Source organism: Burkholderia aenigmatica, assembly GCF_048627025.1.
GTDB lineage: Bacteria > Pseudomonadota > Gammaproteobacteria > Burkholderiales > Burkholderiaceae > Burkholderia > Burkholderia aenigmatica.
The window spans coordinates 3244006-3298167 of sequence record NZ_CP184469.1 but is presented as its reverse complement, the minus strand read 5'-3'; the positions used below and the strand labels follow the sequence as shown (position 1 = coordinate 3298167).

The 54162-nt window shown below is 68.0% G+C and carries 57 protein-coding genes (1 of these 57 only partly in view); 29 read left to right on the top strand and 28 right to left on the bottom strand.

The features are described 5' to 3' along the window. Positions 1–108 precede the first annotated feature (108 nt). From ACN8ZM_RS31910 to ACN8ZM_RS31875, 8 genes are all read left to right on the top strand, one after another. On the top strand, positions 109–492 hold the full coding sequence (locus ACN8ZM_RS31910) for a DUF6232 family protein (RefSeq protein ID WP_420211777.1): 384 nt from the start codon (positions 109–111) through the stop codon (positions 490–492). 214 nt (positions 493–706) lie between these two features. Beyond that, a complete protein-coding gene (locus ACN8ZM_RS31905; RefSeq protein ID WP_043181024.1) occupies positions 707–934 on the top strand; it encodes a hypothetical protein in 228 nt (75 codons plus the stop codon). 238 nt (positions 935–1172) lie between these two features. Then, positions 1173–3440, top strand: a complete 2268-nt coding sequence (locus ACN8ZM_RS31900; RefSeq protein WP_420211776.1) for a TonB-dependent hemoglobin/transferrin/lactoferrin family receptor — start codon at positions 1173–1175, stop codon at positions 3438–3440. Positions 3441–3489: 49 nt separating this feature from the next. After that, on the top strand, positions 3490–4581 hold the full coding sequence (locus ACN8ZM_RS31895; protein ID WP_420211775.1) for a hemin-degrading factor: 1092 nt from the start codon (positions 3490–3492) through the stop codon (positions 4579–4581). Further along, a complete protein-coding gene (locus tag ACN8ZM_RS31890; protein ID WP_420211774.1) occupies positions 4578–5495 on the top strand; it encodes a heme/hemin ABC transporter substrate-binding protein in 918 nt (305 codons plus the stop codon). Before ACN8ZM_RS31895 ends, ACN8ZM_RS31890 begins: the two co-directional genes overlap by 4 nt. Before the next feature lie 15 nt (positions 5496–5510). Beyond that, on the top strand, positions 5511–6599 hold the full coding sequence (locus ACN8ZM_RS31885; protein ID WP_420211773.1) for a FecCD family ABC transporter permease: 1089 nt from the start codon (positions 5511–5513) through the stop codon (positions 6597–6599). Between the two features lie 19 nt (positions 6600–6618). Then, on the top strand, positions 6619–7440 hold the full coding sequence (locus ACN8ZM_RS31880) for a heme ABC transporter ATP-binding protein (protein WP_420211772.1): 822 nt from the start codon (positions 6619–6621) through the stop codon (positions 7438–7440). 111 nt (positions 7441–7551) lie between these two features. Further along, positions 7552–7938: a VOC family protein gene (locus tag ACN8ZM_RS31875; protein WP_420211771.1), complete on the top strand. Its 387-nt coding sequence runs from the start codon at positions 7552–7554 to the stop codon at positions 7936–7938. 89 nt (positions 7939–8027) lie between these two features. On the opposite strand, the gene ACN8ZM_RS31870 is transcribed toward ACN8ZM_RS31875, so the two are convergent. Beyond that, a complete protein-coding gene (locus ACN8ZM_RS31870; RefSeq protein WP_043181041.1) occupies positions 8028–8639 on the bottom strand; it encodes a trimeric intracellular cation channel family protein in 612 nt (203 codons plus the stop codon). Between the two features lie 8 nt (positions 8640–8647). Next, complete coding sequence (locus ACN8ZM_RS31865; RefSeq protein WP_420211770.1) at positions 8648–10771, bottom strand: penicillin-binding protein 1A; 2124 nt, start codon at positions 10769–10771, stop codon at positions 8648–8650. A 238-nt stretch (positions 10772–11009) separates the two neighbouring features. On the opposite strand from ACN8ZM_RS31865, the gene ACN8ZM_RS31860 reads away from it, so the two are divergent. Both ACN8ZM_RS31860 and leuB read left to right on the top strand, forming a co-directional pair. Beyond that, positions 11010–11804, top strand: a complete 795-nt coding sequence (locus ACN8ZM_RS31860) for an aminoglycoside phosphotransferase family protein (protein ID WP_420211769.1) — start codon at positions 11010–11012, stop codon at positions 11802–11804. A gap of 232 nt (positions 11805–12036) precedes the next feature. Next, the gene (leuB, locus tag ACN8ZM_RS31855) at positions 12037–13116 is read left to right on the top strand and encodes a 3-isopropylmalate dehydrogenase (RefSeq protein ID WP_420211768.1); all 1080 of its coding nucleotides are present in this window, start codon (positions 12037–12039) and stop codon (positions 13114–13116) included. Positions 13117–13331: 215 nt separating this feature from the next. Here the strand turns inward: leuB and ACN8ZM_RS31850 are convergent, their stop codons facing one another. From ACN8ZM_RS31850 to ACN8ZM_RS31830, 5 genes are all read right to left on the bottom strand, one after another. Next, the gene (locus ACN8ZM_RS31850; RefSeq protein ID WP_011353825.1) at positions 13332–14168 is read right to left on the bottom strand and encodes a bifunctional allantoicase/(S)-ureidoglycine aminohydrolase; all 837 of its coding nucleotides are present in this window, start codon (positions 14166–14168) and stop codon (positions 13332–13334) included. Between the two features lie 869 nt (positions 14169–15037). Beyond that, on the bottom strand, positions 15038–15484 hold the full coding sequence (locus ACN8ZM_RS31845; protein ID WP_043181055.1) for a hypothetical protein: 447 nt from the start codon (positions 15482–15484) through the stop codon (positions 15038–15040). 378 nt (positions 15485–15862) lie between these two features. After that, complete coding sequence (locus ACN8ZM_RS31840; RefSeq protein WP_301770853.1) at positions 15863–16522, bottom strand: methyltransferase family protein; 660 nt, start codon at positions 16520–16522, stop codon at positions 15863–15865. A 156-nt stretch (positions 16523–16678) separates the two neighbouring features. Then, a complete protein-coding gene (locus ACN8ZM_RS31835; RefSeq protein ID WP_162836114.1) occupies positions 16679–16843 on the bottom strand; it encodes a hypothetical protein in 165 nt (54 codons plus the stop codon). A gap of 254 nt (positions 16844–17097) precedes the next feature. Beyond that, complete coding sequence (locus tag ACN8ZM_RS31830) at positions 17098–17517, bottom strand: HIT family protein (RefSeq protein ID WP_043181059.1); 420 nt, start codon at positions 17515–17517, stop codon at positions 17098–17100. A 301-nt stretch (positions 17518–17818) separates the two neighbouring features. On the opposite strand from ACN8ZM_RS31830, the gene ACN8ZM_RS31825 reads away from it, so the two are divergent. Together ACN8ZM_RS31825 and ACN8ZM_RS31820 are read left to right on the top strand one after the other, a co-directional pair. Next, positions 17819–18997, top strand: a complete 1179-nt coding sequence (locus ACN8ZM_RS31825) for a hypothetical protein (RefSeq protein ID WP_420211767.1) — start codon at positions 17819–17821, stop codon at positions 18995–18997. A gap of 193 nt (positions 18998–19190) precedes the next feature. Then, entirely contained in the window at positions 19191–20591 is a 1401-nt protein-coding gene (locus ACN8ZM_RS31820) for a serine hydrolase domain-containing protein (protein WP_420211766.1), read from the top strand. Positions 20592–20680: 89 nt separating this feature from the next. Here the strand turns inward: ACN8ZM_RS31820 and ACN8ZM_RS31815 are convergent, their stop codons facing one another. The 6 genes from ACN8ZM_RS31815 to ACN8ZM_RS31790 form a co-directional block, all read right to left on the bottom strand. After that, complete coding sequence (locus tag ACN8ZM_RS31815; RefSeq protein WP_122948173.1) at positions 20681–21304, bottom strand: glutathione S-transferase family protein; 624 nt, start codon at positions 21302–21304, stop codon at positions 20681–20683. Between the two features lie 72 nt (positions 21305–21376). After that, positions 21377–22876, bottom strand: coding sequence for a TIGR01777 family oxidoreductase (locus ACN8ZM_RS31810; protein WP_420211765.1), 1500 nt, complete (start codon positions 22874–22876; stop codon positions 21377–21379). Next, a complete protein-coding gene (locus tag ACN8ZM_RS31805; RefSeq protein WP_420211764.1) occupies positions 22873–23745 on the bottom strand; it encodes a thiol-disulfide oxidoreductase DCC family protein in 873 nt (290 codons plus the stop codon). Before ACN8ZM_RS31805 ends, ACN8ZM_RS31810 begins: the two co-directional genes overlap by 4 nt. Before the next feature lie 97 nt (positions 23746–23842). After that, a complete protein-coding gene (locus tag ACN8ZM_RS31800) occupies positions 23843–24313 on the bottom strand; it encodes a DUF2269 family protein (protein WP_043181071.1) in 471 nt (156 codons plus the stop codon). Beyond that, entirely contained in the window at positions 24310–25617 is a 1308-nt protein-coding gene (locus tag ACN8ZM_RS31795; RefSeq protein ID WP_420211763.1) for an SDR family oxidoreductase, read from the bottom strand. The genes ACN8ZM_RS31800 and ACN8ZM_RS31795 overlap by 4 nt, the downstream gene beginning before the upstream one ends. A gap of 88 nt (positions 25618–25705) precedes the next feature. Continuing rightward, complete coding sequence (locus tag ACN8ZM_RS31790) at positions 25706–26239, bottom strand: GbsR/MarR family transcriptional regulator (protein WP_011353812.1); 534 nt, start codon at positions 26237–26239, stop codon at positions 25706–25708. 160 nt (positions 26240–26399) lie between these two features. Here ACN8ZM_RS31790 and fabV point away from each other — a divergent pair, with 160 nt between their 5' ends. After that, positions 26400–27602, top strand: a complete 1203-nt coding sequence (gene fabV, locus ACN8ZM_RS31785; RefSeq protein WP_089451677.1) for an enoyl-ACP reductase FabV — start codon at positions 26400–26402, stop codon at positions 27600–27602. Positions 27603–27666: 64 nt separating this feature from the next. Here fabV and ACN8ZM_RS31780 read toward each other — a convergent pair whose 3' ends face one another. Then, positions 27667–28371 (bottom strand): SDR family oxidoreductase, encoded by a 705-nt coding sequence (locus tag ACN8ZM_RS31780; RefSeq protein WP_420211762.1) that lies wholly within the window; start codon positions 28369–28371, stop codon positions 27667–27669. A gap of 345 nt (positions 28372–28716) precedes the next feature. On the opposite strand from ACN8ZM_RS31780, the gene ACN8ZM_RS31775 reads away from it, so the two are divergent. Further along, entirely contained in the window at positions 28717–29301 is a 585-nt protein-coding gene (locus ACN8ZM_RS31775) for a TetR/AcrR family transcriptional regulator (protein ID WP_420211761.1), read from the top strand. A gap of 84 nt (positions 29302–29385) precedes the next feature. Here ACN8ZM_RS31775 and ACN8ZM_RS31770 read toward each other — a convergent pair whose 3' ends face one another. Further along, positions 29386–29964 (bottom strand): hypothetical protein, encoded by a 579-nt coding sequence (locus ACN8ZM_RS31770; protein ID WP_420211760.1) that lies wholly within the window; start codon positions 29962–29964, stop codon positions 29386–29388. A 284-nt stretch (positions 29965–30248) separates the two neighbouring features. On the opposite strand from ACN8ZM_RS31770, the gene ACN8ZM_RS31765 reads away from it, so the two are divergent. Continuing rightward, complete coding sequence (locus ACN8ZM_RS31765; protein WP_420211759.1) at positions 30249–31166, top strand: DMT family transporter; 918 nt, start codon at positions 30249–30251, stop codon at positions 31164–31166. Positions 31167–31181: 15 nt separating this feature from the next. Here ACN8ZM_RS31765 and ACN8ZM_RS31760 read toward each other — a convergent pair whose 3' ends face one another. Next, a complete protein-coding gene (locus tag ACN8ZM_RS31760; protein ID WP_420211758.1) occupies positions 31182–31967 on the bottom strand; it encodes a YhfC family intramembrane metalloprotease in 786 nt (261 codons plus the stop codon). Between the two features lie 11 nt (positions 31968–31978). Next, positions 31979–32509, bottom strand: a complete 531-nt coding sequence (locus ACN8ZM_RS31755; protein WP_089451667.1) for a GNAT family N-acetyltransferase — start codon at positions 32507–32509, stop codon at positions 31979–31981. Between the two features lie 204 nt (positions 32510–32713). Here ACN8ZM_RS31755 and ACN8ZM_RS31750 point away from each other — a divergent pair, with 204 nt between their 5' ends. The 4 genes from ACN8ZM_RS31750 (at position 32714) to ACN8ZM_RS31735 (ending at position 34878) form a co-directional block, all read left to right on the top strand. Continuing rightward, on the top strand, positions 32714–33079 hold the full coding sequence (locus ACN8ZM_RS31750; protein WP_043181089.1) for an ArsR/SmtB family transcription factor: 366 nt from the start codon (positions 32714–32716) through the stop codon (positions 33077–33079). After that, complete coding sequence (locus ACN8ZM_RS31745; protein WP_043181091.1) at positions 33051–33536, top strand: SRPBCC family protein; 486 nt, start codon at positions 33051–33053, stop codon at positions 33534–33536. The genes ACN8ZM_RS31750 and ACN8ZM_RS31745 overlap by 29 nt, the downstream gene beginning before the upstream one ends. A gap of 119 nt (positions 33537–33655) precedes the next feature. Then, complete coding sequence (locus tag ACN8ZM_RS31740) at positions 33656–34132, top strand: SRPBCC family protein (protein WP_175025008.1); 477 nt, start codon at positions 33656–33658, stop codon at positions 34130–34132. Between the two features lie 107 nt (positions 34133–34239). Beyond that, entirely contained in the window at positions 34240–34878 is a 639-nt protein-coding gene (locus ACN8ZM_RS31735; RefSeq protein WP_205824133.1) for a 2-hydroxychromene-2-carboxylate isomerase, read from the top strand. 46 nt (positions 34879–34924) lie between these two features. Here ACN8ZM_RS31735 and ACN8ZM_RS31730 read toward each other — a convergent pair whose 3' ends face one another. Next, positions 34925–35908, bottom strand: a complete 984-nt coding sequence (locus tag ACN8ZM_RS31730) for a LysR family transcriptional regulator (RefSeq protein WP_043181092.1) — start codon at positions 35906–35908, stop codon at positions 34925–34927. 101 nt (positions 35909–36009) lie between these two features. On the opposite strand from ACN8ZM_RS31730, the gene ACN8ZM_RS31725 reads away from it, so the two are divergent. Then, positions 36010–37242 (top strand): MFS transporter, encoded by a 1233-nt coding sequence (locus ACN8ZM_RS31725; RefSeq protein WP_420211757.1) that lies wholly within the window; start codon positions 36010–36012, stop codon positions 37240–37242. Between the two features lie 429 nt (positions 37243–37671). Then, complete coding sequence (locus ACN8ZM_RS31720; RefSeq protein WP_301768323.1) at positions 37672–38364, top strand: phosphatase PAP2 family protein; 693 nt, start codon at positions 37672–37674, stop codon at positions 38362–38364. Between the two features lie 103 nt (positions 38365–38467). Here ACN8ZM_RS31720 and ACN8ZM_RS31715 read toward each other — a convergent pair whose 3' ends face one another. From ACN8ZM_RS31715 to ACN8ZM_RS31705, 3 genes are all read right to left on the bottom strand, one after another. Continuing rightward, complete coding sequence (locus ACN8ZM_RS31715) at positions 38468–39127, bottom strand: glutathione S-transferase family protein (RefSeq protein WP_175025014.1); 660 nt, start codon at positions 39125–39127, stop codon at positions 38468–38470. Positions 39128–39252: 125 nt separating this feature from the next. Beyond that, positions 39253–40323 (bottom strand): rhodanese-like domain-containing protein, encoded by a 1071-nt coding sequence (locus tag ACN8ZM_RS31710; protein ID WP_420211756.1) that lies wholly within the window; start codon positions 40321–40323, stop codon positions 39253–39255. 139 nt (positions 40324–40462) lie between these two features. Then, a complete protein-coding gene (locus ACN8ZM_RS31705; RefSeq protein WP_420211755.1) occupies positions 40463–41116 on the bottom strand; it encodes a peroxiredoxin in 654 nt (217 codons plus the stop codon). A 293-nt stretch (positions 41117–41409) separates the two neighbouring features. Here ACN8ZM_RS31705 and ACN8ZM_RS31700 point away from each other — a divergent pair, with 293 nt between their 5' ends. Both ACN8ZM_RS31700 and ACN8ZM_RS31695 read left to right on the top strand, forming a co-directional pair. Continuing rightward, positions 41410–42315 (top strand): HTH-type transcriptional regulator ArgP, encoded by a 906-nt coding sequence (locus tag ACN8ZM_RS31700; RefSeq protein WP_043181098.1) that lies wholly within the window; start codon positions 41410–41412, stop codon positions 42313–42315. A 180-nt stretch (positions 42316–42495) separates the two neighbouring features. Continuing rightward, positions 42496–42708, top strand: coding sequence for a DUF1059 domain-containing protein (locus ACN8ZM_RS31695; protein ID WP_011353793.1), 213 nt, complete (start codon positions 42496–42498; stop codon positions 42706–42708). A 114-nt stretch (positions 42709–42822) separates the two neighbouring features. On the opposite strand, the gene ltaE is transcribed toward ACN8ZM_RS31695, so the two are convergent. The 3 genes from ltaE to ACN8ZM_RS31680 form a co-directional block, all read right to left on the bottom strand. Then, a complete protein-coding gene (gene ltaE / locus ACN8ZM_RS31690) occupies positions 42823–43836 on the bottom strand; it encodes a low-specificity L-threonine aldolase (RefSeq protein WP_043181100.1) in 1014 nt (337 codons plus the stop codon). A gap of 165 nt (positions 43837–44001) precedes the next feature. After that, the gene (locus ACN8ZM_RS31685; protein WP_420211754.1) at positions 44002–44553 is read right to left on the bottom strand and encodes a hypothetical protein; all 552 of its coding nucleotides are present in this window, start codon (positions 44551–44553) and stop codon (positions 44002–44004) included. A gap of 13 nt (positions 44554–44566) precedes the next feature. After that, entirely contained in the window at positions 44567–44893 is a 327-nt protein-coding gene (locus ACN8ZM_RS31680) for a hypothetical protein (RefSeq protein WP_420211753.1), read from the bottom strand. 502 nt (positions 44894–45395) lie between these two features. Between ACN8ZM_RS31680 and ACN8ZM_RS31675 the strand changes: the two genes are divergently transcribed. From ACN8ZM_RS31675 to ACN8ZM_RS31665, 3 genes are read left to right on the top strand one after another with little or no spacing between them, the layout of a single operon-like run. After that, on the top strand, positions 45396–46808 hold the full coding sequence (locus tag ACN8ZM_RS31675; protein ID WP_043181105.1) for a cytochrome ubiquinol oxidase subunit I: 1413 nt from the start codon (positions 45396–45398) through the stop codon (positions 46806–46808). 30 nt (positions 46809–46838) lie between these two features. Then, positions 46839–47846, top strand: a complete 1008-nt coding sequence (gene cydB, locus ACN8ZM_RS31670) for a cytochrome d ubiquinol oxidase subunit II (protein ID WP_089451661.1) — start codon at positions 46839–46841, stop codon at positions 47844–47846. Then, positions 47818–47997 carry a hypothetical protein gene (locus ACN8ZM_RS31665; RefSeq protein ID WP_043181109.1) on the top strand — a complete coding sequence of 60 codons (180 nt, stop codon included), beginning with the start codon at positions 47818–47820 and terminating at the stop codon, positions 47995–47997. Before cydB ends, ACN8ZM_RS31665 begins: the two co-directional genes overlap by 29 nt. A 133-nt stretch (positions 47998–48130) precedes the next feature. On the opposite strand, the gene ACN8ZM_RS31660 is transcribed toward ACN8ZM_RS31665, so the two are convergent. Then, positions 48131–48856 carry a hypothetical protein gene (locus ACN8ZM_RS31660; protein ID WP_301768318.1) on the bottom strand — a complete coding sequence of 242 codons (726 nt, stop codon included), beginning with the start codon at positions 48854–48856 and terminating at the stop codon, positions 48131–48133. A gap of 100 nt (positions 48857–48956) precedes the next feature. Between ACN8ZM_RS31660 and ACN8ZM_RS31655 the strand changes: the two genes are divergently transcribed. Beyond that, complete coding sequence (locus tag ACN8ZM_RS31655) at positions 48957–49862, top strand: LysR substrate-binding domain-containing protein (RefSeq protein ID WP_420211752.1); 906 nt, start codon at positions 48957–48959, stop codon at positions 49860–49862. Between the two features lie 87 nt (positions 49863–49949). Here ACN8ZM_RS31655 and ACN8ZM_RS31650 read toward each other — a convergent pair whose 3' ends face one another. Both ACN8ZM_RS31650 and ACN8ZM_RS31645 read right to left on the bottom strand, forming a co-directional pair. Continuing rightward, positions 49950–50234 (bottom strand): helix-turn-helix domain-containing protein, encoded by a 285-nt coding sequence (locus ACN8ZM_RS31650; protein WP_420211751.1) that lies wholly within the window; start codon positions 50232–50234, stop codon positions 49950–49952. Positions 50235–50487: 253 nt separating this feature from the next. Further along, a complete protein-coding gene (locus tag ACN8ZM_RS31645; RefSeq protein ID WP_006397338.1) occupies positions 50488–50682 on the bottom strand; it encodes a YqaE/Pmp3 family membrane protein in 195 nt (64 codons plus the stop codon). Positions 50683–50836: 154 nt separating this feature from the next. Here ACN8ZM_RS31645 and ACN8ZM_RS31640 point away from each other — a divergent pair, with 154 nt between their 5' ends. Continuing rightward, complete coding sequence (locus ACN8ZM_RS31640; protein ID WP_420211750.1) at positions 50837–51970, top strand: hypothetical protein; 1134 nt, start codon at positions 50837–50839, stop codon at positions 51968–51970. Between the two features lie 78 nt (positions 51971–52048). Here the strand turns inward: ACN8ZM_RS31640 and ACN8ZM_RS31635 are convergent, their stop codons facing one another. After that, entirely contained in the window at positions 52049–53722 is a 1674-nt protein-coding gene (locus ACN8ZM_RS31635; RefSeq protein ID WP_241017948.1) for an alkaline phosphatase family protein, read from the bottom strand. A gap of 316 nt (positions 53723–54038) precedes the next feature. Here ACN8ZM_RS31635 and ACN8ZM_RS31630 point away from each other — a divergent pair, with 316 nt between their 5' ends. After that, positions 54039–54162 carry the 5' portion of a hypothetical protein gene (locus ACN8ZM_RS31630; protein ID WP_027790361.1) on the top strand. 101 nt of this gene lie beyond the right edge of the window, so the window shows 124 of its 225 coding nt (coding positions 1–124); the start codon lies at positions 54039–54041; the stop codon falls past the right edge of the window.

Sequence of the window (54162 nt, the reverse complement as noted above, 5' to 3'; positions counted from 1 at the left end):
CCCGCTTCCCGTCTTTCGGCCACGCCGCACGCATCGTGCGGCAGTCGGTCTCGTTTGATGCCGCAACGAAACCTGCTACGCTGCGCGTTTTCGTCCACGCAACACACGATGGAAAACGCATTCAACGAACGCGGCGTGACGATCACGCGCAACGGCCTATCCGCCGCCGGGCAGGTATTCGCACTACGTGACATCCGCCAGGTCGATGTCGTCAAGATTCCGAAGAACCGCCTCGTGCCGTCCCTGATCTCGCTGATCGGCGCGGCCGTCGCCGTCGCAGGCGGCATCGCCGGATCGAGCGCCGGGCTCGTCGTCGGCGTGATGCTCGCCGTCGTCGGCTATCTGGCGTGGGTCACGCAGGACGTCACGTATCGCCTGATGGTCGAGATGCCCGACGGCAAGCGCGAAGCGCTGTCGAGCGTCGACGCCGCGTTCGTCGAACGCGTCGCCAAGGTCGTGCGCGATGCGCAGGCCGCGAAGTCGGCCAGCTGATTCCGTTCGCATCCCTGCACGCTGAATCCCTGCACGCTTCGATTCACGGTGCCCGGCCGCGCGCGGCGCGTTTCGCGTCGCGCAGCGGCGCCGTCGATTACCCCGTCGAACCGCGTTCTGCCCACCGCCTCGCCCACACCGCGCCTGCACTGCACACGCCGACCGCCTAGTATGGAAAGAGCGGCTCGCCGCCGCATCGTCCGAGGAGGCCAGCATGAACGTCCAGACGCTGTCCGGCACGCTTCGCGCGCAGGAACTGCTGATCGTGTCGATGATCCGCGCGCTTCCCCCTGACGCACGCCGTGCGCTCGTCGACCTCTACACCGAACAGATCGTGTTCGCCGAACAGGCCGGCTTCGACGGCCACGGCGATCGCGCAACGCATGACGCGTTCATCACGCATGCGCGCAACTTGCTGATCCGCATCGAAGCGCTGGCCTAGTCAGGCCCGCGTTTCTCCCGATTTTCCCGCCGCGGCTCGCCCGAGCCGCGCAGGTGAGCGCTCACCCGCACGAGCCGCTTTGCTTTCTTGTATTGATAATAATTCTCATTTACACTGGTAGAGTTATCAGTTGCCTTTCAATTCGCCGCCCGCCGCCTTCCGTGCGCGGGCGGGCCAGCCAGGTGAACGCGTCACCCAGCCAGCCTTCGGGCTTGTTTTCGTCAATGGGAGACCACCTGTGCATTGCTATACGCTGGCGCGGCGGCCGATCTGTGCCGCGCTGTTCGGCGCGTTCGGCCTGTCCGCCGCCCCGGCTCACGCCGATTCGTCGCCGCAAGGCGCCACCCTGCCTTCCGCCGTCCTCGTCGCCGCGTCCACGCGCGGCGACGGGGCGCTGCTCGACCCCGTCACCGTCACGGCCAACCGCACCGCCACGGCCGCGAGCCGCACGGCGGCGTCCGTCTCGGTGATCACCGACGAGGATCTGGAAGAACAGCAGGCCACCAACATCAAGGACGCGCTGCGCTACGAGCCAGGCATCACGGTGCGCCGCACCGCGTACCGGCCCGGCAGCGCCGCGCTCGGCGGCGGCCGCGACGGCGATTCGAGCATCAACATCCGCGGCCTCGAAGGCAATCGCGTGCTGCTGATGGAAGACGGCATCCGCCTGCCGAACGCGTTTTCATTCGGCCCGCTCGAGGCGGGGCGCGGCGACTACGCCGACCTCGACACGCTCAAGCGCATCGAGATCCTGCGCGGGCCGGCCTCGGCGCTGTACGGCAGCGACGGCCTGACCGGCGCGGTGAACTTCATCACGAAGGATCCGCGCGACCTGCTGTCGATCTACAACAAGCCTTACTACTTCTCGTTCCGGCCGAGCTACGACTCGGCCGACCGCAGCATCGGCGCGACCGTGTCGGCCGCGGGCGGCAACGATCGCGTGCAGGGGATGATCATCGCCGACGGCCGGCGCGGCCACGAGGTCGACACGCGCGGCGGCAACAACTCGGCGAGCACGCTGCGCACCACGTCGAACCCGCAGGACGTCTATTCGGAATCGCTGCTCGGCAAGCTCGTGCTGACACCCACTGCGCGCGACACGATCAAGTTCACCGCCGAAACGGTGCAGCGCCGCGTGAGCACCGACGTGCTGTCGGCGATCAGCCCGCCGACCACGCTCGGCCTCACGACCTATGACCGGCTCGAACGCAACCGCTTCAGCGTCGACTACGATTTCCGCGACGATGCGTTCCGCTGGTTCCAGACCGCGCACGTGCAGTTCTACTACCAGGACGCGAAGCAGGACCAGTACGCGTTCGAGACGCGCGGCCGGGCGGCTTCGCGTTCGCGCGACAACCAGTACAAGGAGCGCACGTTCGGCGGCTCCGCGTTCGCCGAAAGCGGCTTCGCGACCGGCCCGTTCGCGCACAAGCTGCTGTATGGCGTCGACGGCAGCCTGTCGCGCGTGACGAACATGCGCGACGGCACGGTGCCGGGCGTCGGCGAGGCGTTCCCGAACAAGGCGTTCCCCGACACCGACTACACGCTGTTCGGCGCGTTCGTGCAGGACCAGATCGGCTACGGCCGCCTGCTCGTCACGCCGGGCCTGCGCTTCGACACGTACCGGCTGAGCCCGACCGAGAACGATCCGCTGTTCACCGGCAAGGCCGTATCGACGAGCGCGAACGAACTGTCGCCGCGCGTCGCCGTGCTCTACGAGATCACGCCCGCGGTCATTCCGTACGTGCAGTACGCGCACGGCTTCCGCGCGCCGACGCCCGACCAGGTGAACAGCAGCTTCTCGAACCCGGTGTACGGCTACACGTCGATCGGCAATCCGAACCTGAAGCCCGAGACGAGCGACACGTTCGAAGCCGGCCTGCGCGGCAAGGCCGGCACCGGCTACGGCGTCGTGCGCTACAGCGCGGCCGCGTTCACGGGACGCTACCGCAACTTCATCTCGCGCACGACGATCGCCGGCAGCGGCCGGCCGGCCGACCCGTTCGTGTTCCAGTACGTGAACTTCGCCGACGCGCGCATTCACGGCCTCGAAGGCCGCGCCGAATGGGTGATGCCGAACGGCATCACGCTGAAGTCGGCGATGGCGTTCACGAAGGGCTCGACGCAGAACGACGGCGCGGCCAGCCAGCCGCTGAACACCGTCAACCCGTTCTCGGCCGTGTTCGGCGTGCGCTACGAGCCGACCGAACGCTGGTACGTGCAGACCGACCTGCTGTTCCAGGCCGCGAAACGCGCCAAGGACATCGACAAGTCCGACTGCTCGAACAAGACCTGCTTCTCGCCGCCGTCGTCGTTCGTCGTCGACCTGCGCAGCGGCTACCGCTTCAACAAGCACGTGAGCGCGACGATCGGCATCCGCAACCTGTTCGACCGCAAATACTGGAACTGGTCGGATGTGCGCGGCATCGCGGCCGATTCGCAGGTGCTCGATGCGTATACGTCGTCCGGACGCACGGTCGCCGTCAGCATGAAAGTGGATTTCTGATGCGCGCCGCCCGCGCTGCCACCCCAACCGTTACTTGAAGGAGTCCGACATGATGCAATCCGCCCTTCCCGGTCAACCCGCCACGCCGGCCCGCGCGGCCGCCGCGCTGCGCGACGCGTTCATCAAGCTCAAGACCGAGCGCCAGCTGCGCAACCGCGACGTCGCGCAGGCGCTCGGCGTCAGCGAAGGCGAAGCGCTCGCCGCGTTCGTCGGCGAGCACGTCGTGCGGCTCGACGCGCGCTTTCCGGCGATGTTCGAGGAAATGCCGCGCCTCGGCCGCGTGATGGCGCTCACGCGCAACGACACGGCCGTCCACGAAAAGGATGGCGAGTATGCGCAGATGAGCCACGACGGCCCCGTCGGCCTCGCGCTCGGCGATATCGATCTGCGCATCTTCTATCGTCACTGGGTATCGGCGTTCGCGGTGCGCGACGAGACCGCGCACGGCCCGCTGAAGAGCCTGCAATTCTTCGACGCGCAGGGCCATGCGATCCACAAGGTCTACCTGCGTGCGCACAGTGATCATGCCGCGTACGACGCGTTCGTCGAACGCTGGCGCGCAGCGTCGCAGGAGCCCGGCCTCGCGGTCGTGCCCGCCGCGCCGAAAACGCCCGAGCGCGCCGACACCGAGATCGACGTCGCGGGCTTCCGCGCCGCATGGGACGCGATGACCGACACGCACCAGTTCTTCGGCATCACGCAGCGCTTCGGCGTGAGCCGCATGCAGGCGCTGCGCCTCGCCGATCCGCAATACGCGTATCCGGTCGAAACCACGCACGCGCTGCGTCACGTGCTCCAGCAGGCCGCGCAAAGCGGCCAGCCGATCATGGTGTTCGTCGGCAATGCAGGGATGATCCAGATCCATACCGGCCCCGTCGCGAACGTGCGCGAGGTCGGCGCATGGATCAACGTACTCGACCCGGGCTTCAACCTGCACGTGCGCGAGGATCTGATCGCCGCCGCGTGGGTCGTGAAGAAGCCGACGAGTGACGGCATCGTCACGTCGCTCGAGCTGTTCGACCGGCAGGGCGACCACGTCGCGCTGCTGTTCGGCGAGCGCAAGCCCGGCAAGGTCGAGCGCGACGACTGGCGCGCGCTCGTCGCGACGCTGCCGGCCGCGGCACACGGGGACGCGCGGTGAGCGCGCGACCGTTCGATCCGCGCCGCCGCGCGGTGCTGGCCGGCGCGGCGGCCGGCGCGCTCGCAGGCGCGCTGCCCGGCAGCGTGCTCGCCCAGGGTGCGCCAGCCGCGCCGAAACGCGTGGTCGTGATCGGCGGCGCACTCGCGGAAACCGCGTTCGCGCTCGGCGGCGCGGAAACGCCGCGCTACCGGCTCGTCGGCGCCGACACCACCTGCACGTACCCCGACGCCGCGAAGCGGCTGCCGAAGGTCGGCTACCAGCGCGCGCTGTCCGCCGAGGGGCTGCTGTCGCTGCGCCCCGATCTCGTGCTCGCGTCGGCGGAAGCCGGCCCGCCCACCGCCATCGCGCAAGTCAAAAGCGCCGGCGTCGCGGTGACGACGTTCGACGAGCGCCACGACGTCGAATCGGTGCGCGCGAAGATCACCGGCGTCGCGCAGGCGCTCGACGTGCGCGACGCGGGCACCGCGCTGCTGCAACGTTTCGACCGCGACTGGCAGGCCGCGCGCGACGCGGTCGCTGCCCGCGCGCCCGGCGGCGCACAGCCGCCGCGCGTGCTGTTCGTGCTGAACCATACCGGCAACCAGGCGCTCGTCGCCGGCCAGCGCACGGCCGCCGACGCAATGATCCGCTACGCGGGCGCGCGCAACGCGATGCAGGGCTTCGATCACTACAAGCCGCTGACGACCGAGGCGCTGGCGGCCGCCGCGCCCGACGTCGTGCTGATCTCCGACGAAGGGCTCGCAGCCGTTGGCGGCCGCGCCGCACTGCTCGCGACGCCCGGCTTCGGCGCGACGCCGGCCGGCCGTGCGCAACGTGTCGTCGCGCTCGATGCACTGTTCCTGCTCGGCTTCGGCCCGCGCCTGCCGCTCGCCGTCACGACCTTGCACCGACGCCTGTCGGATGCGCTTGCCTGATTCCGGATTGACCCGATGCCCGCTCACGCTTCGCCCTTCTCCGCACCGTCGCCCGCATCGCACTCCGGCGCCGCGCGCATCGGCACGTCACGCCGCCTTGCGCCGTTCGCACTGGCCGCGCTCGCCGTGCTCGTATGCGCGATGTCCGTCGTCGCGCTGTGTGTCGGCGCCTATCGCATTCCGCTCGCGGAAGCCTGGGCCGCGCTGACCGGCGATGCGGCCGCGCAGCAGGCCCGTGCGGTGCTGTTCGATATCCGCGCACCGCGCGTCGCGCTCGCGTTGCTGGTCGGCGGCGGCTTCGGCGCGACCGGCGCCGCGATGCAGGCGCTGTTCCGCAACCCGCTTGCGGATCCGGGGCTCGTCGGCGTGTCGAGCGGCGCCGCGCTCGGCGCGACGACGATGATCGTGCTCGGCCCCGCACTCTTTGCCGCGCACGTAAGCGCAGCCGCCTTGCCCATCGCCGCATTCGCGGGCGCGCTCGCGGTCGCGGCGCTCGTCTACCGGCTCGCTGCGTCGCGCGGCCGGCTCGCGCTGCCGCTGCTGCTGCTCGCCGGCATCGCGATCAACGCGCTGGTCGGTGCGGCGATCGGGCTCCTCACGTTCGTCGCCGACGACGCACAATTGCGCTCGCTAACCTTCTGGAGCCTCGGCAGCCTCGGCGGCGCGCAATGGTCCGCGTTGGCGGCCGTCGCGCCGTGTGTCGCGATCGGCTGCGTGCTGCTCGCACGCGAACGCAACTCGCTGAATGCACTGCAGCTCGGCGAAACCGAGGCGCTGCACCTCGGCGTACCGGTGCATCGGCTGAAGCGGCGCGTGCTTGTCGCGGTCGCGCTCGCGGTCGGCGCGCTGGTGTCGTGCGCGGGCATCATCGGCTTCATCGGGCTCGTCGCGCCGCACTGCGTGCGCCTCGCGTGCGGCCCCGACCAGCGCGTCGTTCTACCCGGCGCCGCGCTGCTCGGCGCGCTGCTGACGCTCGCTGCCGATCTCGCCGCGCGCACCGTTGCCGCACCCGCTGAAATTCCGCTCGGCGTGCTGACCGCGCTGCTCGGCGCACCGTTCTTTCTTGTACTGCTGTGGAAGAGCCGCGGCGCGCTCGGCGGCTAACCCTTCCCTCACGACGACCATGCTGACCGCCCATCACCTCGACGTCGCCCGTCGACACCACGCGATCCTGCGCGACTTGTCGCTGTCGATCGAACCCGGCCGCGTGACCACGCTGCTCGGCCGCAACGGCGCGGGCAAGAGCACGCTGCTGAAGACCTTTGCCGGCGAGCTGACCGGCAGCGTCGCGCCGAACGGCGTGCGCGTGACCGGCGACATCACGCTGAACGGCGAACCGCTTGCGCACATCGATGCACCGCGGCTCGCGTGCCTGCGCGCGGTGCTGCCGCAGGCCGCGCAGCCGGCGTTCCCGTTCAGCGTCGACGAAATCGTGCTGCTCGGCCGCTATCCGCATGCGCGGCGCAACGGCGCGACGTCGCACCGCGATCGCGACATTGCGTGGCGGGCACTCGAACGCGCGGGCGCCGATGCGCTCGTCGGCCGCGACGTGACGACGCTGTCGGGCGGCGAACTTGCGCGCGTGCAGTTCGCCCGCGTGCTCGCGCAGCTGTGGCCGGACGACGACGCAACGGAAAACGGCCCGCGCTACCTGCTGCTCGACGAGCCGACCGCCGCGCTCGATCTCGCGCATCAGCACCGCCTGCTCGATACCGTGCGCGCCGTTGCGCGCGAATGGCAGCTCGGCGTGCTCGCGATCGTGCACGATCCGAATCTCGCGGCGCGGCACGCGGATACGATCGCGATGCTCGCCGACGGCACGATCGTCGCGCACGGCACGCCGCGCGACGTGATGACGCCGGCCCACATCGCGCAGTGCTACGGATTTGCGGTGAAGATGGTGGACACCGGCGACGGCGCGCCGCCGGTGATGGTGCCTGCATAGCGCGGGCCCGCACCGCACGACTGTTGCACCGCTCGATGTCTGGTCTTACCGATAGCAGCACGTTCACGCAGCATCAATCGCGCTTCGCGCCCCCCCTTCAAGGAGACCCCCATGCCGCTTCCGATGACCCGCATCATCCTGTACGTCCAGGACGTCGCATCGCTCAAGACGTTCTACCAACAGTATTTCGATCTGCCCGTCGTCGAGGAAATCGACAACGAGTGGGTCGTGCTCGGCGCAGGCGCCGTTGAGCTCGCGCTGCATCTCGCCGGCCCGGCGTTCCGCCACGCGGTGCCGGCTCACTCGGAAGCGCACGCGGAAGCGAGCCACGTGAAGTTCGTGTTTTCGATCGGCCAGGATATCGGCGCGCATCGCGACCGGCTGGCTAGCGACGGCGTAACGGTGCGCGATCTCAAGCGCTATGACGGGTTCGCGTACACGATGTACGACGGTATCGATCCGGAAGGCAACGTCTTCCAGGTGATGCAGGCCGACTGACGGTCGGTTCGGCCCGGGCGCTCACCCGAACGCCCGGGCCGGCACCGCTCGCGCCCCCGACCCGCCGCGCGGGTGGCGAGCCTCCCTGCTCAATGCTCGACGTCGGCCACGCCGAACGTGCGCATCTTCCAGCCCAGCCGCACCGCGAACATCCGCATCGCGAACCCCGCGACAAGCGCGACCACCGTCGCGACCCCGGCATCGATGCCAAGGTGCTGCATCCCGACATAGAGCGCGCCCGTGACGAACGCGACGCTCGCATACAGTTCCTCGCGCAGGATCAGCGGCATCTCGTTGCACAGCAGGTCGCGCAGCATCCCGCCGCAGACGCCCGTGATCGCGCCGGCCAGCACGACGATGATCGGCGCGGTGCCCGTCGACGCACCGATGTCGCAGCCGATGATCGTAAATGCCGCGAGGCCGATCGCGTCGACGGTGACGAACAGCGTCTTCATTCGCGCGACATGCCGTGCGACCCACGACGCGACGGTCGCCGCGACGAGCGTGATCACCAGGTACTCAGGGTGCGCGATCCAGCCGAGCGGATAGTGGCCGAGCAGCACGTCGCGCACGGTGCCGCCGCCGAGCGCCGTCACCGCGCCGACGAGCGCGAGCCCGAAACGGTCCATCCCGCGGCGCATGCCCATCAGCGCCCCCGACATCGCTTCCGCGACGATTGCAATCAGATAAAGCGTATGCATGGTGTGCGTCAGTCATCCGTCCGGAACAGGTCGAGCACGCGTTCGCGCTCGGCCGCATCGACCGCGGCAGGCATCGGCTCGGCGGGCTTGCCATGGTCGCCCGGCGTGCCGGACGCACCAGCCGCCACCGCCGCTCCGCCGCACGCGAAGCGGCTGCGGATGTACGACGGCACATCGGCCGTGCACGTGCCGCGCGTGTATTCGGCGTAGACGAAGTCGCCGTCAACGAGCGCGACGTCCTGCGGCGGTGACGCCTCGATAGGCGTACGCCCGTCGACGGCCGTCTTCATGTAGTCGAGCCAGACCGGCAACGCCAGCGATGCGCCGGTCGCGCGCCCCATCGGGCGCGGCGTGTCGTAGCCGAGCCACGCGACCGCGACGATGCCCGACGAGTAGCCGGCGAACCACACGTCCTTCGACCCGTTCGACGTGCCCGTCTTGCCGGCCGCGTCGTCGCGACGCAGCGCGAGCGCACCACGTGCGGTGCCGGACTTCACGACGTCACGCAGCATGCTGTCCATCATGAACGCATTGCGCGCCGACACGACGCGCTCGCCAGCGGGTGCAGTGGCCTCGTACATCGCACCGCCATGACGCTGCTTCACCGACAGGATCAGGCGCGGCACCATCCGCGTGCCGCCGTTCGCGAACACGCTGTAGGCGCTTGCCAGTTCGAGCGGCGTCACGGCGCCCGCGCCGAGCGCGAGCGGCAGCGACGCCGGATTGCGCTGCGCGTCGAAGCCGAAGTGCACCGCGTGCTGCTGCACGTAGCGCGCGTCGGTCGCCTGCATCAGGCTGACCGCGACCAGGTTCTTCGAGCGCATGAGCCCGCGCCGCACAGGGATGAAGCCCTCGTAATTGTTGGCGAAATTGCGCGGGCGCCACGGCCGCGCGCCGGTTTCCTCGTGCGTGAGCGTGCGCTGCGTATCGTCGACGAGCACACCCGGGAAGTAGCCCTTTTCCAGCGCCGCCGAATAGACGAACGGCTTGAAGCTCGAGCCCGGCTGGCGATACGCCTGCAGCGCATGGTCGAACACGTTGCGGTTGAAATCCGCACCGCCGACGAGCGCGAGCATGTCGCCCGTTGCCGCGTCGAGCGACACGAGCGCGCCTTCGAGCCCGTTGCGCGCATCGCGCTTCGCGCGCTGCTGACGGCTCAGCGTGCGTTCGAGCGACGCTTCGGCCGCGCGCTGGTCGCGCATCGAGATCGTCGTCGTCACGTCGAGGCCGAGCGTATAGGCGTCGTCGTGAAAGCGTTCGACCATCATCCGGCGCGCGCGCTCGGCGACGTACGGCGCCGCGATGATCCCGGGCGGCGGGGTGGTCGCCAGCGCGATCGGCGCGTCGACGGCCGCGCGGTACGTCGCGTCGTCGAGCTGGCCGAGCGCATGCATCCGGCCGAGCACGTAGTTGCGCCGCGCGGTCGCGCGCGCCGGATTGACGACCGGGTTGAACGCGGACGGCGCCTTCGGCAGCCCCGCGAGTACGGCCGCCTCGCCTGCGCTCAGCGCGTCGAGCGGCTTGCCGAAATACACGTTCGCGGCCGCCGCGAAACCGTACGCGCGCTCGCCCAGATAGATCTCGTTCATGTACAGCTCGAGCAGCTTGTCCTTGCTGTATTCGCGTTCGAGCTTGGTCGCCATCAGGATCTCGGCGAGCTTGCGGCTCAGCACCTTGTCGCGCGTCAGGTAGAAGTTGCGCGCGACCTGCATCGTGATCGTGCTGCCGCCCTGCCCGGGTTGCCCCGTCACGACGTTCGCGAACGTCGCGCGCGCGAGGCCGCTGAAATCGACCGCGCCGTGCTGGTAGAACTTCGCGTCCTCGGCCGCGAGCAGCGCCTGCCGCATCAGCGGCGGGATGCGTTCGAGCGGCACGAACTCACGTCGCTCGACGCCGTATTCGGCCAGCAGATCGCCGTCGCGCGAGAAGATCCGCAGCGGCAGCGCCGGGCGATAGACGGCGAGGTGCTCGACGGATGGCAGTTGCGTCCAGATGCGCTGGATCGTCCATGCGCCGATGCCCGCGCACGCGACCGTCAGGCCGAGCAGCGCGCCCGCGAGCGTGCGCCACACGCGGCGGCGGCGTGGCGGCGACGCGGGTGGGGGTGGCGGGGATGCGGTGTGGTCGGTCATGTCGGGCTCCTTCTTCGATGCTGCGACGGCCGGTGCGCGGGAGGCACCGACCAGTCACGAAAGGCGCGCATTGTCGAAGGGATGGCGCGAAACCGGAACATTCTTTAGCCAATGTTTGGCTGGCTAAATTTTATTTAGGAAAGGGGACCGGGGCCGTTCGTGGCACACCTGCGACCGCTTGACGCACTGTCGGAACAGCCACGCTGCACACGATCCGGTTCGCCTGTAGGATCGCGTGATGTTCGATCGATATCTCGGCCTGTGGGGCCTCGCTCCCGACGGCAACCCGATCCTGACCGCCAGCGGCGGCCTGCTGCCGGTCGTCTGGCAATCGCGGCCGGCGATGTTGAAGATCGCCACGTGTGACGAAGAGCGTCGCGGCAATGCGCTGATGACCTGGTGGAACGGGCAAGGCGCGGCGCAGGTGTGGCAGCACGACGGCGATGCGGTCCTGCTCGAACGGGCGCAGCCGGTGCCGACGCTGGCCGGTTTTTCGGCATCGGGGCGCGACGATGATGCGATGCGGATTGCGTGTGATGTCGTGGCGCGACTGCATGCGCATCGTGCGCCGGAGCCGCCCTCGGTCGTGCCGCTGCTCGACTGGTTCCGTGCGCTGCTGTCGGATACCTCAGGCAGCGACGTGCTTCGTCGCGCGGCTACGGTCGCGCGCCAATTGCTGGCCGGGCCGCCTGTCGACGAAGTCGTCCTGCACGGCGACATCCATCACGGCAACATCCTCCATTTCGGCGAACGCGGCTGGCTCGCGATCGATCCGAAAGGGCTGCGCGGCGATCGCGCGTTCGACTACGCGAACCTGTTCTGCAATCCCTCGCACGACATCGCGGTCGATCCCGTGCGCTTCGCGCAGCGCGTTACGCTCGTCGCCGATAAGGCGAAGCTCGGCCGACGTCGGCTGCTGCAATGGATTCTCGCGTGGTCGGGCTTGTCGGCGGTGTGGCTGATCGAGGACGGACTGCTGCCAGATACGCGGTTGCAGGTTGCGATGCTCGCGGCGACTGCACTCGGCCTGTAGCAATACGCATCGCCAATGAAAACACACGCATCGAGAATTTCCGGGGAATGCGGAGAGGACCGACGGCTCTCGGCCACAGCCGGTCGTTCGGGAATGCTCGCGGAGCGAGTCTGCCAGGTTGAAGGCGCTTCAGACAGAGTGGCACGACCTGTACCGGGATAAATGATCATCTTTTTCCACGGGCGCACGGCGATTACTCTGAGATCCTTCAATCGACAGAAGCCCAACTCGCATGAATCACAGAATTGCTGTTTTGCCCGGTGACGGCATCGGTCCTGAAATCACGGCGCAGGCCGTCAAGGTGCTCAACGCGCTCGGTTGTCCGGTCAAGTTGGAAGAGGCGCCGGTGGGGGGTGCTGGCTACGCCATCTACGGCCACCCCTTGCCCGAGCGTACGCTCGAGCTGGCAAAATCAGCCGATGCGATTCTCCTCGGCGCCGTCGGCGATTGGCGATACGACGGGCTCGAACGACCGCTGCGGCCGGAACAGGCCATCCTCGGTCTGCGCAAGCATCTGGCGTTGTTCGCCAACCTGCGCCCGGCGATGCTGTATCCGGAACTGTCAGCCGCGTCGACGCTCAAGCCGGAAGTCGTTGCCGGCCTCGACATCCTGATCATCCGCGATCTGACCGGAGACGTGTATTTTGGCGAGCCGCGCGGCACGCGTTCTGCGCCCGACGGACCGTTCCAGGGTCACGACGAAGGGTTTGACACCATGCGCTACAGCAAGCCGGAAATCGTCCGTGTGGCCCATGTCGCCTTTCGCGCCGCGCAAAAGCGCAGCAAGCGCCTGTGCAGCGTCGACAAGGCCAATGTGCTGGAGACCTCGCAATTCTGGCGCGACACGATGATCAGCGTGGCCAGCGAATATCCCGACGTCGAGCTCTCGCACATGTACATCGACAACGCCGCCATGCAACTGGTCCGCGCGCCGAAGACATTCGACGTGATCGTCACCGGCAACCTGTTCGGCGATATCCTGTCGGACGAGGCGGCAATGCTGACCGGGTCGATTGGCATGTTGCCCTCGGCATCCCTCGACGCGAACGGCAAGGGTTTGTATGAGCCTTCGCACGGTTCGGCGCCAGACATCGCCGGCAAGGACATAGCGAACCCTCTCGCAACCATCCTGTCTGCGGCAATGATGCTTCGCCATTCGCTGAACCGGCCTGATGAGGCCGAGCGCATCGAGACGGCGGTCCGGCGGGTGCTCGCGCAAGGGCTACGCACGGCCGACATATGGGAAGCTGGCACGCGCAAGGTCGGAACCAACGAGATGGGCAGCGCGGTCGCGGCGGCACTCACGACGTAAGAGGCCGTCTCGTAAAGGCTGTTGTGTCGGCCGCGAGGTGTTCGGCGCGATCATGCTGCAGCCGGTTTTACGCGTGCAGGATGAATATCCGTAACTGAAAAGCCTGGGCGCGCCTTGTGGATCGGCAACAGACATCCACGGAAGCCCACGATGAACATAAAAAAACCCGCCGGCATTCCCCGGCGGGCTTTCACATCCAACTGCCTGAACGACGCTTAACGCGCCGGATTCAGCAACAGGTTCATGTGGCGGTTCACATCTTTGTACAGCAGGTAACGGAAGCGGCCAGGGCCACCCGAATAGCATGCCTGCGGGCAGAACGCGCGCAGCCACATGAAATCGCCCGCTTCCACCTCGACCCAATCCTGGTTCAGTCGATACACAGCCTTCCCTTCGAGCACATACAACCCGTGCTCCATCACGTGCGTTTCAGCGAACGGAATCACACCGCCCGGCTCGAACGTCACGATATTCACGTGCATGTCGTGGCGCATGTCGCTCATGTCGACGAAGCGCGTCGTCACCCATGCACCGTTGGTGCCGGGCATCGGGATCGGCTCGACATCCTGCTCGTTGGTCACGAAGGCTTCCGGCAGCGGAATGCCGTCAACAGCCTGGTAATGCTTGCGCACCCAGTGGAAACGCACCGCGGCATCGCTGACGTTGTGCAGCGTCCAGTCCGCACCCGGCGGAATGAACGCGTAGCCGCCCGGCTTCAGCACGTGCTTCTTGCCTTGCAGCGTCAGCTCGGCTTCACCTTCGACGACGAACAGCACGGCTTCGGCGTTCTTGTCCTGCTCGGGCTTGTCGCTGCCGCCGCCCGGGTTCACTTCGACGATGTACTGCGAGAAGGTTTCCGCGAAACCCGACAGCGGGCGAGCGATCACCCACAGGCGCGTGTTCGTCCAGAACGGCAGCCAGCTCGTGACGATGTCGCGCATCACACCCTTCGGGATCACCGCGTACGCCTCGGTGAACATCGCGCGATCGGTCAGCAGATCGGTCTGCGGCGGGTGGCCGCCATGCGGCGCGTAATACGTTGTCTTAGACATAGTGCATCCAGGCAATGGGTTGGTCCGGCCCCGGACGCAAACGGCATCGGGCGGCACGTACGCGCGTGGGGCACGCATGCGGCGGCGGGACATCGTTGCCGGGGTGGCTTGAAGGCGCACGCGCCTTCGTTCGGTCGGCCAGGCTTCGCGACGGGTTCGTCCGGTTCATCGGACGCGGCGGCCCATGCTTGTGGGGCCGGCGGCTGGGCCGCGGGTCTCGCGATCATGCGGCGAGGCGCGGCCAGCGGCACGGTGCGATGCCGTACGCGAGCCTTGCCGACGATAGCGAAGTCGTTCGCAATCGACCAATTAAATGTTGCGATGGATTCCATTCGATTTCCCACTACCGGCGGGCACCCGCGATACGCGGTGAGGAAGCGTGGCGCGACGGTCTGGCTATCAGGGAAATCCTGACGGGCGCGGCCACGCGCACGTCCGCCGGGACGCGAGAAGCGCAAGCGAGTGACCGCAGTCATGCCGGTCGCGCACGCGGGTCGCGATACATCTGGTTACGCAGATTGGAAAACCACGACACGCGCACGGCAGCAAGGTGTACCACGCCGATCATGAGTCGCCATCAGGCCGGAACGGGCCAACGGGAATCGAACGAAACGCGAACGGTGTCGACGCTGCTCGAACGCAATCAGTCGCGAGAGGCGGTGTAGTCGGGAAACGGGGAATGACAGCGAGGAGGGAAGCTTGCCGGCCCGTCGATCGGGCATCTGGCGGCGGCTAATGAAGCCGGTAAGTGTTCGCCGGTCTGGCCGGCGATAGCGGCCCGGCAGGCCGCCGGGCCGAATCTCGCGTCGGGTGCCGACGCCGTCGGCGCGCCGGTGCGCGGGTCGCGCACCGTGCCGCGCCAGCGGCGATCAGTCCCAGTCGCGGTGGTGATGATGCTTGCGGTGGCGATAGCCACGATCGCCGCGGCCGCCGTAATCGCGTTCGTACGAGCTGCGCGACATGTTGCCGCCGAGCGCCGCGCCGGCGCCGCCGCCGACCGCCGCACCCAGCAGGCCGCCCGTGCGGCCGCCCATCGCGTTGCCTGCCGCGGTACCTGCGCCGCCGCCGAGGGCGCCGCCGATGATCGCGCCGGTGCGCTCGCGACGGTTCGACGTCACTGCGCCACCCGCGCCGCCGCCGATGGCGCCGCCGATCACCGAGCCCGTGCTGCCGCCGAGCGCACCGCCGACTGCTGCGCCGGCTACCCCGCCGAGCGCGCCGCCAAGCGCGTTGTTCATGTCACCTGCCATGGCCGGCAGTGCAGTCGCGCCGGTCAAAGCGGCGACGACGAGAGCGGGGGCGATTTTCTTCCACATTCCCGTATTCTTCCTTGTTCGCAATCTGGTTATTGAAGGTCCGCTCGGTACGACGATCTGAATCGATCGACGTCGGGTCAGGCATTGTGCCGAACCGTGGACCAATTCATTTCAATGAGCTTGCGGCGAAGAATAGCACCGGTCCCACGTCCTTGCCGTGGACATTCTGGTAACAAGTTGTTTACGAATAAGCGATCTCGAACGCGCGCCCAGGAATGCCCGCAAACCCGCGCCGGCATTGGCTCCACCGAGGGTTCGGCCCTGCCGAAAAACAGGTCGGCCATGCGCGGCGTCGCACGTTTGCGACACACGTGGCAACACATCGGGAACGAATCGTGGGCGGGCCCGGAAACGACGGCCGCGAAGAAATGAAGAGGGTCAGTACACGCCGGGCAGCAGACGCCAGGTTCGCGCGCAATACGCGTCGTATTCGGCGCCGAATTGCGCACGCAGCAGCGCCTCCTCGGAGCGGATGCGCGCGACGAGCGGCACCATCGTCAGCACGACCAGCAGCACGCCGACGCCCGAGCGGAACGCGAGCGCCCAGCCGAGCGAATTGACGAGCAGGCCGAGATAGCTGGGATTGCGGATGCGGCTGTAGATGCCGTCGGTCACGAGCGTATGGCCCGGCTGGATCGCGACGAGCCCGCTGAAGCGCTTGCCGAGCACGAATACGGGCCAGATGCGCAGCACACCGCCCGCGATGTACAGCACGACGCCGATCCAGCGCACCGCATCGCCGCCGAAGGTCCAGAAGTCGAGCCGGTCGGTCAGTGCGGGCAGGTACGCGAGCAGCAACCCGCTCACCCCGAATGCCGCGAGCACCCAGCGGTTGTCGCGGTTCTCGCGCTCGCCGCTGCTCAGATTGCCTTCGGTGAACAGCGCGACGACGGCCATCGCGAGCGTCGCGACGACGACGACGGTCAGCGGCGGATGCGAGAAGAAGGCCGCGAACCCACCGAAACCAAGCACCGCGAGCCCGAGATAGACGAGCGTGGAGATGCCCGACACGGCGGCGACCTTGCGGGTGACTGTCATGGCTGCCTCACCGGAATGCGCTTTCCTGTGAAGTATAGGAAGCGCGCGCACGCCGTGCAGCGCGCCGCGGTCATGCGGTGCGCGAATCCGCGCGAGTCATCCGGCGCAACGCATTGGCGCTGACCGATGGGGCCAGCGCCCGCGCCCGGTGCCGGATCAGCGGATGCGGAAGTTGCCGCCGATCCCGACGCTGACGGGCGGTGCGTAATACGCCGGTGCATAGCCGTAGTAGGCCGGCGCAGGCGCGTAGCCGTACGGCGGCGCGACGTAGCAGCCGGACAGGCCGCCGATCAGGGCAAGCGTGATGAGAAGTCTGGACATGGCTCGATTCCCGGCGCGAAAGACGAATGGCACCTCGCGAAAGCCGCGCCGCCGCGAGAGGCGGCAGCCGGCACGAAGAGGCGATCCGCCCTTCCTGTCGCTCGATGAAGCAATGCGCGGAGTCTAGCGCCGGGTGGGCCGGGCCGCGTTTCGCCGGCGGTTACACGTGTTACCTCGCGTGACCGCTGAAACAGGCGACGGCACGGCGGCCGGCCAAGGCGCCGTGCCGTGCCACGCCGCGTGCAATCGACGCGTTACACGAAGCGCGCGCGAATGCGCTGCGCGAGCGCTTCGAGCGTCGCCGCGTCGGCGATCTCGCGCGCATGCATCCGCAGCTCGGCGCCTTCCCAGCGCGGAATCACGTGGAAGTGCACATGCGGAACCGTCTGGCCGGCTGCCGCGCCGTTGAACTGACCGATGAACACGCCGTCCGGCTCGAGCGCCGCGCGCACCGCCGCCGCGACGCGCTGCGTCATGCGGATGCCGGCCGCGGCGGCGTCGCCGGACAACTCGAAGATCTGCGCGGCCGGCTCCTTCGGGATCACCAGCACGTGGCCGTCGGCCTGCGGCATCAGATCCATGATCGCGAGGGTCGCGTCGTCTTCCGCGACCTTCACGCACGGCAGTTCGCCGCGCAGGATTTTGGCGAACGGGTTGTTGTTGTCGTAGGACATGGCGTTTTCCGATAACGGTTGGACTGGGAGAGTAGGAAAGCGATGCCGGACGATTATCGGCCGATGGCGGGTCGGATTTCAACTTGTCAGGCCAAGTCGCCGTTGTGGCGAACAATGAACGCCGGCTCGCATGCAACGGGCGTAACAGGATGGAATATCCGGCCGTCGCCATCCGTTCATTTCGAGCGCGGGTTCGCGTGGCAAGCGCATGAGCACGATCGCGAACCCGCGCCGGACACCCGTCGGCTGCGCAGGCCGGCAGCCGGGATGACTGCTCGCGATCATCAACCGGAGTCATGCCATGGACCCTCTCCCCTCCTGTCGCTCCCCCGCCGCGCCCGTCTTTGCGGGTGATCCGCCAGCCTTCGCACGCGTCCGGCGCACGCTTGCGCACGCGCTATCCCGCGCGGTTTGCGGTGCCGGGCTGGTCGCGTTGTCGTCGGCTTTCGCGTGGGCCGGCGGCAGCGACGTCATCTTGCCGATTCCATCGTTCACGGCATCGACCGTGCCCGTCAACGGCGATCTCAACCCATACGGCATCGCGTTCGTGCCACGCGGCGTGCCGGCCTGGAGCACGCTGAAACCGGGCGACGTCGTCGTGTCGAACTTCAACGCGGCGTCGAACGCGCAAGGCACCGGCACGACGATCGTGAAGCTGACACCCGGCAAGACGCCGGCGACGACGTTCTTCCAGGGCACCAATCTCGGCCTGACGACCGCGCTCGCGGTGCTGCGCAGTGGCTTCGTACTGGTCGGCAACGTCCCGACGCCGGACGGCAAGACCGTCATGCCACCGGGCTCGCTGCTCGTCATCGGCCCGCAAGGCAATCTCGTCACGCAACTCAGCAGCGCGGCGCTGCTCGACGGGCCGTGGGACATGACCGTGATCGATCGCGGCCAGCGCGTGACCGCGTTCGTGTCGAACGTGCTGAACGGAACGGTCTCACGCATCGAACTGGCAATCAGCGACAACGGCGTCACGATGCTGCCGGGCTCGCGCGTCATCGCGTCGGGCTACGTGAATCGAACCGATCCCAATGCACTCGTCGTCGGCCCGACCGGCCTCGCGTACGACCCGAACATCGACGTGCTGTATGTCGCGTCCACCGGCGACAACGCGGTGTTCGCGATCCCGAACGCCGCGTCGACGAATCGCAACGGCGGCGTCGGACGGATGATCTACTTCGACGCGGCGCACCTGCATGGCCCGCTCGCGCTGGCGCTCGCACCGAACGGCCATCTCGTGACCGCGAACGGCGACGCGGTCAACGCCGACGCGCAGCAGCCGAGCGAGATCGTCGAATTCACGGTGGACGGACGTTTCGTCGCGCAAATGCAGGTCGACACCGCTGCGGGGGCCGCGTTCGGCCTTGCGTTCGGGCACGGCAGCAAAGGCCAGCTGCAATTCGCGGCCGTCGACGACAACACGAATACCGCGACGGTCTGGACCCTGCGGTTCGACAACGACAACGCGCAGTGACACGCCACCTGGACGGGCCGCGCGCGGCCCGTTCGACCCTGGGCGATCGACACACACGATTCACACCCGCCGGGCAACGTGCGCCCTGTCGACACCGCCCGGCGCCTCACGCGCCCGCGATTGCCACCGCCGGCCCGAACCTGCGACACTGCCGGTTCATGTTCTGCCTGCCGACAACCGAGGACGCTCGCGCATGACGATCCCCTTCAAGAAGCTGATCCTGCGCGGCGTCGCGCTCGCGGCCGTCGCCGCGATCGGCTACACGGGCACCATGCTGTCCCGGCTCGCGCCGATCGCGACCGGCTATGCGGCGAAGGCGCTGTGTTCCGGCGTGTACGTATCGGGCCGCCCGGCCGCGTCCGTGATCGACGTCGACATCATGGCCGGCGTGCATCCGCTGCTGAAACTGGTGCACCCGTCGATCGATCCCGACCATCATCGCGCGACAGCGACCTTCGCCGGCTTCGCCGAACGCGAAGCCGACTTCCGGCCCGGGCTCGGCTGCACGCTCGCGATCGGGCCGTCGTCCGGCGCGTTGCCGGCCGCGCTGCCGCCCCTCCCTGATCCGCCGCCCGCGCAGCCGGCACCGGCCACGCTGCCGGCCGGCATCGACGCGCACAAGCTGCAGACCGCGCTCGATCGCGCGTTCGACGAGCCCGATCCGGCACGGCCACGGCGCACGCGCGCGGTCGTCGTGATGTGGCGCGGCCAGGTGATCGCCGAACGCTATGCGCCCGGCTTCACGGCCGACACGCCGCTGCCCGGCTGGTCGATGACGAAGACCGTCACCGCCGCGCTGGTCGGCACACTCGTCGCGCAGCACAAGCTGTCGCCCGATACGTCGGCGCTGCTGCCCGAATGGCGCGGCAGCGGCGATCCGCGCGCGGCCATCACGCTCGACGAGTTGCTGCGGATGACGAGCGGCCTGCAATTCAACGAGGACTACGACGACCCGCTGTCCGACGTCGCGTTGATGCTGTACGCGCAGCCCGATACCGCGCGGTTCGCGTCGGCGAAGCCGCTCGCCGCGACACCCGGCACGCGGTGGTCCTACTCGAGCGGCACGAGCGCGATCGTCGCGCGCGTGATGCGCGAAGCGCTGGGCGGTAGCGAGGACGACTACCTCGCGTTTCCGCGCCGTGCGCTGTTCGCGCCGCTCGGGATGCGCAGCGCGGTGTTCGAGCCCGATGCATCCGGCACGCTCGTCAGCCCGTCGTACATGTATGCGAGTGCGCGCGACTGGGCGCGCTTCGGCCAACTGCTGCTGCAGGACGGGGTATGGGACGGGCAGCGGCTGCTGCCGGAAGGCTGGGTACACTACCTGACGCGCACGACGCCGCAGTCGGAGCGCCAGGAGTACGGCGCGCAGCTGTGGGTGAAGGTGCCGGAGCCATTCAACGATCGCGATCCGCATGCGGTCGCGATGCCGGCCGACGCGTTTCATGCGGTCGGTCATGAAGGCCAGTTCGTCAGCGTGGTGCCGAGCCGTCAACTGGTGGTCGTGCGGCTGGGGCTGTCGCGGCCGGAATCGGCGTGGAACCACGAGGCGTTTCTCGCGCGCGTGCTCGACGCGGTGCCGGCACCCGGCGCGTAAAAACGGGCCCGCAGGCCCGTGCATGCCGGTCATGACGCGGACGCGGCGGCGATTGCCACGCCGCCGCACCGCGCGCTACCTGCGATGGATCACGGGTTCGCGCTGCCCGCGTACTTCTGGAAGCCTTCGCGCGTCGCGAGACGTTCGATATAGCGCGACACCGCCGGGAAATCCGGATGCTCGAACGGCGTACCGAACCAGCGGTTCACCGACAGGCCGATCGGAATGTCCGCGAGCGTGAAGCCGTTGCCGGCGACGTACGCACCGGTCGCTTCGAGCTGCGCGTTCAGCACCTGCATGTGCTTCGTCCAGCCCGCGATCGACTGCGCGATGCCGGCCGGATCCTGGTGATCGGGCGATTTCCGCACGAGGCCGAGGAACGCCCCGACCCACGAGCGGTTCAGGTCGGCACCCTGCCAGTCGATCCACTGATCGACCCGCGCGCGCGCCTGCGGCTCGGCCGGATACAGCGCGTCGCCGCCATAGCGGTTCGCGAGGTAGCGGATGATCGTGTTCGATTCCCAGAGCACGAAATCGTCGTCCTTGATGACGGGCACGAGACCGTTCGGATTCAGCGCGAGATAGGCCGGATCGTTGGTCGTACGGAAGCCCGCGCCCCAGTCTTCCTGTTCGAACGGCAGGTTCAGCTCGGTGCACAGCCACAGCACCTTGCGAACGTTGATGGACGGGATCTTGCCGAGGATGTGCAGCATGCAGTCTCCTTGTGAGGTCGGATGCGGAGCGTCCGGGACGCACGACACGTCCCGAACGCATTCACGCCGAGTTTATACGCGACCGCGGGGCAAACGACAGGCCGTCCGCGGAAAATCCGCATGCGGACGATTCGTCAGGTCACGCAGCGCATGCTCGGCCGTCGGGAACCGGAACATGAAGCCGTCCTGATGCAGCCGCGCCGGCATCACCCGCTGCCCGTCCAGCAGCAGCTCGGCCATCTCGCCCATCGCGGCGCGCAGCGGCGCGGCCGGCACGTGCAGCCAGGCCGGGCGGTGCAGCACCTTCGACACGACCTGCACGAATTCGCGCTGGGTCAAAGGCGCGGGCGCGACCGCGTTGTAGACGCCGTGCATGCCAGGATTCGCCATCGCGCGCGCGACGATCCGCAGCACGTCGTCCCGGTGGATCCAGCTCATCACCTGCGTGCCGTCGCCGAATCGTCCGCCCATTCCGAAATAGTGCGGCAACAGCATCGAGCGCAACGCGCCGCCGGGGCCGAACACGACGCCCAGCCGCAGCACCACCGAGCGAATACCGTGGCGCTCGAGCGGCTGCGCGGACTGCTCCCACTGCCGGCACAGCTCGGACATGAAGCCGGTGCCGGCGCTGCTGCGCTCGTCAAGCCGCTCGTCGGCGGCACGCGCGCCGTAGTAACCGATCGCCGACGCCTGGATCCACGTGCGCGGCTTGACCTCGGCGGTCTCGACCCAGCACATCAGCGATTCCGTGACGCCGACCCGGCTGGCGAGCAGCAGTGCCTGCCGGCGCTTGCTCCAGCGCGCGCCCAGCACCGGCGCCCCCGCGAGATTGATGACCGTGTCGAAGCGCTCGTGCGGCTGCAGCTGTTCGACGGAGGTCACGTTGCGCACGCGGCCGTGAAACTGGTAAGCCGCGCGCAGCGGATCGCGCGCCAGCAACGTGACCGTATGCCCCGCATCGAGCAGCCCGTTCACGAGGGTTTCGCCGATGAAGCCGGTTCCGCCGGTCACGAGCACGTTCCCCGGCGGCTGCCCCGCGAATGGGTTGGCAACCGGCGCGCGTCGTGCGATCCGGCAGGCCGCGATCCCGTCGCGGATCCCCGATACCGTCACGCCGACAGCAAAAAGGCTCAGCACCCAGCCGCGCCAGCCGAGGTCGAGCACCTGCAGCGCGGTCGGCTCCTGCGCCCACGCGGCCAGTTGCATCGCGATCATGCCGAACAGCGCGCCGCCGTTGACGGCCAGCAGCGTGTGCAGCACGCGCTCGGTCGCCGGCAGCTTGCGGCTCTGGTCTTCGACGACGAAGTCCCACAACGTCAGTACCACCTCAATCACCACCGCCGCCGCGAGGGCCGCGACCCACGCGCCGTGAAAGGCAACGTTCGCGATCGACGCGAACACGAGACCATAAAGCACGGAACGCACCGCGTGAATCGCCAGCTCGAGTCGCGCGCGCGGGCTGTGCGGTAGATCCTGCGTGAGTTCGTGGTGATAGAGCGTATCGAATGCGCCCATCGCGCCCTGCACGATCAGCAGGTTGAGCGCCCAGTCGTAAGCAGCCAAGGTGTTCATATCGTGTCCCTCCTCCACAGCCAGACGAGCGGCGGCACCATCGCGACGAGTGCCGCCGCGTCGATCGCCACGTGGCCCGATACATGGGCCTGCAATGAAAACAGCATGTCCTGTGGCGCCCAGATCAACAGGCCGGCCAGCAGCCATCCCCACACTTCGTGGCGACGCAGCCGGTTGCCAAGGTGGATGAGCGCGAGCATCCAGACCGACGCGCATTGCACCGTCGCGCCGATCAGCGACATCCACCAGATCTGCTGTGCACGCGCCGGGTCGGGCGCCGTTCCCGCCCAGAAATGCAGCTCGATGACGCGGTGATACGCGTCGAGCCACGGCGCGCCGGCTACCCACGGAACGGCAATGCCGACGAGCAGGTGCGCAATCGCTGCGCCGTACATCCAGGTCACGACGATGCGGCGCGCAGCGTCACCCGCCGGACGATCCGCCGTGGGTTCGGCGGCTCGGTCGCGACCGCTACCGCATGTCGCCGCGTCGCACTGCGCTTCGGCGTGGTAGCCGAGCCAGCGCGATACCGCATGCCGGTTGCGCGCGAAGCGGCGATACAGCGGCGCCAGCGCACGGCGGACGACCGGCACGCGAAGCAGCCCGACGAGCCAGCAGCGCCCGGTCAGCGCATGGGCGGCCAGGATGCTGTCCACGCCGGTCAGCATGCGTCCGTCGGGCAGGCGCGCATGCAGCTCGCGGTTCAGTGCGGGCAGATCGACGCCCAGCGGCGCGGGATCGAAACCCGGCGCGGCGATATCGACGAAAGCCAGCCGCTGCCGCGTATCGCGGGCGCCGAGACGATTGATCTCCGCCACGCATAACGGACATCGTCCATCGAAGTACAGCACCAGTTCACTTGAGTCCATGATTCGCATTCCTTCATTTTTCTGTTGCATGCCTCATGAATCTATCGACTGCTTTCCGCCATGCCCTACCGCCGCCCCCGCGCGGTGGACGGCGCGCTTACATCGGCTTGAGCACCATCAGGAAGTAGACGGTCAGCATCGCGAAGAACGCCGGATAGCCGAGCAGTTCCCAGCGCTTCGCATAGCGCCAGTACCGTTCCGGCAGCGCGGCAGCGCCGTTCACGTGCGCGAGCTTCGCCATCGAGGCCAGTTCGAGCTGCAGCCACACGACCGGCAGCCAGCATGCGCCGGCGATCGCATACAGCACGATCGACGCGAGGAGCCACGGCGTATCCCACGGCCAGCCGGCCGTGTGCGCGAGCCAGAGCCCCGAGGCCGGCTGGAAAATCACGGCCGGCGTCGTGAACCACCAGTCCGCGCGCACCACGAGGCGCGACACGGCCGCGATCGCGGGTACCGAGCGCGTGCGGTTCGCAAAGAACAGATAGAACGCGGTGCCGAACCCCGTGCCGACCAGCAGCACCGAGGACAGGATGTGAAGCGCCTTGATGACGAGATAGGTATTCATGCTTGTTCTTCTTCTGAAAAAAGGATCAACAGGATCGCGAGGATCGGCACGTTCTTGAGCACCGGGCCGAACGGTTCGGCGAGCAGGCCCGGCATCGTGACCGCAATGACCGCCGAATACGCGACGATCAACGCGGCTTGCGCGGCCCACAGGCGGCGCGACGGCGCGACGACGGTCGCGATGCCGAACCCGAAGTCCAGCGCGCTGGCCGCATAGAGCGCGATCAGCGCAGGTAGCCCGGTCAGGTGCGCGGGCGCGAGCAGCGCGAGGCTCGCGTGCAGCGGATGGATGAACGCGCTGGCGATGGCGGTCCAGATCCACACGATCGCAAGCGCGCCGCGCAGCAGCGGACGACGCCACATCGCGAGCGCGTCGCGACGCAGCGCGGCGGCTGGCGCGCCGATGAAGCCGGCGATCCCGCGCGGCGCCCGGCCGAGCAGGGCCGTGGTCGCTGCCGTATCGCCGGTGTTCCCGCCGCGCAGCATCGTCCACGTGTCGCGCGTGAACATCGCGCCCGGCAGCCTGCCGAACAACGTGGCCGTCGCGCCGGCCAGCGGGCCCGGCAACGTCACGCGGGCAGCCGGCAGAAACCCCAGCGCGGCACGGTAGCGGGCCAGCATCTCGCGATATTCGACTTCGTCGTTGCCGACTACGTCGATCACCGGGTTGCCCGCCGCCGGCGCATCGACGCATCGCGCGACGACTTCGGCGAGATCGTCGACGTGCACGGGGCGCAGCCGCTGATGGCCGCCCGCCGGCAGCACGTGCACGGGCAGGCTCGCGAGCATCCGGAAAAACCGCGCCGACGCACCGTCCGTGCCGTAGACCAGCGCGGGACGCACGATCCGGAAGTCGATCGGCAGCGTCTGCAGGAAGCGGTCGGCTGCGACCTTGCTGGTGAAGTAGCGCGTATCGCCACGCTCGACGCCAAGCGCCGAGATCTGGATCACACGCCGCACGCCGGCGCGGCAGCACGCGGTGAAGAGTGCGCACGGCGCGGCGCGATGCACGGCGTCGAGCGTCGCGCCGCGTCGATCGGCGAGGATGCCGACCGCATTGATCACCACGTCGACGCCCGCCAGCCGCGCGAGCCACGCGTCGGGATCGATGTCCTTCGCGAAGTCGATCGCGACGTCGGACGGGCCGGCGGCATGATGCACACCACGCAGCACGCGATGGCCGCCAGCTTCGAGCTGCGCGCACAGTGCCCGCCCGATGAAGCCGTTCGCGCCGCACACGAGGACGGTCATGCTGCGCGTACCGGTGCGGCCATGCAGGCTGGTCGACGGCAAGACAGTGTTCATTTTCATCCTCTATTTACAGTTATTTCTGTACAGACAGAAATAACAACCCCGAAAAAAGCGGGCTGTCTGCCCGCATTGCGCGCCCCGCTTACTTCGACGGCTTGCGCCTGACCGTCTGGCTGATCTTCGCACCGATGCCGAGCGCCTTCATCAGCGTATCGGGCTTGAGCCGCAACATCTCGTCCGACCAGGTCGTCAGCGTCTCGACGAACTGCAGCGTGTCGCGGATGCGCTGCTCGGTCTCGCGGCTCTCGTTCGCGATCTCGGGATTCGTCAGGCAGTCGCGCAGCACCGTGAGCGTCGGCTCGATCTCGCGCTGGCGCCGCCCTTCGACGATCAGCTTGAACAGTTCCCAGATGTCGGTCGACGTCTCGAAGTGGTCGCGGCGGTCGCCCAGCACATGCACGACCTTCGCCAGCCGCCACGCCTGCAGCTCCTTCAGGCTCGTGCTGACGTTGGAGCGCGCCACGTTGAGCGTCTCGGCGATCTCGTCGGCCGCGATCGGCCGGCCGGCCAGATAGAGCAGCGCGTGGATCTGCGAGACGGTGCGGTTGACGCCCCACCGCGAGCCCATTTCGCCCCAGTGGAGAATGAATCGTTCGGCAATCGGTGTGAGTTCCATGTCGTGCAATTTAGGCATTTCAGTTATTTCTGTCAAGAGAGAAACAACCGGACGATCCGCCGGGTTCCGGCGGCGTCCGCCCGCGATCTGCCGCATCCTTTACAATGCGCGGGATTTTCCCGAATTCAGGCCGTTTCTGCCTTTCAGACAAGAGGTTCCCATGATCATCAAACCGCGCGTGCGTGGCTTCATCTGCGTGACGACTCATCCGGTCGGCTGCGAAGCCAACGTCAAGGAACAGATCGACTACGTGACTTCGCACGGCCCGATCGCCAACGGCCCGAAAAAGGTGCTCGTGATCGGCGCGTCGACCGGCTACGGCCTCGCCGCCCGGATCTCGGCCGCCTTCGGCTCGGACGCGGACACGCTCGGCGTGTTCTTCGAGCGCGCCGGCAGCGAAACGAAGCCGGGCACGGCCGGCTGGTACAACAGCGCCGCGTTCGAGAAATTCGCCGCCGAAAAGGGGCGCTATGCGCGCAGCATCAACGGCGACGCATTCTCCGACAAGGTCAAGCAGATCACGATCGACACCATCAAGCAGGATCTCGGCAAGGTCGATCTCGTCGTCTACAGTCTCGCGGCACCGCGCCGCACGCACCCGAAGACGGGCGAAACCATCAGCTCGACGCTCAAGCCGATCGGCAAGACGGTCACGTTCCGCGGCCTCGACACCGACAAGGAAGTGATCCGCGAGGTCACGCTGGAACCGGCGACGCAGGAAGAGATCGACGGCACCGTCGCCGTGATGGGCGGCGAGGACTGGCAGATGTGGATCGACGCGCTCGATGAAGCCGGCGTGCTGGCCGACGGCGCGAAGACCACCGCGTTCACGTATCTCGGCGAGCAGATCACGCACGACATCTACTGGAACGGCTCGATCGGCGAAGCGAAGAAGGATCTCGACAAGAAGGTGCTGTCGATTCGCGACACGCTGGCCGCGCACGGCGGCGACGCGCGCGTGTCGGTGCTGAAGGCCGTCGTCACGCAGGCAAGCTCGGCGATCCCGATGATGCCGCTGTACCTGTCGCTGCTGTTCAAGACGATGAAGGAAGCCGGCACGCACGAAGGCTGCATCGAGCAGGTGTACGGCCTGTTCAAGGACAGCCTGTATGGCGCGAAGCCGCACGTCGACGAAGAAGGCCGCCTGCGCGCGGACTACAAGGAGCTCGATCCGCAGGTGCAGGCGAAGGTCAGCGCGCAGTGGAACCACGTGACGAACGACAACCTGTACGAACTGACCGACTTCACCGGCTACAAGACCGAGTTCCTGCGGCTGTTCGGCTTCGAGATCGCCGGCGTCGACTACGACGCGGACGTGAGCCCGGACGTGAAGATCCCGGGCATCATCGACACCACCGCCTGACGGTACGGCCCGCCGCCCACGCTGCGCGTGCAACGGAGGCGGCGGGTGCGAGATTCCGGCGGCGTCAACGCGGCGCCGGTTCTTCCAGATAGACGCCCGACGACAGCGTGGCCTTCACCTGCCGCGTGAACTCGTCGGTCGACACTTCTTCCTCCCCCGCTTCGATCGCTTCGTAGGCCTGGCGCACGACGTCGGCCGGCGTCGCCTTCGGCACGTCGAGGCCGGCCGTCAGGTCGGTATCGATGAAGCCGGCATGCAGCCCGACGACCTGCGTGCGCTGCTCGCGCAGCGAATGGCGCAGGCCGTTGGTCAGCGCCCATGCGGCCGATTTCGACACGCCGTAGCCCGCCAGGATCGGCCGGTTCACCCAGCTTGCGACGGACAGGATGTTCAGGATCGCGCCGCCGCCATTCCCGGCGAGGATGCCCGCGAACGCGCGCGACATCGCCAGCATCCCGAACACGTTGGTTTCGAAGTGATCGCGCAACGCGTCCTCCGCGCCGTCGTCCGTCAGGCTGCCGAGCCGCGCGATGCCCGCGTTGTTGATCAGCAGCGTGACGTCGCGTGCGGCATCGGCCGCCGCGGCAATGGCCGCGGGATCGGTCACGTCGAGCTTCACCGGCACGACGCCCGGCAACGTCACGGTGGCCGGATCGCGCGCCGCCGCGTACACCTTGCGCGCCCCTCTCGCGAGCGCCTGCTTCGCAAACTCGAGCCCGAGCCCGCGGTTGGCGCCCGTGACGAAAACGACTGCACCTTCAATCTTCATGTTCGTTCCTTTCGCGTGATGAATCGCATGCGCGCCGGCTCGCCGCGCGCGTGAGATCCGGTGGAGAACCAGGCTGCCATTGCTTGTCGAACCGTTGCGCCGCCAGGCGGCAGACGGTGAGCGTTCCGTTGCCCTTCCTGCCCCTGCCGCGCCAAAGACGCCGACCGATTGCCATCCGATGTTCCGGCCTTGGCTTTGCACCTTCCGCCAAGTCGGCTACACTCGATGTCAATGTCGATCACCCTTGTCTTTGCGATGCATTGTGTTCGCGCAATTCGGGCATGTCAATGGTGATCGCCATTGTGTTTTCCAATCGACGCGATCGGCAAAATTAGGGGTGGATCGATGGGTGTATCAAGACAGCAGGCTGCCGAGAACCGGAGCGCGATCGTCGCGGCCGCCGAGCGGCTGTTCCGCGTGCGCGGCGTCGACGCGGTGGGGCTCACGGAGCTGATGAAGGAAGCCGGCTTCACGCAGGGCGGCTTCTACAACCACTTCAAGTCGAAAGACGCGCTGGTCGCCGAGGTAATGGAAAAGGCGATGCAGGACCGCGCGGATTCGCCGAACGCCGGCAGTCTCGATGCGCAGGTGGCGCTGTACCTGTCGGCCGCGCATCGCGACAACGTCGAAGCCGGATGCCCGTTGTCCGGTTTCGCGGGCGATGCGCCGCGACTGACCGATGCGGCGCGGACGTGCTATGCGCACGGCCTCGCCACCTATCTCGACCGGCTGGAACGGATGGTGGCGACGGAAGGCGCGACGCCGGCGCAGACGCGCCGCGACGCGATCGCGGTCTTCAGCCAGATGGTCGGCGCGCTCGTGCTGTCGCGCGCGATTGCGGGCACCGATCCCGCGCTGGCGGACGAAATCCTCGCAGCAGGGCGGGACACGCTCGTCGCCGGGCGGGACGATCCGGGCGCATCGGCTTAGTCGCGCCGGAACGTCACGGCGCGTCGGCCTGCGCGGCGTGTTGGCGTGCCGACGTGCGCGGCGGTATTGCCGCGTCCTGCCGCGCTATTCGACTCCCCGTGCGGCATCCCACAACGGCTGCGCACCGCGCGCCGCATTCCAGGCGGCAAAACGCGTGCGCCACGATTCGAACGGCTCCGCCAGCGGGTGGCGCGGATCGTCGCTGAGCGAATACGCCATCCCTTCGATCAGCCAGCGCGGCTTGGTCGCGACGGCCAGGTTGCCGAGCATTTCCGCCTGCCGGTGATGGATCAGCTCGTGCGCGAGAAAGTAGGTCTGCCAGCCGCGCGGCGCGACGACCACACCGAAATTCCCGAGCGTCAGCGCCGCGCGCTGGCCGACGCCGAATGCATCGGCGCACGCGCGCGTCGAACAGAACACGACGCGCGGCGCCGCCTGGAACGGGCCGACGGCCGCCGCCGCGCGCGCATAGCCGTCGCGATAGAGCTGCCGCGCGTCGCCGAGCTTCGCGGCATCGTCCGTGCAGAGAGCGGCGCTCGGGCACGACACGCCGGGAACCAGCGCGGGCGCGACGACGCGCAGCGGCTTGACGAGCGCATACGCGGCAATCGGCAGCGCGACGAGCAGGCCCGTGAGGGCGAAAGCGACATGGGAGCGTTTCATCGAGGCGGCGGTTCCGGGGCAATCCGTTGATGTTTTCCTGCGTGAATATATCGGACTGGCGACGTCACCGGCCTGGTTTCATTCACGGCCGAAACCCGACGGACGGCCTGGGCTCGCCACGACTGGCGAGACGCTCCCGCGCTTGCCATCACGATCCATCCCTCTGCCCACACAAAGACTTTTTGCGACCTAATGGCGCCTGAATAATATATTGGACGCATTACCGGGCGCACCGCATCCTTGCCCTCTACCGGCTCGCAACGGCCGCACGACCAGGACAGGACATGAACGGAAACGAACGGCTCGCCGGCATCGGCTACGGATTGCTCGCGGCGCTCATCTGGGGCGGCTTCCCGGTCGTCACGCGCCTCGGCGTCACGCACTCGGCCCTCGATGCGTACGACATCGCGTTCATCCGCTTCGTCGTCTCCGGCACGCTGCTGCTGCCCGTCCTGCTGCGCCGTGGCCTCGGCACGCTGCGCCCGGCGTCGGTCGCGCTGATGGTCGCCGGCGCCGGCGCGCCCTACATCCTGACCGTCGCAGCGGCGTTGAGCCGTGCGCCGGTCGGCTACTTCGCACTGACGCCGGGCAGCATGATCGCGTTCACGGCCATCCTCGGCAGGCAGATCGCGCACGAGCGGCTGAGCACCGCGCAGGTCGCCGGCATCGTCACGATCCTGGCCGGCATCGCGCTGACCGCGTCCGATGCGCTGCGCGGTGCGATCGGGTTGCCGGCGCTCACGCTGTTCATGCTCGGCGGCCTGCTGTGGGCCGTCTATAACGTCACGACGAAACGCGCCGGCGCCAGTGCGCTGCACGCGACGGCCATCGTGTCGGTCGGCTCCGCGGCGCTCTACTGTCCGCTCTATCTGGCCGTGCGCGGCGGCGCCGTACTGCATGCGCCGGTCGCGGCCATCGCCACGCAGGCGATCTACCAGGGCGTGCTGATGTCGGTGCTGGCGCTCTACTGCTTCAGCCGGGCCGTCGTCGCACTCGGCCCGGCGATCGGCGCGACCTTCGCCGCGCTGATGCCGCTGCTTGCCACGCTCGAGGCCATGCTGCTGCTCGGCGAACGGCCGCATGCGCCGGCGCTCGCGGGCATCGCGATCGTCACGGCCGGGATGGGCTTGAGTCTCGTCAGCCGGTGGCGAATGGGCGATGCGCCGGCCATCCGGCGGCCGAACTCCGCTGCAAACGGCTGAACCGAGCGCTGCCCATCAGGCGACGTGCCTCGTGCTCGCGTCGCCGGCACCCGTCGTCCGGCGGCTCCAGCGCCTGCCCAGTAACAGGAGCGCGACGCCGGACACGAACAGGATCGCCTCGACCAGCACCGTATCGACATGCCAGTACCGCGTCAGCAGCACGGCCACGAGGTCGAACATGAAATGGAGCGCAATCGCAAACGCGAGCCAGCGTGTCGTCCCGCGCACGAACGTCTGCAGCACGATCAGCGACAGCCCGACATGCGCGGCCAGCGCGCTCGCGCGTTCGAGCAGCGCAAGCAACGGCGACGCGAGCGTCATGCCCGCGAACTGTGACCCGATCAGCGACTGCACGCCCTCGGGCACCACGACGCCCGCGTGCGCGAGCAGATAACCCGTGCCGAGCGCGAGAAACCCGACGCCGACCAGCAACATCGCCTCCAGCCCGCCGTGCCCGAGCCCGAGCATCACGGCCGTGGGTGCGTCATGCCGCTTCGGCAGCAGATACCGGAACGCGACCCAGCGCCCGCATTCCTCGAAGAGCCCGGCCGTCAGCGCCGCGAACACGAGCATCGGCAGGTGCCAGCGCGGATCGTGCGCGAGCCCGCGGTACAGCGGAATCTGCCACGACATGCGCAATACCGGCTGGAACACGAAGAAGGTCAGCATGCCGTAGAAAAACACGCGCCACGGCACCTGCGTGCGGCGCCGCCACGCGGCCGCGAGCCACGCAGGCGCGAGCAGCGCGGCGAGACCGGCCGCGAGCGTGAGGAACAGGAGCGCCGGCGCAACGGGATGCACGGCGCGCCCGGTTACGCGAGCTGCTTGTGGAAATACGTGGTCGCGCAGAGCGTGCCGTCGGGCATCAACGCAAAGTTCGGCACGACACCGACGCGCTGCCAGCCGGCCCGCTCGTACAGCCGCTCGGCATCGCCGCCCGTCACCGTGTCGAGCACGAGCACGGTCTTGCCGGCGTCGCGCGCGGCCGCGTCGGCCGCCGCCATCAGCCGCGCGGCGATGCCCTGCCGGCGCGCATGCCGCGACACGAGCATCTTCGAGATATCCGCGCGATGCGGCTGGTTCTCGGGCTGCGCGGTCACGACCTGCACGGTGCCGAGGATCCGGCCGGCCGCATCCTCGGCAACGAGCAGGATGCGCTCGCCGTTCGCGACGCCGTCGGCGACGCGGGTCCAGAACGCGACGGCGGTCGGCCGCGCGATCGGCAACATGAAGCTGACGGACGCACCGCCCTCGACGCAATCGATCAGCACGTCGGCCAGCGCATCGACGCAGGTCATCGCTTCGCCCGCGTCGACGCGGCGGACGGTAACGGATTCGGTCATGCCATCTCCGGTAATCAGATAGGCGGCACGCGCAGGTTCGGCGTGCGCCCGGATCGGAAGGAACCCCGGCCGGCCGTCGCGGCTCGCGCAACGGCGGCAGGCGCGCGGCGACGCCGCGCCCGGTCGGCGCGTGTTACCGCCCCAACATCCTACGCGACGAAAATTTCCGTTGCATCGCCGTTCAGCTCCCCTATACTTAGCCACATGGCTAACTTTCAACCCGGCATCAGCGACGTCTTCCACGCCCTCGCCGATCCGACGCGCTGCGCGATCGTCAGTGCGCTCGGCCACGGCGAACGGACCGTCTCCGCGCTGGCCGCGCCGTTCGACATGGCGCTGCCGTCGTTCATGAAGCACGTCGCGGTGCTCGAGCGCAGCGGCCTCGTGCAGACCCGGAAAGCCGGTCGCTCGCGCACCTGCACGCTGGTCGGCAGCCGGCTGAGCGAGGCCGAGGCATGGCTCGCCGAGCAGCGCGCGCTGTGGGAAGCCCGATCCGATCGTCTCGTCGAATTCGTCGAACGCCGTTACCAGGAGGAGCAAGATGTCAGCAAGCCCCGTCGAACCCGCTGAAACCCTCGATCTCGTCATTACGCGCACGCTGCGCGCGCCGCGCCACGCGCTGTGGCGCGCGTGGACCGACCCCGAACTGCTGAAGGAATGGTGGTGCCCGAAACCGTGGACCACCGAAGTGCGCGCGTTCGACCTGCGGCCGGGCGGCGCCTTCCACACTTTCATGCGCGGCCCCGACGGCGGCACGAGCGACAATCCCGGCTGCTTCCTCGAGATCGTGCCCGAATCGCGCATCGCGTTCACGTCGATGCTCGCGGGCGGCTGGCGGCCGCAGGCGCCGTGGATGGGCTTCACGGCGATCATCACGATGGCCGACGACGATGCGGGCAGCCGCTACGAAGCGCGCGTGATGCATCCGGACGCCGCGACACGCGAGCGTCATGAAGCGCTCGGCTTCTTCGAGGGCTGGAACACCTGCATCACCCAGCTCGACGCCTTCGCGGCCACGCTGCGCTGAGCGCGGCCGCGTGTGCGGTCATTGCATGCCGCCTCCCGCGCGCCTAGGATTCCTGAAGGAAGCATGACGACACGCCGGCCTCCGGCGTGCACCGTCGCGCGCGCTCCGCGGGAGGCAACATGTTGCACACGCACACGCATTCGACCCGGGTCAGCCGGCACCTGAACGCCCCGCGCGGGCGCGTCTACCGCGCGTTGCTCGATCCGCACGCGGTCGAGCAATGGAAGGTGCCCGACGGCATGACGTGCCGCGTGCATGCGTACGACGCGCGCGAAGGCGGCGCGCTGCGCGTGTCGCTGAGCTACGACGCGCCGTCGGCCGGCACCGGCAAGACCGCCGCGCACACCGATACCTATCACGGCCGCTTCGTCACGCTCGTGCCGGACGAGCAGATCGTCGAGATCGACGTGTTCGAGACCGACGATCCGATGCTGCGCGGCGCCATGACGATCACGATCACGCTGTCCGACGAAGCGGGCGGCACGCGCGTCGACGCCGTGCACGACGGGGTGCCGCCCGGCGTGCCGGCCGCCGACAACGAGACCGGCTGGCAAATGGCGCTGGCGAGACTCGCGGCGCTGGTGGAGGCCGCGTAGCGGCCGTTCGTGCCGGCGGCGGGTGCGATGCGGCAGCGCAAAGCGCCGCCGCGTGCGACACTGGCCCGCACCCGATCCATCCGGACCCGCACGAGGAGACGCTCGCGATGAACGCCGCACGCACCGCCACCTGGTATTTCGATTTCGTTTCGCCGTTCGCCTATCTGCAGCAGGAACGGTTCGACCAGCTCCCGCCAGCCGCCGCGTTCGAACCGCGACCCATCGTGCTCGGCGCACTGCTTGCACACTGGGGCCAGAAAGCACCGGCCGAGATCGCGGCGAAACGCGTCTTCACCTATCGCCACGCGCAATATCGCGCGGACAAGCTCGGCATTCCGTTCCGGATGCCGCCCGCGCATCCGTTCAATCCGATCAAGCCGCTGCGCCTCGCGATCGCGATGGGCAACTCGCCCGACGCGATCCGGCGGATCTTCCGGCATATCTGGCGCGACGGCCAGGACGTGTCGACACCGGAAGGCTTCGCCGCGCTGTGCGAAGCCGTCGGCTTTCCGGAAGGCGTGACGGCCGTCGACGCCCAGCCGGTGAAGGACGCGCTGCGCGCGAACACCGATGATGCGATCGCGCACGGCGTATTCGGCGTGCCGACCTTCGAACTCGACGGCGACCTGTTCTGGGGCGAGGACGCGACCGACATGTTCGCCGACTGCGCGACGTCGCGCGCGTGGCTCGATTCGCCCGAGGTGCGCCGCATCAGCGCGCTGCCCGAAGGGATCCGGCGCGGCTGACGGCGTCGCAGCCGCGCGGCGCTCGCGGTGCATTCCGCATTCCGCGTCAGGCGTCGCGCCCTTCGACGAGCCCCGGCACGGCCTCCCGCATCATCGCGGCAAACCGCACGAGCCGCGACGGATAGAACTGCGCATGCGGGTAGGTCAGGTAGACGGGCAGCGGCGCGGCCTGCCACGCGGGCGCGAGATGGACGAGTTCACCACGCGCGAGGTGGTCGGCCAGCATCCATGACGAGCCGACGCACGCGCCCACGCCCAGCAGCGCCGCGCTGCGCAGCGCGTACAGGTTCGCGGTCGTGAAGCGCGGGCGGATCGCAATACGCTGCGTCTCGCCCGTGACCGAATGCGTGAGCGCCAGCTCGGTGCGGTAGTACGTGCGCAGCGACAGCCACGGTAACGCGGCCAGCGCGTCGGGGTCGGCCGGCACATCGGCACCGTTCAGCACGGACGGCGCGGCGACCACGAAGCGCGGCACCTTCGAGAGCCGGATCGCGACGACGGCCGGATCGGTCGGCTCGCCCACCTGGATCGCGCAATCGATGCCGCTGCCGACGAAATCCCGCACTTCGTCCTGCAGCAACCATTCGACCGACACGCGCGGATAGTCGCGCAGGAACCGCGCGATCGGCGCGACGAAACGCTCCTGGCCGAACGCGTGCGGCACCGCGACCCGCAACAGCCCGTCGGGCTCCTCCTGTGCACCGCGCAGATCGGCCTCGAACGCCGCCCAGTTCGCCAGCAACTCCTTCGCGCGCTTGAAGCAGCGCTCGCCGTCGACGGTCAGCCGCATCGTGTGCGTCGTGCGCTGCAGCAGCCGCATGCCGAGCGAGCGTTCGAGCGCCTGCAGCCGCCGGCTGATCGTCGGCTGCGTCGTATTCAGTTGCGCGGCAGCGGCCGACAGACTGCCGGCCTCGACTATGCGTACGAAGGTTTCCATCAGCTCGAAACGATAGCCGGCACCGTCCACCGGCACCGCCTGAACGCGTGGAGACCCGCCAGCAGCACGGGAGAAGGGAGATTTTTCGGTCATGCGTGAAGCGTATAACAAATCTGCACAAGGCGGCACTACCGTGGCCGGCCGCGTGCCGCCACACTCGCGTCCATCCCTTCATCGCACCCAGGATGCTCGCCATGTCCACCCCGTCCCGTCTCGATGCCGCGCCCCGCAGTGAACACGCCCCGGCCCACCCGGCCGCCCATTCGATGCCCGATCGCCGGCTCGTGCTGCTGCTCGCGGCCGCCGCGGGCCTCGGCGTCGCGCCGCTCTACTACGCGCAGCCGATGCTCGGCGCGCTCGGGCCCGATCTCGGCGCGTCGGCGCGCGCGATCGGCTTCGTGCCGACGCTCACGCAGCTGGGTTATGCGCTCGGCATCCTGCTGCTCGCGCCGCTCGGCGACCGCTTCGACCGCCGCCGCGTGATCGTGACCAAGGCCGCGACGCTGGTCGTCGCGCTGCTGCTCGCCGCCCTCGCGCCGTCGCTCGGGCTGCTGCTCGCGGCGAGCTTCGCGATCGGCCTCGCCGCGACGATGGCGCAGGACGTCGTGCCGGCCGCCGCGACGCTCGCGCACGACGCGCATCGCGGCCGCATCGTCGGCACGGTGATGACGGGGCTGCTGCTCGGCATCCTGCTGTCGCGGGTCGTGGCCGGGTTCGTCGCCGAGACGGCCGGCTGGCGTGCGATGTTCGCACTCGCGGCCGCCAGCGTCGCCGCGATCGGCGTCGTGGCCGCGCGCGGGTTGCCGCACTTCGAGCCGACCACGCGCCTGCCGTACCGCGCACTGATCGGGTCGCTCGGCGCGTTGTGGCGCCAGCATCCGGCGCTGCGCCGCGCCGCGCTTGCGCAGGGGTTGCTCGCCATCGGGTTCAGCGCGTTCTGGTCCACGCTTGCGGTGATGCTGCACGGTGCACCGTTCCACCTCGGCAGCGCGGCCGCGGGCGCGTTCGGCCTCGCGGGCGCCGCCGGCGCACTGGCCGCGCCGATCGCCGGGCGCCTGGCCGACCATCACGGCCCCGAGCACGTCACACGCTTCGGCATCGGCATCGCGACGGTGTCGTTCGCATCGATGGCCGCCGCGCCGCTAATGTCACCGCATGCGCAGCTCGTGCTGCTCGCGGTCGCGACGATCGGCTTCGATCTCGGCGTGCAGGCCACGCTGATCGCGCATCAGGCAATCGTCTACCGGATCGACCCCGCGTCGCGCAGCCGCCTCAACGCGGTGCTGTTCGTCGGCATGTTCATCGGGATGGCGGCCGGCGCCGCGATCGGCAGTTTGTTGCTCGCGCAACTGGGTTGGAATGCGGTGACCGCGCTGGCTGTCGTCACGTCGCTGGCTGCGCTCGCCGTGCGGATCTGGCGCAACTGAATTTCCGCATCGCACGCATCTGGCGGGCAGGCCCACAGGGCTTGCCCGCCTTTTCTTTTATTTTCGACCGGCGCACGCATGACGCTGCGCAATCTGGCAGATTCGTGCGCATCCGGCACGAAAAGCGCCCATCCCGTGCAAGGTCCGCACCGGCTCGAACGAATGTCCAGTTGAACCAATTATTTTTCCGGCGGCCTTGCGCGTCGATGCAAAACGTCGGACGAATCGGATGCGCCCCGCCACACGGCGCTCACCCATCCGGCCCCACCGCCCAGCCCCGTTTTATCAGGGGATTCCCGGTATTTTTTCGCATTTTCTTCGAAATAACGGGTGACATACTTGCCCCCCGTTGCGCTCCGGTACGAGCGCGCTTTTCGATCCTGCCGGCCGCATGTCATGCGCTGAGCGTCCGCCCGGGTCGCACAGAACATGAACGATTTCGACACCACAATCCAGATCTTCCTCACCCACATCACGTTCGGCCCACTGATGAATCACGCGATCCGCGTGATCGCGGGCCTGTACACGTTCAAGGGCTTCGTGCTCATTCCCGTGCTGTGCTGGCTGTGGTTCCAGCCGGGCCCGAACCGCGAGCGGCAGCGCGAGCTGGTCGTCGCGACGATCGCGAGCGGCCTCATCGCGCTCGCGTTCGGCCGGCTGCTCGCACAGGTACTGCCGTTCCGCGTGCGACCGATCTACAACCCCGACCTGCATCTGCATTTCCCGTCGGCAGGATTGCGAGCGGCCACGCTGCAGGCATGGAGTTCGTTTCCGAGCGATCACGCGATGCTGTGGATGGCGATCGCCACCGGCATCTTCATCATTGCGCGCCGCGTCGGCGTGTTCGCGCTGCTGTATGCGGTCGTGTTCATCTGCGTGCCGCGCGCGTATCTCGGCTTTCACTACCCGACCGACCTGATCGCGGGCGCCGCGATCGGCATCGCGATCGCGTGGCTGCTGACGCGCGACCCGATCCGCTCGCGCTTCGCGCCGCAGGTGCTCGCGATGATCCGGCGCTTCCCCGCGCCGGCCTATACGCTCGCGTTCCTGCTGTGCTTCGAGCTGATCACGCAGTTCGACGAACTGCTGACGCTCGCGCAGTCGGCCACCCACACGATGTGACGGGGAGACGCCGCGATGCTGCCGCTGCTTTCGTTCCGCCGCCGCCCCGGCACGCGCTGCCGGCCATGCGCGGCAACCGCGCGCCGCGCGACGGCCGTGCCGATCAGTCGCGATCGGGCGCACCCAGCGGAAAGAACGAGCGATACGGCCGCGCCTCGTCGACCGCGCGCGCGAACGACGGCCGCGCCAGCAGACGCTTGCGGTACGCGATCACGTTCGCGAACGACGGATCGATCCGGTGCGTCCAGTCCGCGTAGAACAGGAACGGCGCCGCGCCGCAGTCGGCGAGGCTGAAGCGGTCGCCGGCCGCCCATTCGCGATCGGCCATCTTCTGGTCCAGCCACGCATACGACGTGTCGAGCATCGCGCGCGCATCGGCGACACCGCGCGCATCGCGCTCGGCTTCCGGCCGCAGCGCGTCGAACACGACTTTCTGCTGCGGCGTCGACACGTAGTTGTCGAAGAAGCGATCCATCATCCGCACCTCGAGCGCCGCGTGCGGATCGTCGGGCAGCAGTCGCACCGGGCCCGGATGGTTCAGGCCGAGATACTCGATGATGATCGAGGCCTCGACCACCGTGCGGCCGGCATCGACGAGCACCGGAAAGCGCTTCAGCGGCCACAGCGCGGTCAGCTCCTGCATCGGCTTCGGATCGTCGTGCGCGAGCACGCGATACGCGAACGGCGTGCCGTTCTCGTACAGCGCGGTCAGCACCTTCTGGCAGTAGGACGAAAAGGGATGGGCGTAAAGCGTCGGCATCATCGGGCGGTCTCTCGGGGGTTTCGGCGCCGCGTGATGCGGCGCCACGTGATCGGATACCTTGACGACGAACGGCACGAGGCCGTTTCGACAGCGATCCAGATTTTTTTGTAGTGCGACTCGGGCCGTTACGACCGGCCATCCATCACGACGCGCCCCTCGGCACGCCAGCGCAGCATCCCGCCGCCGAGATTCGCCACCGTGTCGAAGCCGGCCTTCAGCAGAATGACGGTCGCCTGCGCGGATCGCCCGCCGGCCCGGCACACGGTCACGACCGGCCGGTCATGCGCGATCTCGCCGGCGCGCGCAGCCAGTTCGCCGAGCGGAATCGGCGTCGCGCCGGGCAGGTGGCCGAGCGGACCCGTGAATTCGTCCGGCTCGCGCACGTCGACGACCTGCACCGCCGGCAGATGATCCTCGAGCCATTGCGGATCGATTTCCCAGAACCCGGCGAACGTATAGACGAGCGGCGCCCAGTCGGGCGCCGCCTGCACATCGGGCGCATTCGCGGCAACGCCGCACTGCAGGTTCGCCGGCACCGCGACGTCGATCTGCCGCGGGTGCGCGAGCCCGAGGTTGCGCATGTAGCCCGCGAAATCGTCTTCGCTCAGATCGCCGCCGAGGCGCGGATTGAAACGCCGCTCCTCGCCGACGCTCGTCACCGTGAGCCCGCGATAGTCGTGCGCCGGATACAGCAGGCACGCGGCCGGCAGCGTGAAGAGCCGGCCGTGCACCGCGCGATACAGCGCACGCGGGTCGCCTTGCTGGAAATCGGTGCGACCGGTGCCGCGAATCAGCAGGCAATCGCCGGTGAACGCCATCGATTCGTCGTCGAGTACGAGGCTGATGCAGCCGTTCGTATGGCCAGGTGTTGCGCGCACGGTCAGGTAGCGCGCACCGAACGCGCAGCGGTCGCCGTCGTTCAGATAACGATCGGCGCCTTGCGCGCCGCTCGTGGCCGAGATCGCGATCGTGCTGCCCGTGCGCTGCTTCAGCAGCCACGCGCCCGTCACGTGGTCGGCGTGCACGTGCGTATCGACGGTCGCGACGAGCCGCAGCCCGAGCTCGTCGAGCAGCGCCGCGTCGCGGCGCACCTGCTCGAACACGGGATCGATCAGCAGCGCTTCGCGCGACGCGCGGTCGGCGAGCAGGTACGTGTACGTCGACGATTGCGGGTCGAACAGTTGCCGGAAGATCATCGCGAAGTCGCTCCGTCGCTGGTGGATGCCTGTTTGATGCGTGTTGATGCGTCTTGTCCGGCCCGCGCCGCCGCTGTCGCTGTCGCGCGGGCCGCCCCGTCGTGGTCCCGCACGGCCGGTATCCGGCCGGCCCGGCGCGTCAACTCGGCTGCGCCACGTAGCGCAGGTACGGCTTCAGCGTCCGGAAGCCTTCCGGATACTTCTGCTTCGCCGCATCGTCCGACACCGACGTCGGAATGATGACATCGTCGCCGGGCTTCCAGTTCACCGGCGTCGCCACCGTATGCCTCGCGTTGAGCTGCAGCGCGTCGAGCAGGCGCAGCACCTCGTCGAAATTGCGTCCCGCGCTCATCGGATAGACGAGCATCGCCTTGACCTTCTTGTCCGGCCCGACGATGAACACCGAGCGCACGGTCGCGTTGTCGACCGCCGTGCGCGGGCCGCCGCTCGCGTTCGGATGAATCATGTCGTACAGCTTCGCGACCTTCAGTTCGTCGTCACCGATCAGCGGATAGTTGACCGCATGACCCTGCGTTTCAGCGATGTCCGCGACCCACTTCTGGTGATCGCTGACCGGATCGATCGACAGCCCGATGATCTTCGTGTTGCGCTTGTCGAATTCCGGCTTGAGCCCGGCCATGTAGCCGAGTTCGGTCGTGCACACCGGCGTGAAATCCTTCGGATGGGAAAACAGGATCGCCCAGTGATCGCCGATCCATTCATGAAAGCGGATCGTTCCCTCGGTGGTCTCCGCGGTGAAATCGGGCGCGTCCTCGCCTAGTCGAATCGACATGTTCATCTCCATCAAGTGGGAATCGTCACGACGCCCGCGCCGCGGCTTGCGCGCGACGCGCGATCGTCCGCGCGCGAAGTGCCGGCATGGCACATGCCGGGTTCCGCGCGTTCATATAGCCTAGTTCAAAATGCGCGCGCCACCGGCATGCGGCGTGCGGCATACCGTCATGCCGTGGCCGATTCCGACGACGAATGCCGTGCCGCAGGAGGTTGCGCCACACCCGGCCGCCTGTGCGCGCTGACTTACACTACCGGCTGTTCTCGTCTTACGTTCACAGGAATTCCACCGACATGTCGATGACGATCGATCCGAAGCAGGCCGCCGCGCTGCTGGCCGTCGCCGACACCGGCAGCTTCGAGCAAGCGGCCGTGCGCCTGCACGTGACCGCGTCCGCCGTCACGCAGCGGGTCCGCGCACTGGAGGCGAGCCTCGGCACGCCGCTCGTGCTGCGCACGCGGCCGTGCCGCCCGACGGTGGCCGGGCAACGCGTGCTGCAGCACCTGCGCCGCGTCGCGCTGCTGCAGGCCGACCTGCAAAGCACGCTCGCGACCGAGCGCGAATCGCCGATCTCAGTCACGATCGCGCTCAATTCCGACAGCCTCGGTACGTGGTTTCTGCCGGCGCTGACGTCGGTGCTCGCGGGCGAGCGCATCCTGTTCGAGCTGATCGTCGAAGATCAGGACCATACGTTCGCGCTGCTCGAAAGCGGGATGGCGGTCGGCTGCGTGACGACCGAGCCGAAGCCGATGCGCGGCTGCCTCGCGACGCCGCTCGGCACGATGCGCTACCGGCTGCTCGCGGCCGCCGCGTTCGCGGTGCGCTGGTTTCCGCGCGGGCTGAACCGCACGAGCGCGCGCAAGGCGCCCGTCGTCGCGTATTCGCGGCGCGATACGCTGCAGTCGTCGTTCCTGAAGGAGAAGTTCGGGTTGCTCGAGGGCGCGTATCCGTGCCACTACGTGCCGGGCACTCATTCGCACTTCGCGGCGGTGCGGCACGGGCTCGGCTATGCGATGGTGCCGGAGCCGCTGATCGGCAGTGCGCCGCTCGACACGCAGGGGCTCGTCGATCTCGCGCCCGCGCATCCGACCGACATCACGCTGTACTGGCACGCGTGGACCGTGCAGTCGCCGACGATGGCGTCACTGTCCGAGCGGGTGGTCGAAGCGGCACGCCGGCTGCTCGCGCCGCTGCCTTGACGCGCGTTTGAGCGGCACCGCCGCCGCGATGCGCGATGCGCGGTGTGCGGTGTGCGGCTCGGTACATCTGGCGACGAGAATCCCCGCCGCGCCGCCTATACTTTTTCCATCGGTCTCGCGAACGCGCCGCGCGGCCGATCACGCACATCCGGCCGTTCCCTTTTCCGCAAGGAGAACATCATGTCTCGCCGCTATATCGATTGCCGCGAGTTTCCCAGCGCGATGAATTGCTCGGTCGCGATTTCTGCCGACTCCGACAACGAACTGCTGGAGGCCGCCGTGCAACATGCGGTCCTGGTGCACCAGCACACCGACAGCGCCGAACTGCGCACGCAGCTGCAGGCGCTGTTCCGCGACGGCACACCGCCCGCCGACGCACCCCGGCAAGCCTGAGCCGCCGGCACGCCCGATATCGACAGACGGGTTGCCACGGCGCCCCCGTCGACTCTCCGCCCCCGGCTTCGCGCCATATCGGGCCGGCGTCTCCGCCGGCCGGCGCATTCCCCTTTACGCGCGGCGCTGCGCGAAATACGCACCGACCGCGTCGATAAACGTATCGATATCCGCGCGCGACACGTCGCAGTGCGTGACGAAGCGCGACGCGTACAGCATCTGCGTGAGGATCCCGCGTTCCTTGAGCCATGCCTCGAGCGGCGCGCAATCGGCTTCGGGGAATTGTGCGAACACCATGTTCGTCGCATGCGACAACACCTTCACGGATTCGATGCGCGCAAGACCTTCGGCAAGATGCGCGGCATTCGCGTGATCGTCAGCGAGCCGCTCGACGTTGTGGTCGAGCGCATACAGGCAGGCCGCCGCGAGAATGCCCGACTGCCGCATCCCGCCGCCAAGCACCTTGCGCCAGCGCTGCGCGCGCTCGATCAGCGCACGGTTGCCGACCAGTACCGAGCCGACCGGCGCACCGAGCCCTTTCGAGAAACAGATCGACACGCTGTCGAACGGCGCGCCCAGCTCGGCGATCGAACGGCCCGACGCGACGGCCGCGTTGCATACCCGCGCGCCGTCGAGGTGCAGCGACAACCCGCGGCTGCGCGCGAACGTGGTGGCTTCCTGCACATAGCCTTCCGGCAAGACCTGGCCGCCGATCGTGTTTTCGAGCGCGAGCAGGCGCGTGCGGGCAAAGTGATTGTCGAGCGGCTTGATCGCCGCGGCGATCTTCGCGAGCGGCAGCGTGCCGTCCGGCGCGTTCTCGATCGGCTGCGGCTGGATGCTGCCCAGCACGGCCGCGCCGCCGCCTTCGTACTTGTAGGTGTGCGCGAGCTGGCCGACGATGTATTCGTCGCCGCGTTCGCAATGGGCCATCAGCGCGGCCAGGTTGCTCTGCGTGCCGCTCGGGAAGAACAGGCCGGCTTCCTTGCCGGCCCGCTCGGCCGTCACCGCCTGCAGGCGCAGGACGGTCGGGTCGTCACCCCATACGTCGTCGCCGGTTTCGGCGGCAGTCATCGCGGCCAGCATTGCCTGGCTCGGACGTGTCACGGTATCGCTGCGTAAATCGATCATCGCTGAGTCCTGGGTAAACGCGGACCGGATCCGATGCGCCCGGCCCTGCCGAAACGAGACTCAGAGTGTACGCAATTCACACAGCGCGTGTGTACCGACGGTCGACGCGCACACAGGGCACGGCGCACTTGCACGCCACGCTGCACGGCGACGACGAGGCGGCCGTCAGTAGCGCGGCGGCGGCGGCTGAACGCCCGCCGGCGGCATGGGCGGCGCCGCGCGCGGTGCGCCGCCATATCCGCCACCGCCATACCCGCCGCCCCCGCCGCCGCTCATCCCGCCCGGTACCGGCACGCGGTTGCCGGTCGCGTACATGCATTGCAGGTAGCCGTAGTCGTAGCGGCGCTGGATGTCGTAGGCCGAGCCTTGCGCCGCGCCGGCGCCGACCACGCTGCCCGCGAGCAGCCCGGCGCCCGCGCCGACGGCTGCCCCCGTGCCGCCGTTGAACGCCGCGCCGGCCGCCGCACCCAGCGCGGTGCCGACGGCCGCGCTGCCGACCGCGCTCGCGGTCGACGCCTGGCCCGCGCTCACGCCGCCCGATTGCTCGAACGCGTATTGACGGCAGTTCGCATCGTCGGCGCGGAACTGGTCGAACGACTTGCCGGTGCCGGGCAGCGCCATCACGCTCGGCCCGGTCGGCATGTACGCGCACGCGCCGAGCAGGCCGGTCAGCGCCAGCGCGGCCGGCACGCGCAAAAGTCGAGATACGGATTTCATCGTCGCGCCTCCGTCACTGCGGCCAAGCCGGCACCGATCGCCAGCCCGACTTGCAGGTCTTCACATACGGGTAGTAGTGCCTCGACGCGTCGCAGTAGTACCAGAGGTTCGCGTCGCCATCGTCCTGCGGCTGTCCCTTCTCGACGTACTGAGGCGGCGGCCCCGGATCGACGGGCACCGCGACGACGGGCGGCGGGTAGTAGTAAGGCGCGGGGACGACGGGGTAGTAATACGGATAGCCGGGGCCGATATAGACCCCGACCCGGGCGGCATGCGCCACGCCGCCCGTGGCGATCGCCACGGCGGCCGCCGCGCCCAGCGCGAGCTTCAATCCATTCACGTCACGTTCTCCGGCTGGCGGTTCGTCGATGCGAACCCGACATACCGAACGCTACGCCGCGCGCGATCCGTCATCCATTACGGGCGCCCGCGCCAATGTTGCGCGACGTTACCAATGTGACAGACCCCATCGGCCGCGGCCCGCCGGCACGACCGGGCGCGTTACGCGATAACGCAACGCAACGGTTCGGCCGCGCGAGGGTGCCGCACCGCGCGGTGTCACGCGGCGTTTGCGGGCGCGTCTAACCGTTCCAATGACGCGACGCGCCATATTGACGCACGTGCGTCAGACCGCCACGCCATGGCTGCGCGCGCCGCAAGCAGCCTTCTTGATACGAATCAACGATTTACCCCGGAAATGCGCGCGACGGGCTGGACATCTGCGACGAGTTGGCACATTTCGCGGTGCAACATCGCGGCACATACTCCAGCCAACCCCGACGCCCGTCCGCCGGGGTCCGCCGGCACCCGCCGGCGGGTATCGTCAGCCTCGGTCAACTGGTATGGACACCGCTCTTTCGGCCCTCGATCTGGCCCGCCTGCAATTCGCGTTCACCGTCTCCTTTCACATCGTCTTCCCGGCGCTGAGCATCGGCCTCGCCAGCTTCATCGCCGTGCTCGAATATCGCTGGCTGAAAACCGGCAAGCAGTACTACAAAACCCTCTGTCTGTTCTGGTCGAAGATCTTCGCGGTCGCGTTCGGGATGGGCGTCGTCTCCGGCGTCGTGATGAGCTACCAGTTCGGCACGAACTGGTCGGGCTTCTCGAGCTTCGCCGGCGCCGTCACCGGGCCGCTGCTGATGTACGAGGTCATGACCGCGTTCTTCCTCGAAGCCGGCTTCCTCGGCATCATGCTGTTCGGCTGGAACCGCGTGAGCCCGCGCGCGCACTTCGGCGCGACGCTGATGGTCGCGATCGGCACGCTGATCTCGACGTTCTGGATTCTCGCGTCGAACAGCTGGATGCAGACGCCGCAGGGCTTCGAGATCGTCGACGGCCGCGTCGTGCCGACCGACTGGTTCGCGATCATCTTCAACCCGTCGTTCCCGTACCGCCTGTTCCACATGGCGATCGCCGCGTTCATCGTCGCCGCGCTGGTGGTGGCCGCGACCGGCGCATGGCATCTGCTGAAGGGCCGTCGCGACAAGGGCGTGAAGAAGATGTTCTCGATGGCGCTGTGGCTGCTGCTCGTGCTCGCACCGCTGCAGGCCGTGATCGGCGACCAGCACGGCATCAACACGCTGAAGCATCAGCCGGCGAAGATCGCCGCGATCGAAGGGCTGTGGGAAACCGAGAAGGGCGGCACGCCGCTCAACCTGTTCGGCATCCCCGACATGAAGGCGGAAACGACCCGCTACGCGGTGAAGGTGCCGCACCTCGGCAGCCTGATCCTCACGCACAGCTGGGACGGCGAGATCCGCGGGCTGAAGGAATTCCCGCCGGAAGACCGCCCGAACTCGACCATCGTGTTCTGGAGCTTCCGGATCATGGTCGGCCTCGGCTTCGCGATGATCGGCCTCGCCGCGCTCGCATGGCTCCTGCGCCGCCGCGGCCGCCTGTATGAATCGAAGTGGTTCCAGCGCTTCGCGCTCGTGATGGGCCCGACCGGCTTCGTGTCGCTGCTCGCGGGCTGGGTGACGACCGAAGCGGGCCGCCAGCCGTGGGTCGTGTATGGCGTGATGCGCACTGCGAAGGCCGTGTCGCCGCTGTCGGTGCAGCAGGTCAGCCTGTCGATGATGACGTTCGTGATCGTGTACTTCCTCGTGTTCGGCACCGGCGTGTACTACATGCTGAAGCTGATGAAGGCCGGCCCCGCGCTGCCCGACGTGAAGCACGACGACACCCCCGACACGCGCCCCGACCACACCGCGCGCCGCCCGATGTCGGCCGTCGACGAGCCGCTCGAGACCGTCTGAGCCCCACCCTTTCCGCATACGAGAAAACCTATGGACGTCACCGTAATCTGGGCCGCGATCATCGCATTGGGGCTCTTCATGTACGTCGTGCTCGACGGCTTCGACCTCGGCATCGGCATCGTCTTCCCGTTCTTCCCGGACGAGAAGGAACGCGACCTGATGATGAACACCGTCGCGCCCGTGTGGGACGGCAACGAGACGTGGCTCGTGCTCGGCGGCGCCGGGCTGTTCGCGGTGTTCCCGATCGTCTATTCGACCGTGCTGTCCGCGCTGTACCTGCCGCTGATCTTCATGCTGGTGTGCCTGATCTTCCGCGGCGTGTCGTTCGAGATCCGCGCGAAGGCACGTCGCACGAAGCAGCTGTGGGATCTCGCGTTCATCGGCGGCTCGGCCGGCGCGACGCTGTTCCAGGGGATCGCGCTCGGCGCGTTCCTGCAGGGCATCAACGTGAAGGACGGTGTGTTCGCGGGCGACGCGTTCGACTGGTTGACCCCGTTCAGCCTGCTGACGGGCCTCGGCCTGATCGTGACCTATGCGCTGCTCGGCTGCTGCTGGCTCGTCGCGAAGACGGAAGGCGACCTGCAGCGCCGCCTGCATCGTGTCGTGTGGCCGCTGACGGTCGTGCTGCTCGGCTTCATCGCGGTCATCAGCCTGTGGACGCCGCTGCAGGATCCGGCCATTGCGCAGCGCTGGTTCGATTCGGGGCTGTTCTGGCGCCTGTTGCCGGTGCCGTTCCTGGTCGCCGGGTGCGCGGTGTGGATGCGCCGCGCGGTGCGCGACCGGCATGACATGACCCCGTTCGTGCTCGCACTGGCGCTCGTGCTGCTCGGCTACGTCGGCCTGCTCGTCACGCTGTTCCCGTATGCGATTCCTCAGACGATGACGATCTGGGAAGCTGCGGCGCCGCGTTCCAGCCAGACCTTCACGCTGGTCGGCGCAGCGGTTATCCTCCCGATCATCATCGCCTACACGACGATGGGTTACTGGGTATTCCGAGGCAAGGTGCGCCATGAAGACCAGCATTACTACCACCACTGATTCCGCCGAACGCCAGCCCGCCGCGCCGAAGCCGCGCATGCGCGGCTGGATGTGGTTCATCGTCCTGTGGGCGGGCGGCGTGATCGGCGCCGTCACGCTCGGCTACGCGTTCAAGATCTTCATGAACCTGACGCTGTTTGCGGTGAAGTAGCCCCCTGCGTGGCACGCCGGGGCGAATGCCGGACGCGTTCCGCGCCTCTCGCCGCCGGCGTACCGCACTCGCCACCGGCGCGCCGCCGTGGCGATCGCATGCCGCGGCTTTCACGCACCGGCGCGTCCCCTGCTCACCGCTCGCACTTCGTCGCGCACATCGCCTTGTCCACTTCCGTGAAGAATGCCTGGTAATACTCGGGCTCCATGACGGTCTTGGTCCGCGAATCGCCGGCGCTGTCCCACACCGTGCGATCGAATCGCGCACGCACGATTGCGACGTGCGCGTTTGCGACATGTGCGTCTGCGACGTGCACGTCCCGCCCCGCCCGAACCGTCACGATCGCGGCCACGCGCTCGTGATCGGGCTTGACCGGCAGCATCCCGATGCGGGCCTTCAGCGCACCGCGCAACAGCTGACGCCACTTCGGGATCAGCGTCTCGCTGCGCCCCGCTTCCACCAGCCCCGAATCGCGATCGACCGTCACCGGCGCATAACCCTGCGCGCGCAGCACGCCGGCCACCGCGTCGAGCGCGCGCGCCTGCGTCGCATCCGCGTAGCGGCGGTCGGTCAGCATGCGCAGCGTCTGCCGCTCGGTATCGGTCAGGTCGACTTCGGTCTGGCTCGAGCTGTAGCGCACCAGCGAGCCGCCGTCGCCGATCTGCCGCTCGTTCTCCGGCTTCGTCGCGCATCCGGTCAGCGCCGCGAAGAGTCCGGCACAGGCGAGCGCCAACGCGCCGCGGCTGCGCACGGGCGGCACGGCGGCCGAACGGTGCGTCGCGCGCCGCGCCTCGCGCCGAAGGCGCAGACGGTGGCGAATTCCGGTTGCCCGGGCGTCGGGTGGCGATATGATCGTCATCGGGGCGTTCTCTCCTGTCGGCGCCATGATAGGGAGGCGCCCCGACCGCCACAAACGACATTTTTTGACCCACTGTGTAGCTTTTCTTCGCGATCTCACGATGCGCCGATTGCCGCCCCTGAACGCGCTGCGCAGCTTCGAAGCTGCCGGCCGCCTGCAGAGCCTCACCCTCGCCGCCGACGAGCTGAACGTGACCCAGAGCGCGGTCGCGCAGCAGATCCGCGTGCTCGAATCGTTCTTCGGCCAGAAGCTGTTCGAGCGCGACGGACGCTCGATGCGGCTCACGCCGCGTGCGCGGCATTACCTCGTCGACGTCGCGAGCTGCCTCGGCCGGCTCGCGCAGGCGACGGGGCAGATGTTCGAACCCGGCGGCGGCCAGCCGGTGCGGATCAACGCGTCCGTTTCGTTCGCGCACGGATGGTTGCTTACGCAACTGGCCGCGTTCCAGGCCGAACATCCGGACATCGACGTGCAACTCGTCACGACGCCCGACAACGAGCGCGACCAGTTCGACGAAACCTGCGACATCGTGGTCCGCCGCTATACACCGGAGCTGCGCCGCAAAGGGTTCGTGTCGCGGCCGCTGCTCGCGACCGTCGCGGTACCGGTGTGCGCGCCCGGCCACCCGGTGCTCGACCAGGCGCGCACGCCGGCCGACCTGCGCAACGCGCCGCTGCTGCATTACGCGGGTTTGCCGCAGGCATGGCAATACTGGTTCCACCAGGCGGGCTCGGTCGTCACCGAGACGCTGCGCGGGCCGTTCTATCGCGAGTTCTTCCTGATGACCAAGGCCGCCGCGAGCGGGCTCGGCGTGTGCCTCGCGCCGCGTGCAGTGGTGCGCGACGATCTCGAGCAAGGGCGGCTCGTCGCGCTGTTTCCGGAAGTCCACCTGGAAGCGCCGCCGTTTCATTGCCTGTATCGCGACGACGACGATCCGTCGCTGCGCACGTTCGTCGACTGGCTGTTTGCGCGGGCGGAAGCGCTGGAGGGGACGCCGCCGGGATAGCCAGCGACGGGTAGAAAGCAGAATCCGATGAAGCAGACCGAGGTGGCTGCGCTGCCGACGACTGGACGGATGCGCCGTCACGCCCGGCTATGCGTTCTGTCGCACCACGCCCAGCTTCAATCCCAGCATGCCGAAGATGCGGTTCATCGTCTGCACGGTCCCGTCGCTGCGACCTTGTTCGATATCCTGACTGGTCTTCGTCGACACACCGGCGAGCTTTGCCATTTCGGCGCTCGTGAGTCGCATCGTCTTCTTCAGATGACGCACCGATTCGCGCAACGGCCATTCGGGATGCGCGAGCACTTCCTCGATCGCTTGCCGCCGAAGCGAAAGTTGTTCGGGGAGCGGCAGCGCGTTATAGCGTTTGTCCATGGTGTGGCCTCCGCCTAGCGCACGGCATCCAGTTCGCGAGCCAGCCGTTCGAGCCCAGGCTTCAGAAAAGCATGCACATCGTGCTCCAGCTTGAGATCGGAGACCGTCAATTATTGGAAGAGCCGTCACTTCAGTAGAAATCTATACAAATTGCATCCACTATCAACCGCAAATTATGTAGATTTCTACCGAAACATGAACCCTTGCCGTTACATCCGGCAGATTGAAAGGGCTCGACTCCCCCTTCTGTGATCTATCGCCGCTCGCGCAGCGCCGCCTCGATCTTCCGATCGGTTTTGTACTGGCTCAGCGCATACACCGACCAGATCGCGGCCGGCAGCCAGCCGATGATCGTGATTTGCAGGATCAGGCAGATGATCCCGGCGATCGGGCGGCCGATCGTGAAGAACTGGAACCACGGCAGCAGCAGGGCAAGCAGAAGGCGCATGAACAAACCTCTCGGTGCGTCGTTGAACGGGTGATGCGTGGCGAATATGCCGGTGCCTGCTCCAGAATTCAAGCCGTCCGCCGCGATGCGTGCCTGCTACACTCGCGCGTCGTCGAACGAAGCACGACCAGAACAACAACGGAGAGAGAGGGCAATGAACACCCCATCGTCACACTGCGGCGGCAAGCGGCCCGCCATCGCGCCCCCGAAGCACACCTGGCGCCGCTGCACGGCGGTCGCGCTCGCCGCCTTCATCGCCGTCGGCGTCGCGCACGCCGGGACGAAGCCGACAACGCGCTACGCGATCAACCTGACCCGCGACAGCGGCAGCGAAATACCGCTGGCCAACGAACCCTACAGCTGGACCACGCACGACGGCAAGGTGCTGGCCGAGGGCGTGACCGACGACAAGGGACGTGCCGCCGTCGCACGGCAGGCAGGCGAGGCGCACTATGTGCTGGAGACCGTCAACACCCGCTGGATCTATACCGTCGACAACGCTTGCTGGACGCACCGCGACGATGCCTTTGCCCGCTGCGCGAAGCTGACCGACGCCGTCAACCTGGTCGCGCAGCGCATGGCTGACAACGCGCGCAACGACCAGGCCGCCGCCAAGCGCGACGATGCCATGCTCGCCCGTTACCGCGCGGCTGCGGCTGCCAATGACGACGAACTCGTGTGGCTGGGCCCGCTGCCGGCCGAATGGTCGAGGGACGACGTCCAGAAACAGCTCGACGACGTGTACGGCAAGATCAAGCATGAGCTCGACCATCTCGGCAATGCCGACATCGACGTGTCCCGCTTCGTGTGCCGGTCGCCCGACCAGATCGGCCCGTCACCGGACCAGCAGGCCGTGATCGACTACCTGAGCAGCCTGCGCAAACCGGGTTCGACGACGCCCGCGCAGTGGACGGCGCTCGTCGAAGCCGCGCGCAAGGGCAACTGGCTCGCGCGGCTGCAGATCTTCGTCGCGCTCGGCTCGCGCCCGAAAGACGATCTCGTATCGGTCTACCGGCGTATCCAGCTGATGGCGTGGTTGCAGGCGAACCACGTCGGCGCGCTGTACACCTACTACCTGGGCGAACTCGCCGCAACCGGCTATTTCGAAGGGCCCGGCCCCGATGCCACGTCGCCGATTCCGTTGTATGCGGCGATGCGCGGCAGCTACGCGGCGATGAAGCGCGCGGGCGATGCGCTCATGGCTGAGGACGAACCGGAAGCGCAGGCGATCGGCAAGCGCATGCACGATTGCGCGGTGCAAATGATGCCGGTGCTGTTCGCGAAGTAGGCGCGCACCGCCCCTCACGCAGCGCGCAACCGGCCCGCCGCACGGCCGGCGGCGGGCAGTCCTGCGGCGTCGCGTCGCTCAGCGACCGATGCCGAGCCCCGGCAGCACGCCGGTATTCTCGGCCACCACCGCATGCAGCAGGCGCGGGTTCGCGCCGAGCAGCCCGAGGATCGTCGGCGCGACCTGCTTCGTGCCGACCGTGTCGGTCACCGTGCGTGCGCGATGCAGGCCCGGATACGACACGAGCAGGCCGAGGTGGCTGTCGTCCGGCGCGTTGCCGCCGTGCTCCTCGTCCTTCTTCGTGCTCGACGTGTAGATCACGCCCGGATTCGGCTGGACGATGATGTCCGGCGTGCGGCCGTTGGCCGGATCGCCGAAGCGGTCGGCGAGCGCCGCGCCGTACAGGATGTAGGCCTGCGAGCCATCCGCGCAGATCCCCGGCGCGTTGCAGCTCAGGTTCGCCTTCAGCGTCTGCACCACGGCCGTGCGCTGGTTGCGGTCGCGCAGCCAGATCAGGCCGACGTCGTCGGTCTGCACGAAGCCCGTGTCGACCAGGCCCGAACCGTCGTTCAGGTTGCCCGTCGTCGTGTTGTTCTGGCCGAAGTTGCCGTTCGGGTCGAGGTAGTTGTTCGTTTCGAGCAGCTTCGTCAGCGTGTCGCCGTTCTTCACGAGCTTCGTGCGGTCGGTCGGCGACTGGCCATGCTTCGACGTGACGATCACGGCCGTCGACGAATACAGGTTCGCCTGCTTCAGCGCCGCGACGACATGGCCGATCGAGTTGTCGACGTACGTGATCGCGTTCGCGACCTGCCCGTTCGGCGTGAAGTTCGCATCCATGTAGCCGCCGCCCTTCGTCACCACCGCCTTCTGCGCGACGCTCAGCGTCTGGAAGTCGGCGCCGAACAGCGTCGGCACCGGCGCGCTCTTCGTGCCGGTGGAATCGCGACCGTTGATCTGGTTGATCAGCGCCTGTACGTGCAGGTTGTCGAATTGCGCGGTGTGCGAATAGACGTCCGTGTAGTCCGTCTTCGTCGTCGGGTCGATCGAGTTGATCTCGGTGCGCATCAGATCGTCGACGCCGGTGCCCGACGGCCCGTTCAGCCAGTCGTAGCCCCATGCGTGCTTGTCGGCCCACGCGGTGGTGGCGTTCGGGATGCCGGCCTTCACGGCCTCGAACACCGTGTTGGTCTTCACGTAGTTGTGCGGATAGACCGGCACGCACTTGCCGTTGACCTTCGCGTTCGGGATCGCCTGCGGGTTGAACGCGCCGCCGCCGTTCAGGTGGACGAGCGCGCCGCCGTTCTGGGCATCGATGCCGGTCGTCTCGTCGAACACGACGTTCCAGCCCTGCTTGCCCGAGCAGCTCGTGTCGCCCGGCGCGTACAGGTTGCGGTCGTACGACACGTCGTAGAACAGGCCGGCCGTCTTCGGCGAGCCGCCCGTCACGAGCGCGGCGAGGCCCGGGAACGAATCCGACAGGCCCGGCGTATAGGCATTCGTGTACGTCACGCCGTGCTGCGCGAGCACCGCGATGTTCGGGCACGTGTTCGCGCCGATGCAGCGCGCGAGATCCTGCTCGTGCAGGCCGTCGACGCTGATCAGCAGCACGTGCTTCACGACGCGGCTCGCGTGGCCGCGGTCCTCGCCCTGACTATCGCCGTCCTGCTGCGCCGCGTGCGCACCCGCACCTGCGAGCGCCAGCGCGCCCGCCACCATCGCCACCAACTTCCGCTGCTTACCAAGGAAAGACATGATCACCCCACCTCATCGATTGACGTTGAACTGCGTGACTTGCCAACAAGCGCGCAAAATATCGCTGCGCCGTGGGGCGCTCGCATGAAGCGAGGCTTACTGTTTTCTATCAAACGTAACCAATCGCAAGCGACACGAAGCGGTCGCAAAGGAAGGTGACCCAGCGCACATTTCGACGCGCGCTTTCATCCGCCGGCACCGCGCCGGTGCATCGGTCAAACCGCCCGCGGCGTTACCCGCCGCGCGATTTTTTTTCCGGCTTGGCGCATGACTATTGGCGTGTGATAAAGGGTTTTCCCTGACCCGGAGCACGAGTATGTCGACCCTGGAAGCTCTCCGGTTCGTGCTGGACGATGCACGCACCCCCGAAATCATTCGCCACCACGTCGTCGACGCGTTGCAGTACGCGTTGCGCAACTACGGACAGGTGTTCACCGCGA

Excerpts from the sequence above, each read along its gene's own strand:
- ACN8ZM_RS31835 (WP_162836114.1), bottom strand. The coding sequence starts at position 16,843 with ATGTCCAGACTTCTCATCACGCTTGCCCTGATCGGCGGCCTGTCCGGC.
- ACN8ZM_RS31870 (WP_043181041.1), bottom strand. The coding sequence starts at position 8,639 with ATGCATACGCTTTATCTGATTGCAATCGTCGCGGAAGCGATGTCGGGG.
- ACN8ZM_RS31820 (WP_420211766.1), top strand. The coding sequence starts at position 19,191 with ATGACGATCCCCTTCAAGAAGCTGATCCTGCGCGGCGTCGCGCTCGCG.
- ACN8ZM_RS31790 (WP_011353812.1), bottom strand. The coding sequence starts at position 26,239 with ATGGAACTCACACCGATTGCCGAACGATTCATTCTCCACTGGGGCGAA.
- ACN8ZM_RS31740 (WP_175025008.1), top strand. The coding sequence starts at position 33,656 with ATGTTGCACACGCACACGCATTCGACCCGGGTCAGCCGGCACCTGAAC.
- ACN8ZM_RS31880 (WP_420211772.1), top strand. The coding sequence starts at position 6,619 with ATGCTGACCGCCCATCACCTCGACGTCGCCCGTCGACACCACGCGATC.
- ACN8ZM_RS31860 (WP_420211769.1), top strand. The coding sequence starts at position 11,010 with ATGTTCGATCGATATCTCGGCCTGTGGGGCCTCGCTCCCGACGGCAAC.
- ACN8ZM_RS31770 (WP_420211760.1), bottom strand. The coding sequence starts at position 29,964 with ATGAAACGCTCCCATGTCGCTTTCGCCCTCACGGGCCTGCTCGTCGCG.
- ACN8ZM_RS31795 (WP_420211763.1), bottom strand. The coding sequence starts at position 25,617 with ATGAACACTGTCTTGCCGTCGACCAGCCTGCATGGCCGCACCGGTACG.
- ACN8ZM_RS31715 (WP_175025014.1), bottom strand. The coding sequence starts at position 39,127 with ATGATGCCGACGCTTTACGCCCATCCCTTTTCGTCCTACTGCCAGAAG.
- ACN8ZM_RS31875 (WP_420211771.1), top strand. The coding sequence starts at position 7,552 with ATGCCGCTTCCGATGACCCGCATCATCCTGTACGTCCAGGACGTCGCA.
- ACN8ZM_RS31695 (WP_011353793.1), top strand. The coding sequence starts at position 42,496 with ATGTCTCGCCGCTATATCGATTGCCGCGAGTTTCCCAGCGCGATGAAT.
- ACN8ZM_RS31775 (WP_420211761.1), top strand. The coding sequence starts at position 28,717 with ATGGGTGTATCAAGACAGCAGGCTGCCGAGAACCGGAGCGCGATCGTC.
- ACN8ZM_RS31730 (WP_043181092.1), bottom strand. The coding sequence starts at position 35,908 with ATGACCGAAAAATCTCCCTTCTCCCGTGCTGCTGGCGGGTCTCCACGC.
- ACN8ZM_RS31710 (WP_420211756.1), bottom strand. The coding sequence starts at position 40,323 with ATGATCTTCCGGCAACTGTTCGACCCGCAATCGTCGACGTACACGTAC.
- ACN8ZM_RS31885 (WP_420211773.1), top strand. The coding sequence starts at position 5,511 with ATGCCCGCTCACGCTTCGCCCTTCTCCGCACCGTCGCCCGCATCGCAC.
- ACN8ZM_RS31705 (WP_420211755.1), bottom strand. The coding sequence starts at position 41,116 with ATGTCGATTCGACTAGGCGAGGACGCGCCCGATTTCACCGCGGAGACC.
- ACN8ZM_RS31895 (WP_420211775.1), top strand. The coding sequence starts at position 3,490 with ATGATGCAATCCGCCCTTCCCGGTCAACCCGCCACGCCGGCCCGCGCG.
- ACN8ZM_RS31635 (WP_241017948.1), bottom strand. The coding sequence starts at position 53,722 with ATGTCTTTCCTTGGTAAGCAGCGGAAGTTGGTGGCGATGGTGGCGGGC.
- ACN8ZM_RS31805 (WP_420211764.1), bottom strand. The coding sequence starts at position 23,745 with ATGGACTCAAGTGAACTGGTGCTGTACTTCGATGGACGATGTCCGTTA.
- ACN8ZM_RS31725 (WP_420211757.1), top strand. The coding sequence starts at position 36,010 with ATGTCCACCCCGTCCCGTCTCGATGCCGCGCCCCGCAGTGAACACGCC.
- ACN8ZM_RS31640 (WP_420211750.1), top strand. The coding sequence starts at position 50,837 with ATGAACACCCCATCGTCACACTGCGGCGGCAAGCGGCCCGCCATCGCG.
- ACN8ZM_RS31735 (WP_205824133.1), top strand. The coding sequence starts at position 34,240 with ATGAACGCCGCACGCACCGCCACCTGGTATTTCGATTTCGTTTCGCCG.
- ACN8ZM_RS31905 (WP_043181024.1), top strand. The coding sequence starts at position 707 with ATGAACGTCCAGACGCTGTCCGGCACGCTTCGCGCGCAGGAACTGCTG.
- ltaE (WP_043181100.1), bottom strand. The coding sequence starts at position 43,836 with ATGATCGATTTACGCAGCGATACCGTGACACGTCCGAGCCAGGCAATG.
- ACN8ZM_RS31850 (WP_011353825.1), bottom strand. The coding sequence starts at position 14,168 with ATGTCTAAGACAACGTATTACGCGCCGCATGGCGGCCACCCGCCGCAG.
- ACN8ZM_RS31825 (WP_420211767.1), top strand. The coding sequence starts at position 17,819 with ATGGACCCTCTCCCCTCCTGTCGCTCCCCCGCCGCGCCCGTCTTTGCG.
- ACN8ZM_RS31765 (WP_420211759.1), top strand. The coding sequence starts at position 30,249 with ATGAACGGAAACGAACGGCTCGCCGGCATCGGCTACGGATTGCTCGCG.
- ACN8ZM_RS31840 (WP_301770853.1), bottom strand. The coding sequence starts at position 16,522 with ATGACAGTCACCCGCAAGGTCGCCGCCGTGTCGGGCATCTCCACGCTC.
- ACN8ZM_RS31750 (WP_043181089.1), top strand. The coding sequence starts at position 32,714 with ATGGCTAACTTTCAACCCGGCATCAGCGACGTCTTCCACGCCCTCGCC.
- ACN8ZM_RS31655 (WP_420211752.1), top strand. The coding sequence starts at position 48,957 with ATGCGCCGATTGCCGCCCCTGAACGCGCTGCGCAGCTTCGAAGCTGCC.
- ACN8ZM_RS31865 (WP_420211770.1), bottom strand. The coding sequence starts at position 10,771 with ATGACCGACCACACCGCATCCCCGCCACCCCCACCCGCGTCGCCGCCA.
- ACN8ZM_RS31845 (WP_043181055.1), bottom strand. The coding sequence starts at position 15,484 with ATGTGGAAGAAAATCGCCCCCGCTCTCGTCGTCGCCGCTTTGACCGGC.
- fabV (WP_089451677.1), top strand. The coding sequence starts at position 26,400 with ATGATCATCAAACCGCGCGTGCGTGGCTTCATCTGCGTGACGACTCAT.
- leuB (WP_420211768.1), top strand. The coding sequence starts at position 12,037 with ATGAATCACAGAATTGCTGTTTTGCCCGGTGACGGCATCGGTCCTGAA.
- cydB (WP_089451661.1), top strand. The coding sequence starts at position 46,839 with ATGGACGTCACCGTAATCTGGGCCGCGATCATCGCATTGGGGCTCTTC.
- ACN8ZM_RS31910 (WP_420211777.1), top strand. The coding sequence starts at position 109 with ATGGAAAACGCATTCAACGAACGCGGCGTGACGATCACGCGCAACGGC.
- ACN8ZM_RS31660 (WP_301768318.1), bottom strand. The coding sequence starts at position 48,856 with ATGACGATCATATCGCCACCCGACGCCCGGGCAACCGGAATTCGCCAC.
- ACN8ZM_RS31745 (WP_043181091.1), top strand. The coding sequence starts at position 33,051 with ATGTCAGCAAGCCCCGTCGAACCCGCTGAAACCCTCGATCTCGTCATT.
- ACN8ZM_RS31645 (WP_006397338.1), bottom strand. The coding sequence starts at position 50,682 with ATGCGCCTTCTGCTTGCCCTGCTGCTGCCGTGGTTCCAGTTCTTCACG.
- ACN8ZM_RS31650 (WP_420211751.1), bottom strand. The coding sequence starts at position 50,234 with ATGGACAAACGCTATAACGCGCTGCCGCTCCCCGAACAACTTTCGCTT.
- ACN8ZM_RS31700 (WP_043181098.1), top strand. The coding sequence starts at position 41,410 with ATGTCGATGACGATCGATCCGAAGCAGGCCGCCGCGCTGCTGGCCGTC.
- ACN8ZM_RS31755 (WP_089451667.1), bottom strand. The coding sequence starts at position 32,509 with ATGACCGAATCCGTTACCGTCCGCCGCGTCGACGCGGGCGAAGCGATG.
- ACN8ZM_RS31720 (WP_301768323.1), top strand. The coding sequence starts at position 37,672 with ATGAACGATTTCGACACCACAATCCAGATCTTCCTCACCCACATCACG.
- ACN8ZM_RS31665 (WP_043181109.1), top strand. The coding sequence starts at position 47,818 with ATGAAGACCAGCATTACTACCACCACTGATTCCGCCGAACGCCAGCCC.
- ACN8ZM_RS31810 (WP_420211765.1), bottom strand. The coding sequence starts at position 22,876 with ATGAACACCTTGGCTGCTTACGACTGGGCGCTCAACCTGCTGATCGTG.
- ACN8ZM_RS31685 (WP_420211754.1), bottom strand. The coding sequence starts at position 44,553 with ATGAAATCCGTATCTCGACTTTTGCGCGTGCCGGCCGCGCTGGCGCTG.
- ACN8ZM_RS31830 (WP_043181059.1), bottom strand. The coding sequence starts at position 17,517 with ATGTCCTACGACAACAACAACCCGTTCGCCAAAATCCTGCGCGGCGAA.
- ACN8ZM_RS31815 (WP_122948173.1), bottom strand. The coding sequence starts at position 21,304 with ATGCTGCACATCCTCGGCAAGATCCCGTCCATCAACGTTCGCAAGGTG.
- ACN8ZM_RS31675 (WP_043181105.1), top strand. The coding sequence starts at position 45,396 with ATGGACACCGCTCTTTCGGCCCTCGATCTGGCCCGCCTGCAATTCGCG.
- ACN8ZM_RS31780 (WP_420211762.1), bottom strand. The coding sequence starts at position 28,371 with ATGAAGATTGAAGGTGCAGTCGTTTTCGTCACGGGCGCCAACCGCGGG.
- ACN8ZM_RS31800 (WP_043181071.1), bottom strand. The coding sequence starts at position 24,313 with ATGAATACCTATCTCGTCATCAAGGCGCTTCACATCCTGTCCTCGGTG.